Genomic DNA, 57,671 nt, shown 5'->3' with positions numbered 1-57,671 from the left:
AAGAGCTTTATATAAATATTTAAAACTCTTTCTCTTGTGAAATTATTTTAATATAAACTATCTCAATAGTATTTTCTTAAAAAGAATTTCCAAATAAAATATAATTGATTTCTACAATAGCCTATTCTCTCATGAATGAAAGAATTACAAAACAATTAAGATTCAAATGATAAAAAAAATACCTTTTTTTCTTTTTCTTTTTTTCTCAATACCTTTTTATTCGCAAATTACATTTGAAAAAGGTTACTATATTGATAATGACAATAATAAAATATCATGTTTAATTAAAAACCTAGATTGGGCAAATAATCCAACAGAACTTCTATATAAAATAGAAGAACAAGGCTCTCTAAAAAGCATTTTCATAGAAGATATTAAAGAATTTGGAATTGATAATGAGTCAAAATACGAACGATTTAATGTAGAAATTGACCGCTCATCTGAAGAGGTCAGAGAAATGAAGTATGAAAACTATCCTATATTTAAAAATGAAATGTTACTGCTAAAAGTTTTAGTCGAGGGAAAAGCAACTCTATATGAGTACAATAGCGCAAATTTAACTCGTTTCTTTTTTAAAACTGATTCATCCCGGATTACCCAGTTAATTTATAAATCTTACAAAATTTCGGAAACACAGATTGGAAAAAACATTCAATTTAGACAGCAATTATGGACCGCGTTAAAATGCGACAATATGCTTATAGAAGAAGCTGAAAATCTAAATTACAAACAAGATGACTTGTTTGATTTTTTTATAAAATTTAATAAATGCAGCAATTCAGAATTTATTGATTTTAAAAACAAAAAGAAGAAAGACTTATTTAATCTTAATATAAGACCAGGAATTACAAATTCCAGCTTGTCTATTGCAAACCAATCTTCTTATAATTTTGACAACAAGACTGGATTTAGATTAGGTCTAGAAGCTGAATTTGTTTTACCTTCCAATAAAAACAAATGGGCTATAATCATCGAACCTATTTATCATAATTTCGAAACAGAAGTGACACAAAATGATTTGACAAGCAAAATTGACTATAAAACTGTTGAATTCCCTTTAGGAGTGAGATATTACATGTTCTTGAACAATAACTCTAAGTTTTTTGTAAATGCCCAATATGTCATTGTTCATTTCGTAAATTCAACAGCTTATTTTGGAGAAAATAAATATAAAAATAATGAAATGGAAATTGTACCTAGCAGTAGTCTTTATATGGGGCTAGGATATAAATACCAAAATAAATACAGTGCAGAATTTAGAATGAATTTCAAAAAAAACATCTTAGAAAGCTACTTCTTTGAAACTTCTACATACAGATCTTTTTCATTGGTTTTTGGATATACCATATTTTAAGAATAAGATCTATTTTACCCTTAAAAAAGAGCTTTACTAATTTTGTAAAGCTCTTTTTTAATTTATTGAACATAAATGATTTTTTCATAACTTAGTTATCCTTGAAAAAATAAGTTTCACAATCCACAACTAAAAAAATGAAACCAGAAAATAATAAATTCGCAAAAGCAGAAATGCTTATTAGAAAACCTGTTTCAGAAGTTTTTCAGGCTTTTATTGATCCCGAAATCACCAGTAAATTTTGGTTTACAAAAGGCTCAGGCAAATTAAAACAAGATAAAAAAACAGAATGGACCTGGGAAATGTATGGTTTTTCATTAACCGTCACGACCCATGTTTTACAGGAAAATAAAAAAATTGTAATCGAATGGGGAACTCCTGAAGAAAGCACTTTGGTCGAATGGGTTTTCACGCCATTAAATGAAAATGAAACTTTTGTAAGCATAACAAATTCAGGTTTTAAAGGAGACTCAGATAAAATAATTGATCAGGTTCGTAATTCTACTGAAGGCTTTACATTGGTTTTAGCCGGAGCAAAAGCGTATTTAGAACATCATATTTTATTAAATTTAGTTTTGGATCGTTTTCCGAAAGGATTAGCTTAAAAAGAAAGTTTCAAATTTCAAATTTCAGGTTTCAAGTTCGTTGCGACAACTTGAAACCTGAAACTTGAAACAAAAAAAACTAACAACCATGGATACAAAAAAACCAGCAAATATTGACGAATACATTGGTGCTTTTCCAAATGACGTTCAGGAAATTCTTGAAAAAGTTAGAATGACGATTCAAAAAGCAGCTCCGGATGCTACAGAGAAAATCAGTTATTCGATGCCGGCATTTGAGCAAAATGGGATTGTGGTTTACTTTGCCGCTTTTAAAAATCACATTGGTCTGTATGCTTTGCCTACTGGTCATGAAGCCTTTGCAACCGAACTATCAAAATATAAATCCGGGAAAGGTTCTGTACAATTTCCCTTAAATCAACCAATGCCTTTTGAACTGATTACCAAGATTGTAAAATTTAGAGCGAAAGAAAACCTCGAAAAAGCCAAAAAGAAATAAAATCATTTCCATTTTCTTTCCTATATTCGAAAAACTATCCACGACTGAATTAAACCATTTTCTATGAAACAATTGCAATTCTGCTTGATCGCTATTATATTTTTTACAAGTCATTTTATTTTTGCACAAGATGAGGCTACAGTAGAAAAAGAAATCATAGAATTACATAAACCGTCTCAAAAAATCCAGGATTCGATTGTAAAATTACAAAAGGAATGTAACTTAAGGATTGAAGCTGAAAAAGATTCTATTAAACGTTATCAGCTTGTTCTTCGCTTAGATTCTTTAGAAAACACAAAAGATCAAAATGCCATCAATCAATTAAAACTTGATTTTGATTTTGCCAGAAAACATCCCAATTCAATGAGCGCTTTACGGTTAATTCGTGTCAGTGTCGGCCGTTTCGTTGGCATGAATTTCTATGACACTTTTGTGGAAGTATATCAAAACTTCTCTCCTGAGATCAAAACTTCTCAAGAAGGAAAAGAAATGGCCGAAAAACTTAAATATTTTAATCAAAGTAAAGTAGGAAGTATTGCTCCAAAATTTACCTTAATAGATATGAATGGGAAAACTGTTTCATTAGATGATTTTAAAGGCAAATATGTACTGATTGATTTTTGGGCCAGTTGGTGCGGACCCTGTCGGGAAGAACTTCCTTATATCAAGGAATTATATAAAAAATATCATAACCAGGGATTTGAAATAATTAGCGTTGCAAAAGATGATAAGACAGAGTCCTGGAAAAAAGCAATTGTAAATGAAAACATAGAATCCTGGAATCATCTTTTTGCTACCAAAGACAATAGTACTATAATTACTGATTATTTTGTGAATGGAATTCCACACAAACTTTTAATTGATAAGAACGGATTAATTATTGGGAAATGGAAAGGCAGCGGCGAAATTAACAAACATGATTTACAAAAGCTTATAAAAACAATATTTGAAGCTGAATAATTTTTGAAATGAACTTACAAGAACATTATAACCAACTTTACATAAAATCTTCAAAAGCTATTTTAGAAGGAAATTATAAAATTGATCACCAAATTAATGACGCATCGGATTCCCGATTCGGAGTTACCTTATTGATTCGTCCCAAAGATGAAATCAAAGCTCAAATTCAGTTGTTTTTAAATGAATTAATAGAAGTTGATTCCCAACAATACTATTATCCTAATTCAGACATTCATATTACGGTAATGTCGATTATTTCCTGTTATGAAGGTTTTACTTTAAGTAAAATAAGGATTGAAGAATATATCGAGATCATTCAAAAAAGTTTACTTGATGTAGATAAAATTAAAATCAAATTTAAAGGTATTACAGCTTCTCCTTCGGCAATAATGATTCAGGGTTTTCCAACGGATGAATCATTAAATGATTTAAGGGATAAATTGCGTGAGAATTTTAAAAAATCAACTTTACAGCAAAGCATCGACAGTCGTTATGCCATTGCAACTGCACATTCAACCGTTGTGAGATTTCAGGAAAGAATCGAAAATCCGAAGAAATTAATTGGCGTTGTAGAAAAATTTCGAAATTACGATTTTGGAGAATTAACAGTTGATAAACTCGAATTAGTTTATAATGATTGGTATCAGAGCAAAAGCAATACTATTGATCTGGCTGATTTCTATTTATAGTTTTTTTTTACCTAAACTTTCCAAAATGCCATAAAACACCCGAAGGATCGTGCAGAAAACATTCACTACCCCAATCTAAATGGCGAGTTGGTGTTAATTTTACTCCATATTTTTCTGTTAGATTTAAAGCCAAAAGTTCGTTATAGTAACGATCGACATCGTCAACTTCTAAGAAAATCATGGTATTTTCAATCCATTCTTTTGCATAATAATCCTGAAGATAAAAGGCAATTTCTCCTGTTTTGAAAACAGAAAATTTTGGATCTAACACCACTTCTTCGAAACCTAAATTACGATAGAAACTCCTGGAGATTTTGAAATCTTTGGCTCCTATGAATGGCCGGATGGATTGGACTTTGTGTTGCATTTTCTTAATTTTATTTTTTTTTAAACCTATCTAAATCAATCAAAAAAAAGTTGTTAATAAGATGTTTTTTAATGAAAAAGAAACTTTCGCAATTGAACTACATTTGTTGTTGATACCGATATACATTCATTAAAAAAAACAACAAATTTCAAAGTGCATAAAAAATTATACGGATTAGATCATTTACGAGCTTTTGCAATATGTTTTGTTTTTTTATATCACTATCAGATTTTTGATCATCCTGAATGGCTACCAAATATAGCAAAATTTGGTTGGACGGGTGTTGATTTATTTTTTGTTTTAAGTGGGTTTCTCATATCCTCTCAACTTTTTTTTCAGATAAAAAACGGTGCTAAAATTTCTTTTAAAGATTTCTTTTTGAAACGTTTTTTTAGAATCCTGCCTTTATTTTGGTTCGTAACAGGGGTTTACTTTTTAATTCCGCTATTTAGAGAGCGGGAAGCACTTCCTCCTTTATGGAAACTCCTGACTTTTACTCAAAATTTTGGATTAAATCTTCTTGATTTCGGTACTTTTTCACATGCCTGGTCGCTTTGTGTTGAAGAACATTTCTATTTTTTTCTACCAATTGCGCTTATCTTTTTACAGCGATGCAAACAATTTTATAATGCCTATTGGGTTTTAATAGGACTTTTTATTTTAGGCTTAATAGTTCGGTTTTATAGCTGGGAAATTTTATATCTTCCACATATTGACGATGAGGATGCATGGCTTTTTTGGCTCAAATTTATTTACTATCCAACATACAACCGTTTAGATGGACTTTTAATTGGCGTTTCGATTGCCGGTGTATATCAATTTATGCCTATTTTTTGGAATCGAATCTCCAAGTTTGGAAATTATTTTTTAATTGCCAGTATACTCACTCTTATCGCTGCCTATTTTTTATGCTATGAAGAACATTCCTTTTATGCTTCTATTTTTGGATTTACTGTAGTTAGCGTAGGTTACGGCTTTATGGTCATCGGTGCCATTTCACCATCAAGTTTCTTATATCAATTTCATTCAAAAGTCACTACTTTCATTGCAATGCTTTCTTATGGAATTTACTTGATCCATAAGGGAATAATTCACATCACACAAGGGCTTTTGCCTAATTTCGAAATCAATACTAACAGTTCTTTAAGTTTAATAATTTGCATTGTTTCATGCGTAATTATTGCCTACATACTTCATCAAATAATTGAAAAACCTTTTATGAAATTGAGAACAAAACGGGTTCATTAAAAATCAAGAAAACCAATCAACTCCATTGTCAAGACGGACAAGAAAATCGGTAAAAGAAGTTCCAATTTCGATATTATATTTGCTATTCAAATCAATAAAAGGGGAAAGAATTATCTTGACGTTTTCATCATGTTCGAATTTAATTCCGATAAATTCTCCACTTCCATTCGAACCAATTCCAATAGTCTGCTGTAAACCTTCTACTATATTATAATTTTTATTAGCTCCAATAATTTCTTCTAAACTCCAAAGATTTATAAATTCAACACCAATAAACTGATCTAATCCATGATAGTTCTCAAGATAAAATACATAATCTTCAGGAAGTTTTAACTTAGAATATAATTCTACATCATTTACTTCAACAGTTGAATTTACATCTCTTTTTGGAAAACTATATTTTTTAATTATTTTTTCTAGATGTACAGTCATAATTTAGTTTTAGAGTTTTTTAGAAAACCTTTTTTCTTAACCCTTCTTCAAAATATTCCCCAAACCTCTACCAATCTGCTCAATCGCCTCAAGACCTTTGGTTAAAGGTGTTGCAGTAAAATCTTCATAAGCATCCATAGAAGTTACTTTGTTATCGTCTTGCGGATAAACTAAAATCAGGTTGTTTTCGCTGAATGATTTTTCGAATTTTTGAGGCAGTTTATCAAAGATCGATTGGTACGAAACAGAACCTTTTCGGGATAAATTGAAAACAATCAAATCCGTTGGTTTAATTTCATCTGAGATTGCATCGAAATCATCCCAGTCTAAAATACTTTTGAAACCTAATTTGGCGTTCAATTTTAAATAATTGGCAATTTGCTGAATTGACTGATGCGTTTTGTATTCGGCATAAATCACAATCGGAATACTTAATTCTTGTGATAAGCGACAGATTTTTTGAATCAGAAGTTGAAATCCTACTCCTCTTTCAGAGAAAGGCGGACAAATGAAAACCAATCTTTTCTCTTCTATAAAAGTCTTTTCGAAACGACAGATAAACAAACTTTTATCAACGTTATTAATAATTGAATCTACATTTTCACCAAAAATTTTATCTAAAAAACCTGTTTTTCTCGGCCAGCCGATAATCACAATATCAGACATGATTTCTTTTGAAGTTCTTGCAATTCCACTCGCAGGATTGTGGTCTATTCTTGCAATTGTATTGATTTTTACTTCTGATGCCGAACCCTGAATTACAAATTTATCAACTGCTTTTCGGTATCTTAAAATATTTTTTTCAGCCTGATCGTTATTCGGTACAATCGTCAACAACGTAATCGGGTTTGATGATTTTTTATCTTTAATCAAAAGTGCAAAATCTAACAAACTTGATGTTGCAGACGTTTTGGCAAGCGGAATTAAAATATGCTCGTCTAAAATCTGATCCTGATGCGCATCTTCATGGGAAACTTCTTCTTCGCAGATTGCAATTTTTTTCGCTGCTTTTTCTGTAGCAAAAGAAGCTACGATACAGGTAATTAAAATTAAGATAATAGTTCCATTTAAGATATTTTCATCCAGAATTTTAGCTTTATATCCTACTAAAATAACCGCTAAAGTAGCTGCGGCGTGTGCACTACTTAATCCGAAGATAAGCTGTCTTTCGGTTTTGGTATATTTAAAGACAATTTGAGTAAAAAATGCGGCGAACCACTTTCCGAAAATCGCGACTACGCTCAATGTTCCTGCTACAATCAATGCTGTTGGACCGCTTAAAATCACACTAATATCAACCAACATTCCCACAGAAATCAGGAAAAACGGAATAAATAACGAATTCCCAATAAACTCAATTCTATTCATTAAGGCTGATGATTGTGGAATCAAAGGATTCAGGGCCAAACCTGCAACGAAAGCACCAATAATAGGTTCTACTCCTGCCACTTGCGCTAAAAATGCCGCAAAGAAAACAACAGATAATACAAAAATATAATGCGCATGCTTTTCACTTTCCAGTTTCTTAAAAAACCATTTCGCAATTCTTGGAATAACCAAAAACATAATAGCAGAAAAAATGATCAATGAAGCGGTTAGTTTCAACCAAAAAGCCTGATTCAGATTCCCTTCACTGCTTCCCATAATAACGGCCAGAATAATCAAAACTGCGGTGTCGGTCAAAATAGTTCCTCCCACTGTAATGGCAACTGCCTGATTTTTTGCTATACCTAGTTTACTCACAATTGGATATGCAACCAATGTGTGCGTTGCAAACATACTTGCTGTTAAAAAACTGGCATTAAAATCATATTTTAAAAGGTAAAAACAAACAGGGAAACCAATAGAAAGGGGGAAAATAAAAGTAAAAAAACCGAATAATAAACTCTTATTCTTGTTGGCTTTAAACTCATTCATGTCGAGTTCTAAACCTGCAATAAACATAATATAAAGTAGTCCAATAGTTGAGAATAAATCTACTGCCGAATTTTTAGCCAAAATGTTAAGTCCGTGAGGGCCAATAATTACTCCTGAAATAATCAAACCTATAATTCCGGGAATATTAATTTTCTTCAGTAAAATTGGCGATAATAAAATTATAAAAAGTATTAATGAAAAAATCAATACTGGATTGCTAAGTGGCAGTTCAAACTCTTCTAATAAATTCCTGAAAAATTCTATCATAATGTGGTTTTAGCTCCTGTGTGGTATATCAATTGTCTTGAAAAAGACATTTTCAGCATTCATACAAAATACCCAAAGTAGCAGTTTATTTCGATTATTAAAAACTAAAAAAATCAGTCTTTTCTAGTAATAGCTATTTACAAAAATACCTAAAAAAATCCCGAACTTTTTATGAAAGACCGATATTAAGTAATTAAATTTACTTCTTTGCCAAATTATTAATATTTAATATTTATTTTAACAAAACTGCAACATTAACAATCAAAAATAAATCATCATTGCATTATTCAATTATCTTTGTCTTAATAAAAATTGTACAATGGAAGAATGTATCTCTGTTTTTGATATGCTTAAAATTGGCGTTGGCCCTTCAAGTTCGCATACTTTGGGACCATGGCGCGCTGCAGAACGTTTTTTAGAAGAGTTAAAAAACGAATCTATTTTAGAACAAGTTACCAGAGTCAAGGTTGATCTATATGGTTCACTTTCCTTAACCGGCAAGGGTCACGCTACTGATTTGGCCGTTATGCTTGGTTTAAGTGGCCAGGATCCTGAATATATTCCGGTCGACAATATTGCAGGAATCATTAAAACGATCGAAACCAAAAATGAAATCATTTTAGGAAATCAGATTACGATTCCGTTTTATTTTCTTCAGGATATTGTTTTCAACAAAGATTTTCTTCCTTTTCATGCTAACGGATTAAAATTCACTGCCTATAAAGCCGATGATTCTGAATATGAATCAACTTTTTACTCTATTGGAGGAGGTTTTGTCGTTAAAGAAGAACGTACCAATGCCAAGATCAAAGAAGAGATTAAATGTGCTTTCCCCTTCCCGATTCAAAATGCTGTTGAGCTTTTAAATTATACGGTTTCAGAAAACAAATCAATCTCAGAGATTGTTTATGAAAACGAAAAATCGATGCGTCCCGAAGAAGAAATTCACTCGGAATTAATGCGCATCTGGAATACGATGTTAGAGTGCATGTACATTGGCTGCCATACAGGAGGAATTCTTCCTGGCGGATTACATGTTCGCCGAAGAGCTTTTGATATGCATCAGAATTTAATTGGTCTCGCCAATTATGATAATCCACAATCCTGGCTGGAAGAAATCAGAAAAACCGAAGTTAAATTCCGCCAGATTTTAAAATGGGTTAGCTGTTTTGCACTTGCCGTGAATGAAGTAAATGCGTCTTTAGGCCGTGTTGTTACTGCTCCAACTAATGGAAGCGCTGGTGTAATTCCGGCTGTTTTAATGTATTATTTGGTAATTGAAAACCATAATGCCGGCGAAAAAGAAATCAAGCAATTTTTGATGGTTGCCGGAGAAATTGGAAGTATCTTCAAAAAAGGATCGACTATATCTGCAGCAATGGGTGGTTGTCAGGCCGAAATTGGTGTTTCGTCATCAATGGCTGCGGCGGCACTTTGCGAATTAATGGGCGGAAGTCCTGCACAGGTTTTAATGGCTGCCGAAATTGCAATGGAACATCACCTTGGTTTAACCTGCGACCCAATTGGTGGTTTGGTTCAGATTCCGTGTATTGAAAGAAATACTATGGGCGCTATAAAAGCCATAAATGCTGCCGAATTGGCTTTAGAAACTGATTCAAAAAATGCAAAAGTACCTTTAGATAAAGTAATTAACACCATGTGGCAAACTGCAAAAGACATGAATTCCAAATACAAGGAAACTTCCGAAGGCGGATTGGCAATTGCGGTTAATATGGCCGATTGTTAGAATATATTACTTAATTTTGCAGTCAAAAAAATTTTCGTTTTAAAAGTATATTCTGCTTTTAAAACTATTCAAAAAAACTAAAACTTACTTATATAATGTCAGTTGCTAAAAAAGATTATAAAAGAATCACTACCAAATCATTAATCGAAATGAAAAGCAATGGAGAAAAAATCTCCATGTTGACAGCTTACGATTTCACAATGGCAAAAATTGTTGACACTGCAGGAATCGATGTGATTTTAGTAGGAGATTCGGCATCAAACGTTATGGCCGGGCACGAAACAACATTGCCAATTACTTTAGATCAAATGATTTATCATGCTTCTTCTGTAGTTCGTGCGGTCGAAAGAGCCTTAGTTGTTGTTGATTTGCCTTTTGGAAGCTACCAGTCTGACCCAAAAGAAGCTTTACGTTCTTCTATCAGAATTATGAAAGAAAGCGGCGGACATGCAGTAAAGTTAGAAGGTGGAAAAGAAATTAAAGAATCTATCAAAAAAATATTAAACGCAGGAATTCCAGTTATGGGACACTTGGGTTTAACGCCACAATCTATCTATAAATTTGGTACTTACAGCGTTCGCGCAAAAGAAGATCAAGAAGCTGAAAAATTAATTGAAGATGCCAAATTACTTGAAAAAATAGGCTGTTTTGCTGTAGTTTTAGAAAAAATCCCTGCTGATTTAGCGGAGAAAGTAGCTAAAAGTATTTCTATTCCTGTTATCGGAATTGGAGCTGGTGGTGGCGTTGACGGTCAGGTTTTAGTGATTCATGATATGCTTGGAATGAATAATGAATTCAGTCCTCGTTTCTTACGTCGTTACTTAAACTTATATCAGGAAATGACGTCTGCAATTGGCCAATATGTTGCTGATGTTAAGTCTAGTGATTTTCCAAATTCTAGTGAACAATATTAATTTTTAAGATACTAAGGTTCTAAGTTGCTAAGATTCTAAGGTTTCGTATTTACATACAAAGGTTCAAAGCAACAAAGGTTCAAAGGTTTTAAAATGAATAGCCTCCAGCTTTAGCTGGGGGGCTTTTTTTATTCATATAAAAGGCTTTAACCGAATTCTTTCCATTTAAAATCTAAGCAAGTCTAAAATGAAAATAATTTCAGATAAAAATAATCTCCAAATTCTGCACGAAGACAATCACATCATTGTGGTAAACAAACGTGTGGGTGATATTGTACAGGGTGATAAAACGGGAGACAAGCCTTTATCTGATGTTGTTAAAGAATATATCAAAGACAAATACAACAAACCTGGTGACGTGTTTTTAGGTGTGATTCATCGTTTGGATCGACCTACAACCGGAATTGTTGTTTTTGCAAGAACAAGCAAAGCTTTAACACGAATGAACGAAATGTTCAGTAATCGTGAAACGCAAAAAACCTATTGGGCGGTTGTGAAGAATAAACCTCAGGAAGCAACTGCCAAATTGGTTCATTTTTTAAAAAGAAATGAAAAAAATAATACTTCAAAAGCACATTTAAAAGAAGTTCCGGACAGTAAAATTGCCAGTTTGGATTATACTGTTTTCAAAGAACTTCAAAATTATGTGGCTTTAGAAATTAATCTTCACACCGGTCGTCATCATCAAATTCGGGCGCAATTAGCAGCTATTGGATCACCAATTAAAGGGGATTTGAAATATGGTTTTGACCGAAGTAATCCTGATGGAGGAATTCATCTTCATGCCAGAAAACTTGTTTTTATTCATCCGGTCTCCAAAGAAAACATAACAATTATTGCACCTACTCCCGATGAAACCATTTGGAATGCGTTGTGATTTTATGATTTAATTGTTACTTTTTTAAATTTTATCGATTAACTTGCATAGAGTAAAAAAACAAGTTGATCAAAAAATGGACTATAAAAACGACATCGGATACAGAAAAGAAACGCTTAAAAAGTTATTATATAACATACAAAAAAGCGAAGATTTAATTGTAAAAGCTTTATACGATGATTTTAAAAAGCCAGAATTTGAGGCTGTTCTGACAGAAACAAATTATGTTATCTCAGACCTAAAAGACACCATCAAAAACATTTACAAATGGTCCGGTCGTAAACGCGTTTTTCCTTCTATTCTTAACTTCCCTTCTACTGATTATATTTACAAAGAACCATACGGAAACGTTTTGGTTATTGCACCCTGGAATTATCCTTTCCAATTGGCTTTGTGTCCTCTTATTGCAGCTGTTGCAGCAGGAAACAGAGTTGTTTTAAAACCTTCTGAACTTACGCCGAATACCTCTTCAATCATTGCTAAAATTATTGAAAAGACTTTCCATATAAATCACGTTGAAGTACATGAAGGCGGTGTTGAAGTTTCTAATAAATTACTGGCACAGCGTTGGGATTATATTTTCTTTACCGGAAGCGTTGCTGTTGGTAAAGTGGTTGCCAAAGCAGCGGCAGAAAATCTAACTCCTGTAACGCTTGAGTTAGGTGGGAAAAACCCCTGTATTATTGATGAAACTGCTAATTTAAAACTAGCCGCCAAACGAATTGTCTGGGGAAAATTTATCAATGCAGGCCAGACCTGTATCGCACCGGATTATATTCTGATCCAGAAAAATATGAAAGTCAATTTCATTACTTTTTTAATTGATGAAATCATAAAATCATATGGCAAAAAACTGGATAAATCTCCCGATTTTGCCCGCATTATTAATACCAAGAACTTTCTTCGACTAGACAGTATGATCGAGCGCGAAAAAGTTATTTTTGGAGGAGAAACAGATGCCAATAAACTATTTATTTCACCAACATTAATCGAAGAACCGGCACTTGATAGTCCTGTAATGAAAGAAGAAATTTTTGGCCCAATTTTACCTATTCTTACTTATGAAACTGAAGCGGAAATTCAAAACATTATAAGCAAATACGAAAAACCACTTGCCTTTTATATTTTTAGTGAAAATCATTCTTTTGCCAAAAAACTTATAGCAAATTATTCTTTTGGCGGAGGCTGTATTAACGATACCGTTGTTCATTTTTCGAACAAAAGACTGCCTTTTGGCGGCGTTGGCCATAGTGGAATTGGTGCTTATCACGGTAAATTAAGTTTTGATATTTTCTCTCATCACAAAGCTATTGTCAAAAAAGGAAATTGGTTAGATCTTCCTATGCGATATGCTCCTTACAAAGATAAATTAGCTTCTATCAAACGATTACTAGACTGGATGTAAATAAACAAAAATGTGCTTATGGATATTTTGTAGATTATCATATGTAATTGATTAAAAATATTATATTTACGTTTCAGTATTTAACCTAAGCGTAAAAAGTATAAAAAACAATTCTATTATTAAAATGAAATCTACTCTTGATCAAATCGAAGACATTAAAAATCACGGCTATTCCTTAGATTTTTCAACTGTCTTTAACCATGCTTTTGAAAACTATAAAAAAATAGCACTTTACTTCGGGCTTATAATTTTAGTCTTTTCAGTTATCTTTTTTTTCGGCCTTTTTAGTGTACTTTTTGCTTTATATGGAGTAGAAAGTATGAGTAAAGATTTTTTTGAAAATTTCGATAGTCAGAAACAAAGCTCTGTACAAATGCTTATTTCTTTACTGGGCACTTCAGTAATAAGTGGTCTTATCGCTCCTTTTAGCGCCGGTTTTCTTAAAATGGCAGACTGCGCAGATAAGGATGAAGAATTTAATGTTTCAACTATTTTTACTTATTATAAAACACATCATTTTTCACAGATATTTACAGTTGGCTTTATTATAGCTATCATTAGCGGTGCAATTTCAACAATTATTGGCGCTTATTTTAACGAAATGGGAATCATTGGTATGTCGATCTTGCTGAATTTAATTATATCATTTCTTACCTATTTGGCTATTCCACTGGTAATTTTTGGGGATCTAAAAGCATTAGATGCCTTGAAATCATGTCTAATTATCATTAGTAAAAATCCGCTAATAATATTTGCTCTGGTTATTGTTGGTTTTATAGGGTCTTTCATAGGTTTCTTTGGATGCTGTATAGCCATAATTTTCACGCTTGCTTTTAATACATCAATGACCTACGCGACTTATTATGGAATTTTTAATATGGAAGAAGAAGATCCAATTGACACAATAGGTCAGTCAGATTTAGAATAAATCGGAAATTCTAAATAAATCAAGAGCTTAACCTACTCTGTTTAGAAAATTCAAAATGCTATTTACTAAACCAACATACCACGAATACTATGGTAGTAAACTATAGTTTTTACAATTCACTGCTTTCAGGAATTACCTATTTTGGTAATACCCTGAAAGCAGTTATAACAAATTGGTATGTGTTTGCTCCTGATATTATTTTCTACAACAATCCGAAACTTATCATTTTAGGTTTATCTCTTTTGGGTTTCTTAAGCATTCTTGTTTATCAGTTTTTTAAAATCAAAGCTAAAATTGGTAATTTCATTGAGAAAAGAAAAGAAACGGACACCGCCAACAACGAATATCAATTATATACCTTGTTTTTTGGTATCGCGGTTATTTTAATTGAAATCATCAATGAAATCTTTAAGATCAGGCCAAAAAGTCTCTTAGTTGCCAATGTTTCTATAGGTGTTTTTGTCCTGATAATTTATCTTCTGACAGATAAAATAAAAATACTCCGAGATAAAATTCAGGGGGTTTTTATCGTATCGTTTTTTATTTACATAAGCTATGTTGCCCGCAATATTATTTACCTTCCAAATGATGTTGTGCCCATAATTACTTTTTTAATTTCATTTTTCTTTTCGTACAACATCTTAAAACCAATAAAAATATATTGGGCATTTGTTGCTTTCACCTTTACCTTTCTGACCATAACAGTTGTTTTTAATTTAATTCCACTTAAATCATCTGTTTTACTGATCAATTTCAGCATTGTCACTTTTATTATCAATCAGGTAAAATATGCCGTTCTATTAAATAATCGGGATAACTTTAGATTTACCAATGAAATTGTTCATAAAGGAAACTCCCTGACAATTGCCACAAATGAAAAAGGTGAACTACTTTTTTGCAGCGAAACCATCACTTCAATTTTAGGCTATCTACCAGAAGAGGTAAAAGGACTGGAGTTCTGGAGACTTACAGAAGACCCGGAATTCAATAAAGAGAATTATCAAAAAAACTACATTGATAATAAATTATATATTCGAAAATTAAAAAATAAGAACGGAGAATTTAAATACATCCAATGGAAGGATAAAAAATTCTCCGAGCGACTAATTATTAGTATTGGTCAGGATGTTACAGAACAAATTATCGTTCAGGATCAATATAAAAATCTTATTCAGACTGCAACTGATATTATTTTTGAAATAAGTGCCGATGGTTATTTTACATTTATAAATGAATTTGGTTTTTCACTTTTAGGCTATGCTGAAAATGAAGTGATTTTACAGCATTATTCTAATTTTATACATGAAGATTATATCAGAAATGCTGTTGATTTTTACGAAAATCTGGAGAAAAATGGAAACAATTATCCCACAATCGAAATTCCAATTATAAAGAAAGATGGAAGCCAGATATGGATCTCTCAAAAAGTAATTGTCCGTAAAAATGATTTAGATGAAATCATAGGTTTTGCAGGTATCGCCAGAGACATTACGGAGATGAAAAATATTGAAAATGAGAAAAAAAGACGTTTAGAAAAAATTGAAGCCTATAATAATTCGACTAAAAAATTATCGACAACAGATTTTCGTGAATATAATAATCTGCAAACCGTAATAGATTCAATAATTAAAGAAGCTGCAACGATATCAAAGGCAAACAGAGTAAGTTTCTGGAAATTTACGGGTGACGTAATTATATGCAGAAACCTATTCAGTAGTGATGATCAAAATTTAAATGATAAAAATATTTTGGACAAGGAGTCATATCCTATTTATTTTGAAACCTTAAAAAACAAAGCCATAATAAATGCGCCAGATGTTTTTGATAAATTAGAAACCTCTGAATTTCAGGAAATTTATTTTAATAAAAACAAAATAAAATCAATGCTTGATGTTCCAATCTTTTCAAATGGACAACTGGCTGGTGTAGTTTGTTTTGAAAGTACAGGAGAAAAAAGAGATTGGGACAATGAAGATATCAACTATGCCAGAACTATTTCTGATGTCATTTCATTGGCTATTTCTTCTCAGATGCGACTCAAAGCAGAGAAAAAATTAGAACTTAAAAGTGATTTACTATCTGCATTGGCTTTATGTACTGAAAAGTTTCTGCTGAGTAAAAGTCTGCAAAAAATGTTTCAGGAAACATTTGATATTATTGGAAAAGCCTCCAAAGTGGATCATATTTTTTACCATGATAAAAACTTCGAAACCAATACTATAAGTCAGCAGTATAAATGGTCCCGAGATGGGATTGAACACCAGATAACTGAATTGCAAGATTTTACTGAGGATAATTTAAAAGAAATTATTCTTCATTCTCATAATAGAAAAGTATTAAATACGCGAACCCGGGATTTGGAAGATACGTTTTTTAAGCAATTATTAATAGCCAATAATATTAAATCCATATTAATATTACCGCTGTTTACCAACAACATTTTTTCAGGTTTTATTGGTTTTGATGATTGTACTAAAGAGAGAAAATGGACTGATGATGAAATTTATATTTTTCAAACATTAGCCAATAACATCTCTTCTGCCTTAGACCGAAATAGAAATATCGCCAAAATTAAAGAAAGTGAAGATGCAATTAAAGCCAAAGAACTGGCAGAAGCTGCAAATAAATCAAAATCTGATTTTCTGGCCAATATGTCGCACGAAATCAGAACACCTTTAAATGGCATTATAGGTTTTACCCATTTATTGATGAAAACCAATCTTGAAGAAATTCAGGAAAAATACATGACAACCATCAATCAATCGGCACATTCACTGCTGGAAATCATAAATGATATTCTTGATTTTTCTAAAATTGAAGCCGGAAAACTGGAGCTTTTTATTGATTTATATGATGTTCAGAAAATACTGGGTCAAATATTTGATTTAATTATTTACGAATCCAATCAAAAAAATCTCGAACTCGAATTAAACCTGGATCCTGAAGTGCCAAAATACATCTGGACAGATATTGTTCGTCTTAAACAAATTTTGATCAATCTTTTATCTAACGCAATCAAATTTACAAACGAAGGATCAATAAAACTAAACGTAACTGTTTTGGATAAAAAAGCAGATGATAACTACATCATTCGTTTTTCTGTTATTGACACCGGAATTGGAATCTTAGAAAAAAATCAGAAAAAAATATTCAAAGCTTTTTCTCAGGAAGATAGTTCAACAACAAGAAAGTTTGGAGGAACGGGCTTAGGCTTAACCATTTCGAATCAATTATTAGCTTTAATGGAAAGTCGTTTGCAGCTTAAGAGCAGAATAAACGAAGGCAGTAATTTCTACTTTGATCTGAATTTAAAAACCAGTCATGAAAGCATCAATGAAAAATTCAAGGAAATTTCGAAGCAAAATAATCCCGAATATGCTTTAAGTTATAGTTCTAATCGAAAAAAGGTGATTATTTTGATCGTAGAAGACAACAAAGTAAACATGCTTCTTTTAAAAACGATTGTAAAGAATCTAAACCTAAATGCCATTATTTTTGAATGTGAAAACGGGTATGAAGCCGTTAAACAAATTGAAAGTATTAATCCGGATCTGGTTTTTATGGATATTCAGATGCCAATTATGAATGGTTATGAAGCTACAAAAGCAATCAGAGTTACTGAAATAGGTCAGCGTATACCTATAATCGCCGTAACCGCCGGAGCTGAAAAAGAAGAACGAAATAAATGTTTATCAGCCGGAATGAATGATTATATCTCAAAACCTATTATAAGAGGTACGGTCGAAGAAGCCATACGAAAATGGTTAAAATAATTTTAAACTAAATTGTTCCTGTTAATGCGTAATTCCCAAAAAATATATAAATTCGTATGAAAGAAAACTTAAAAAAGTTTAAAACCAATATATTATGAAATGGTTAGGCAGAAGACAAAGTGATAATGTTGAAGACCGAAGAGGTGTCTCAGGAGGAAAAGTAGCTCTTGGAGGCGGCGTTATTGGTATCATTATTTTGTTATTAAATGTTTTTGGTGGTGAAACCGGTCAAACTGTCGGATCTGCATTAGAGCAACTGCAAGGTGGCCAGCAACAAACTGAAGCCGCTGCTCCATTGAGCAAAGAAGACGAAGAAATGGGGAATTTCGTACGTGTAATTCTTGCTGACAACGAAGACATCTGGAGTAAAATATTTGAAGAACATGGCATGACCTATAAAAAACCAAAATTGGTGCTTTTTAGAGGCTCTGTACAAACAGCCTGCGGTGGGGCATCATCTGCCTCCGGGCCTTTTTATTGTCCGGGTGACCAAAAGGTTTATATGGATTTAGGCTTCTTTGAGGAGCTTAAAACTAAATTTGGCGCCAAGGGTGGTGACTTTGCAATTGCGTACGTTATAGCGCACGAAATTGGCCATCACGTTCAAACCTTACTCGGAACGTCGGCTAAAATGCGTCAGGCACAGGAAGGAAAAAGTGAGACCGAAGCAAACAAACTTTCCGTTGCATTAGAATTACAAGCCGACTTTTATGCCGGGGTATGGACACACTATAATCAGAAAAACTTAGATACTGACGATATTGACGAAGCTTTAAGTGCTGCCAATGCTGTTGGCGATGACGCAATTCAAAGTAAAATGAGCGATCAGGTGGTTCCGGATTCGTTTACACACGGATCATCAGAACAAAGAATGTACTGGTTTAAAAAAGGTTTTAAAACCGGAGACATTGAACAAGGAACAACATTTGAAGAAATACGATAATTCAATAAACCAAACTATAATAACCAAGATGAAGCATGACTTAACCGTCATGCTTTTTTTTGATAAATCCAAAAAAAATAAATTTCAAAAAATAAATTCCAAATTCCAAATTTTCGAGTTTTTGTATTTGGAATTTGGAATTTTTTAAAAAACTTGGAATTTAATTTATTTCCACAAAAAAAGCCTTGAATTTCTTCAAGGCTTTAAATTTCTGGGTGGCTGACCGGGTTCGAACCGGCGACCCGCGGCACCACAAACCGCTACTCTAACCAGCTGAGCTACAACCACCATTTTGCTTAGCGGTTGCAAATATACAACTAATGTTTACTTCCGCAAATAAAAAATTGAAAAAATATTAAACTTTTTAAATCAAATCTTCTAAGCTATTGACTGCCAAACATCTTTCAACAGTAAAACCTTCAGCAAAATCTTTCCCAACAAGCCTTCCTAAGTCCTTAGCGCGGTAATTTAGGCTTTCAAAAAAGTTTTTACTTGTAATTGGCGTTGCAGGTTCATTAGAATCTGGATCATAAAATTGTGTTTTATAAGCCGCAATTGCTTCTACTTTTTTATCTTCAAAGCCTGTAATGTCTACAACAAAATCTGGTTCGATGTTTTTCCACTGAATATAATGATACACCACTTTAGGTCTCCAGGCCTCTTGTTTTTCACCATCAACAACAGTTTCGATTTTCATCAATCCAGATAAGAAACAAGCATCAGAAACCAGTTTACTTCCTTTTCCGTGATCAATATGGCGATCGTCAATTGCATTACACAATACAATCTCCGGTTTATATTTTCGGATCATTTTAATAATTTCCATTTGATGCTTTTCATCATTAACGAAAAAACCATCGCGCATGGCCAAATTTTCCCGAACCAAAACACCTAATATTTTTGCCGCAGCTTTCGCTTCTTCATCTCTGATTTCGGCCGTTCCCCGGGTTCCTAATTCTCCTCGGGTTAAATCTACGATTCCCACTTTTTTTCCTAGTGAAACTTCTTTTAAAATTGTTCCGGCACAACCCAATTCTACATCATCAGGATGTGCACCAAAGGCTAGTATATCTAATTTCATTTGTTTTTTGTTTGTTTTGTTTCAGGTTTCAGGTTACGTACAAAACGTGAAACTTGAAACCTGAAACTTTTTCTTTAACAACTACTATTCTTTTTTATATTCAAAACTCTTTTCATCGTCATTGATTTATTAACGCTTTCCTCCCATTCTTTTTCGGGAATACTTTCTTTTGTGATACCGCATCCCATATACAAAATCGCTTTATTATCCTTGATTTGCATGCTACGTAAATTTACAAATAAATCAGAACTTGCTGCTTTATGAGCAAAACTGCTATTCAACTCCCCCAGAAAACCCGTATAGAAAGTTCTCTCGTAATTTTCGTTTTCAATGATAAATACTTTTGCTTTTTTCTTTGGCAAACCACAAACGGCCGGTGTTGGATGCAAAGTATCGATAACTTCTTCTAAAGTTGAATTCTCTTTTAAAACACCTGAAATGTCGGTTTTAATATGCCAGATCGATCCTGCTTTGATACTATAAGGTTCCGTTACATTTACAGATGAAGCCACTTCACGCAATCTTTTTATTATAAAATCGGTTACGTATTGTTGCTCGTCTTTTTCTTTTTGCTGCCAGGAAATATACTCCTCAGAAACTGCTTTTTGAGTTCCGGCCAATGCGGTAGTTTCAAAAACACTTCCACTTGCTTTTAATAATTGCTCAGGAGTTGCTCCCATCCAAAATCCAATCTTGGGATGCGAAAAGCAATACGTAAAAGTTGATGGATACAAATGAATTAAACGTTTAAAAGTGACGATAAAATCAAAATCAGTCAGCTCAACAATTTCGCTTCTTGACAAAACTACTTTTTTGAATTCTTCATTTTTAATGGACTGAATTCCTTTTTCAACTAAAGCTTCATATTGCATTTTTGCTTCTAGATCAAAAGTTGGATCTTCCATTTCATTAAATTCAAAATTGCCAGCTGTTTGTTCAGCACTGATAATTTTCGATTCATTCTCCGGAATTAATACCAGCTGTTTTTCATCAAAAGAAGCAAAAACAAAACCTTTTTCGCTATAATCTGTGACTTTGTACAAAGTATCATCTTGCTGCAATAGCGCAAAAACACTTGATGAATTAGGTTTAGAATAAATGACAAAAGGCAATTTTTGCTCTTGATGTTTTCTTATAGTAGAGAAAAAGTCGTTCATGTTTTTATTCAGTTTTCTTTTTATCCAAAACCATATTAGTCAGTTTGCAAAGCGAAATCAGATTCCCTTCTTCATCCGTAATTTTAATTTCCCAAAGATGAATACTTCTTCCTTTATGAAGGATGCGTGCAGTACCAAAAACCCAGCCTTCACGAATACTTTTTAAGTGATTGGCAGAAATTTCAATGCCACGAACTTCCTGCTCTTTTGTGTCAATAAAAAAGAAAGAGGCGGCACTTCCAACACTTTCAGCCAAAGCAACCGAAGCTCCTCCGTGCAATAAGCCCATTGGCTGATGAACACTTTGATTTACAGGCATTTTTGCAGTTAAAAAATCTTTGCCTGCATCGATATATTCAATTTTTAGCGTCTCCATCAACGTATTTTTTGAAAACTGATTGCAACGCTCTAAAATTTGTTCTTTTGTATAATTCATTTAGAATAGGCTTTAAAATCGTAAAATTAAAGAAAAGATGAGATACAAATTAGAAAATCCAATTCTAATATTAAAAATCATTTATGAACCTGATCCTTTTTTGCTATTTTTACAAAGCAATAAAAATATTTGCCACAGATTTCACAGATTCACACAGATTATATCTATTCGCGAAGAATGGAAAAAATCATTTAAATCTATGAAATCTGTGGCAAAAAAATAACCCCATTCAAAATGCGTCACTATTTTGCACTCTTCATTCTCGGCCTACTTTTAGCTTTCAGTTCTTGCCGAACTGATTTTGATACCGTTGCCAGCACAGGAGATTTAAAGTTTTCAAAAGATACCGTTTATCTGGATACCGTTTTTAAGAATATTGGTTCGAGCACTTACCAACTAAAAGTCTATAATAAAACTAAAAACGATATCTCAATTCCGATTATTCAACTCAAAAAAGGGTTGAGTTCTAAATACCGGATGACGGTAGACGGAATGACCGGCAACAACGGGAAAATCTTCAATAATGTTACGCTTTTAGCCAAAGACAGTTTGTATATTTTTGTAGAAACAACTGCGGATATTACAGACGCCAATCCAACCGACTTTTTATATACCGATGAAATTCAGTTTGACAGCGGAGCGAATCTTCAACAAGTAGCTTTGGTTACTTTAATTCAGGATGCTGTTTTTTTATATCCGAAGCAAAATCCGGATGGAACCAAAGAAAAAATTCAAATTGACGGAAAAGATGTCGATGGATTTTATTTGGATGAAAATGATGCTGTAAACGGAAATGAATTGATTTTCACCAATGACAAACCTTATGTTATTTACGGTTATGCCGGAGTTCCCCAAAATAAGACAGTCAATTTTGAAGCAGGAGCTCGTGTACATTTTCATGCGAATTCGGGACTTTTTGTAGACAATAACGCTACTCTTCAAATTAATGGAACCAAATCGACCACTGAAAAACTAGAAAACGAAGTTGTTTTTGAGGGAGACCGATTAGAATCACTTTATTCTGATATTCCGGGACAATGGAATTCGATTATATTGGCTGATGGAAGTACAAATCATTCGATAAACCATTTGACACTTAAAAATGCCGTAATTGGTTTATCTTTCAAAAATCAGGATGCAACGACTGTTTCCATCAAAAATACGCAGATTTATAACTGTGTTGAGTATGGAATTCTGGCCCAAAATGCCCAAATTACAGGAGAAAATATCGTAATCAATTATGCAGGTTTAGCGAGTTTATCTTGTGTTTATGGCGGTAATTATAACTTTACTCATTGTACTTTTAACAACAACTGGCAAAGCAGCTCGCATTTCGCAGTAAACATAAGTAATACTTTGGCCGGTGAAACTCCAGAAACAAATCCACTGACTCAGGCTACTTTCAACAACTGCATCATTTTCGGTTCAAATACTAATGAATTTAATTTGAACAAAATTACCAGCGTTCCATTTGTTTATCAGTTAAATAATTGTCTGTTAAAATTTAGCAGTACTTCAACTAATCCAGATTATCAATTTAAAACAGACACAGAACATTACAATCAGATTATATTGAATGAAAATCCGAAATTTTACAATGTTTCTCAGAATAAATTCAACATCGATAATACGTCGCCCGCTTTCGCGAAAGGGAATCAGATCTATATAATTCCGTTAGATATTATTGGGGCAACAAGAACTTCTCCTCCGGATTTAGGTGCTTATCAAAGTGCAGTCTTCTCTAAATAAAGTAATCTATCGCAGAGTCGCAGAGCTTTTTATTTAAGTAACAATAAAGCTTACTGTTGTCATTTCGACGAAGGAGAAATCACATATCGTAACCATACAGTTCGTTGCTCTCTGGATGTGATCTCTCCTTCGTCAGAAATGACAAAAAATGAGAATAACTTTGCGACTCTGCGTCTTTTCGAGATTATTTTCTCAGAAAATTTAACCGTAAGAAAATATATCTAAAAATAAACATTCCTTAACTCAGCATATTCTTAAAAATAGTAAATTTGATATAACAATAAATTAAGATTCTTTAAATCAATCTATTACCACTCAAATCTAAAACTATTTTTTATGAAAAAACACTACTCTTTTTTCTTATTACTTGTTTTTACAGCAAGTTTTGCCCAGATTCCAAGTGGGTATTATAACACCGCAACCGGGACAGGCTATACCTTAAAAACACAATTGTACAATATCATTAAAGGTCATACTGATAATGGATATGCCGGTTTGTACACCACCTATCAAACTTCTGACGTTGATAACTTTTATGAAAACGACGGAACGGTTTTAGATATGTATTCCGAAAACCCTTCCGGAACAGATCCTTACAATTACAGCACAGGAACAACACAACGATGCGGAAATTATTCCGTTGAAGGCGATTGTTATAATAGAGAACATATTATTCCTCAATCTGTATTTAACGAGCAATCTCCAATGGTTTCTGATGCGCATTTCATCACACCAACTGACGGAAAAGTAAACGGAATACGTTCTAACTATCCTCATGGAACCGCAGCTTCCGCAACTTATACTGCTCAAAATGGAGGAAAATTAGGGTCAAGTTCGGTATCTGGATATTCAGGAACTGTTTTTGAACCTGTAAATGCTTTTAAAGGCGACATTGCCAGAATGTATCTCTATTTTGCAACACGTTATGAGAATACCGTTGCGGGATATTCATACGCCATGTTTGATGGTTCAAGTAACAAAGTTTTTACAACTGCATTTTTAAATCTTCTTTTGGCCTGGCATACACAGGATCCGGTAAGTGCGAGAGAAATTGCCAGAAACAATGCCATTTATGCACGCCAAAATAATAGAAATCCCTATATCGACCATCCGGAATATGTGAATCAAATTTGGGGCGGTATTCCTTCTGGAGATACTCAGTCACCAACTACTCCGACAAGTCTGGCTTCAATATCAAAAACGGCAACTTCAATTACAGTTGCCTGGACAGGTTCAACAGATAATATTGGTGTAACAGGTTATGATGTTTATGCAAACAGCGTTTTAAAAACTACTGTTTCAGGAGTAACAGCAACGATCACTGGTTTAACTGCTTCAACAAGTTATTCAATCTATGTAAAAGCAAAAGATGCTGCCGGAAATGCTTCTGCTTCCAGCAATACAATAGCAGTAACGACCAACAGCAGCGGTACAGGAACAGCAACCGATTTGCTTTTCTCTGAATATATTGAAGGTTCAAGCAATAATAAAGCTTTGGAGATTGCAAACAATACAGGAAACTCTGTTAGTTTATCCGCTTACACTATAAAAAAACAAACCAACGGGGCAGGTTCCTGGAGTACTGGTTTAGCTTTAAGCGGAACGCTAACAACTGGAAGTAAATTTGTAATTGTAAACAGTTCTATTTCTTCCGCTTGTTTTTCTACAAGCGCAGCCAATATTTCCACCACAGCAACCGAATTGACCTTCAACGGAAATGACGCCGTAGGTTTATTCAAAAATGGCGTTTTAATTGATATTATCGGAACATTCTCTGGTGGAACAGCCAACTTTGCAGCTGATGTTACTTTAAGAAGAAAATCGACCGTGACTTCTCCGTCAACGACATTTAATCTAAGTTCGCAATGGGATTCGTACACCACAGATACTTGTAATAATCTGGCAAGCAAAATGGCACAACCTATTGAAGAGGAAGAAATTGTTGAACTTTCAGATGAAATCGTAATTTATCCAAATCCTTCTGATGGAAATTTCTATGTTGGTTTTGCTGCTTTAAATGAAATTTACTCTATTGAAATTATCTCTTTTGCCGGACAAAAAGTTTTTGAAAAACAAAACACATCAGATCCTGCCATTTCAGTAAGTCATCTTACTAAAGGAATCTATCTGGTAAAAATCACAAAAGACTCCAAAACGATCATTAAAAACATCGTAATAAAATAATTAAAACCACATCTTATTTCATTTAAAAAGCGGCATATTGTCGCTTTTTTTGTTTTACTGCGAAGGTAATAAGACACAAAATTAATTCTCATTTTATGTCATTTCGACGAAGGAGAAATCGCATCAAGAGAGCAACGTACTGTGTAGTTACGATACGTGATTTCTCCTTCGTCGAAATGACAAACAGTACGATTAATCATTACTTTAACTAAAAACTTTATGCCTTTGTTTCTTAGTGGCAAAAAAACATTAAAAGAGTTTGTTTGCAAATTTGCGCTTACTATTTATTTACACTAAATTTGCACCTTCAATACAACAAACTACACATCACAATGATCCATTTCTTTGAAAACCAAAGCAAAACTGTTTTCGCGGTACAAACGCAAAACGAAATTTCGGCTCAAGACATTTCAAAATTAAACTGGCTTTTTGCCAACTCTAATAAGATCGAAAAATCCGCCTTGACGGATTTTTTTGTTGGTCCCCGCGCCACTATGATCACACCTTGGAGTACAAATGCTGTAGAAATTACTCAAAACATGGGTATTCCGGGCATCATCAGAATTGAAGAATTTCATCCTGCAACGGCTGACTTTACTGATTTTGATCCGATGCTTTTTCAAAAGTTTACTCAATTAGATCAGGAAATTTTCACTATCAACGTACAGCCGGAACCCATTCTGGAAATCGATGATATTGCAACATACAATAAAGTAGAAGGATTAGCTTTAAGCCAGGAAGAAGTAGATTACTTAGATAATCTTGCTGTAAAATTAGGAAGAAAACTAACTGATTCTGAAATTTTTGCTTTCTCACAAGCGAATTCAGAGCACTGTCGCCACAAAATTTTCAACGGAACTTTTGTAATTGATGGTGAAGAAAAAGAAACTTCTCTTTTCAAATTAATCAAAAAAACATCACAGGAAAATCCTAACGATATCGTGTCGGCTTACAAAGACAACGTTGCTTTTGTAAAAGGACCAAAAGTGCAGCAGTTTGCACCAAAAACAGCTGACAAACCAGATTATTACGAGATAAAAGAATTTGATTCCGTTTTATCTTTAAAAGCAGAAACACACAATTTCCCAACAACAGTTGAACCTTTTAACGGAGCTGCAACAGGTTCAGGAGGAGAAATTCGTGACCGTTTAGCAGGTGGACAAGGTTCATTGCCATTAGCAGGAACTGCCGTTTATATGACTTCATACTCTCGTTTGAACGATGACAGAAAATGGGAAAATGCGGTTGAAGAAAGAAAATGGTTGTACCAAACTCCAATGGATATTTTGATCAAAGCTTCAAACGGAGCTTCTGATTTCGGAAATAAATTCGGGCAACCGTTAATTACTGGTTCGGTTTTAACTTTCGAACATTCAGAAAACGACCGCAAAATTGGTTACGATAAAGTAATCATGCAGGCGGGTGGAATTGGATACGGAAAATTAGATCAGGCTATCAAAAAGAAACCACAAGAAGGCGATAAAATCGTTATTTTAGGTGGAGAAAATTATAGAATCGGAATGGGTGGTGCTGCGGTTTCATCTGCAGATACCGGAGCTTTTGGTTCAGGAATCGAATTAAATGCTATTCAGCGTTCAAACCCTGAAATGCAAAAACGTGCTGCTAATGCCATTCGTGGTTTGGTAGAAAGCGATAACAATCCAATTGTTTCTATTCACGATCACGGAGCGGGTGGACACTTAAACTGTCTTTCTGAATTAGTGGAAGAAACTGGAGGTTTAATCGATTTGGATAAATTACCAGTTGGAGATCCAACACTTTCTGCAAAAGAAATAATTGGTAACGAATCTCAGGAAAGAATGGGATTGGTTATTGGTCAAAAAGATATTGATACTTTACAAAGAATCGCTGACAGAGAGCGTTCTCCAATGTATCAGGTTGGGGATGTAACGGGAGATCACCGTTTTACTTTCGAATCAAAATCAAATGGTTCAAAACCGATGGATTATGCTTTGGAAGATTTCTTCGGAAGTTCTCCAAAAACGGTTATGACAGACAAAACAATCGACAGAAAATATGCTGCTGTATCTTATTCAGCAAATGATTTCGAAATTTATTTAAAAGATGTTTTACGTTTAGAAGCGGTTGCTTCTAAAGACTGGTTAACAAACAAAGTGGACCGTTGCGTTGGTGGAAAAGTTGCCAAACAACAATGTGCAGGACCTTTGCAATTGCCTTTGAATAATGTTGGAGTTATGGCTCTGGATTATTTAGGAAAAGAAGGAATCGCTACTTCTATTGGCCACGCTCCTATTGCAGCTTTGATTGATCCGGTTGCTGGTAGTAGAAATGCTATTGCGGAATCGTTATCAAACATTGTTTGGGCTCCAATTAAAGACGGATTGAAAGGAATTTCATTATCTGCCAACTGGATGTGGGCTTGTAAAAATGAAGGTGAAGACGCTCGTTTGTACGCTGCTGTTGAAGGCTGTTCAGAATTTGCAATCGAATTGGGAATCAATATTCCGACAGGAAAAGATTCACTTTCAATGAAACAAAAATATCCAAACGACGAAGTGATTGCACCAGGAACGGTTATTATTTCTGCCGGAGGAAACTGTACTGATATTAGAAAAGTAGTGGAACCTGTTTTACAAAAAGACGGAGATTCTATCTATTATATCAATTTGTCTCAGGATGATTTCAAATTAGGAGGATCTTCTTTTGCACAAATCAGAAATACAATCGGAAACGAAACTTCTACTATAAAAGATGCTTCTTTCTTCAAAAATGCTTTTAATACGGTTCAGGAATTAATCGGCGAAAGCCAAATTTTAGCCGGACACGATATCGGAAGTGGCGGATTGATTACTACTTTATTAGAATTGTGTTTTGCTGATGTCAATTTGGGAGCAAAAATTGATTTCTCTGCTTTCGCAGAAAAAGATCTATTAAAAATCCTTTTCGCTGAAAACATCGGAATCGTTTTCCAGGCTAAATCGGATGCTGCTGTTGAAGCTAAATTGAAAGCAAACAATATCGAATTCTTCAAAATTGGTTCAGTTCAAAGTACTGCAACTTTAGAGTTTGGAGAGTATAAATTAGATATTCCAACTTACAGAGACGTTTGGTTTGAAACTTCTTATTTATTAGACCAAAAACAATCTAAAAATGGAACGGCTAAAGCACGTTTTGAAAACTATAAAAATCAGGCTTTAAATTATACTTTTCCATCTCATTTCACAGGAAAAGCACCTGTCATCTCGAGCGGAGTCAAGAAACCAAAAGCGGCTATTATTCGTGAAAAAGGAAGTAATTCTGAGCGTGAAATGGCAAATGCAATGTATTTGGCTGGTTTCGACGTAAAAGACGTTCACATGACGGATTTAATTTCTGGTCGTGAAACATTAGAAGATATTCAGTTCATTGGAGCTGTTGGAGGATTCTCTAACTCTGATGTTTTAGGTTCTGCAAAAGGTTGGGCCGGAGCTTTCTTATACAACGAAAAAGCAAAAACAGCTTTAGATAATTTCTTTAAAAGAGAAGACACATTATCTGTTGGAATCTGTAACGGTTGTCAATTGTTCATGGAATTAGAAGTAATTAATCCGGAGCATGAAGTGCACGGAAAAATGCTTCATAATGATAGTAACAAACACGAAAGTATTTTTACTTCTGTAAAAGTTCAGGAAAATAACTCAGTAATGTTATCGACATTGGCCGGAACTACTTTGGGAGTTTGGGTTTCGCACGGAGAAGGTAAATTCAATTTACCTATGGGTGAAGAAAATTACAACATTGTTTCTAAATACGCTTACGAAGGATATCCTGCAAACCCAAATGGTTCTCATTACAACGTAGCCATGATGTGTGATAAAACAGGAAGACATTTGGTTACAATGCCTCATATTGAGCGTTCGACTTTCCAATGGAACTGGGCACATTATCCAAAAGACAGAAATGACGAGTTTACACCTTGGCATGAAGCTTTTATCAACGCCAGAAAATGGATTGAAAATAGATAAATAGAATTTTCTATAATCACAAATTAAATTTCCCTTTAATCTTTTCTTATACCAGGAAAGAGTAAAGGGATTTTTTTTGCTCGCTCTTTCTTAGAAGCTTCCTTTTAAAATTCACTTGAATTGGAATAAAAATACATCTTTTGGAGTATTTTATTTTAGCAATAGACCTTTTAGATTTGCCAAGAATATTTACATTTTAATCTTAAAAAGTAAAAGATACAAAAACAACTAAACAAAAGAAAGATGCACAAGAACAAAATTTTAAGACTACTTACATTTATTATTATCCTAATTTTTAGCGGCTGTGTAAGTGAAGAAGATCTAAATCCGGATTTAAGAGAAATTATTGCGATCTGTGACCTGCTAACCTCTTCTAACGACTCTAAAGTTAGTATCTATAGCATTACACTAAATGATGGAAGCAGCACACCCGTTTACAAGTCTGAATCTTATGCTCTTGAAGAAGGCATCGTTTCTGAAGTCAAATTAAGTGGCAACGGAGTAAAATATTCGTTTTTAGTTAGAGAGTGGGGATTTGGAACTCCATACCCAGAAACCAGAAAAACATACTCAGGCACATTAAATGATGATGCGTTTCTAAAAGATCAAACCAATAAAATCAATATCATCAGAGAAGCTTCTGACTGGAAAATACTTATAAATGGCAAAAACGAGACCATATCCACAGATAATGAACCAGATGGTGGAACTGGCGGAGGTACTGATGGGGGTACTGATGGAGGTACTGGCGGTGGAACAGGTGGCGGCACTGGGGGAAATGACACTCAAGAATTAATGAACCAGTGCGTAGAAGGCAAACAAGGTGATCAAAAAAGTTTCAAATTAACTCTTCCAGCAAACGTAAAGAAAATGGTAATTGAAACATCTGAAGATGGCGGCTGCTACTTGAATTCTGCAGATTTGTTTGTCGGCAAAAGCCGTCCTTCAATAATCTCTACTTATCCATACAAATGGAATGCCGAATATTCAAGCATACTACCTAACAGAGATAAGGAAAACATCACAATCACAAATCCTTCGTCGGGAGAATGGTATGTAATGTTATATGGTTTTAATAATTACTTTTCATCCAATCTTAAAATCACACTCTCCTATTAATTTGACAACATAAGCGGATAGGGACAGCTAAATTTTAACTATCACAATATAAAAAAATGCCTCAGCGCTATCCCTATCAGCTGAGGCATTTTTTTTAGCGTTTTAGTGAGGAGGCAATTCCCGTTGTCACATTTGAAGCACCAAAAGCGAACAATCCTGATGCAATCGCATTCTGACCTGCAAAAAACTGATTATCTACAATTGCATCATTAAAGTAATGTCCACCAACTACACCTGCAACTAATCCCAGACCAATAATGCCAATATGCCACCAAGGCTCCGGATCTGGCGGTGGTGGGATCTTTTTCAATAAGTATCTTAACCATCCCGGGTACCCTGTACCACACCATCCCATAATCAAAAAGAAAGCTGTTTCCATAATTTCAATTTTAAAATAATGCCTACTCTTTTGCTTTTCGGCTCACGCATTTAATTTGAAATAAAATTATAGTAAGCAACCTCTCAATTAACAAGGTAAATAACTGTTTTTCAAAGGGGAAAAACACGGTATTTTTTAGTTAAAATAAATCTTTATTTTTAATTAAAATTTGAAGTATATTCGCTTAAAAATATTTGCCACTGATTTTTTTTTAACCCCAAAAACACTTAAACCTACATAGAATGAAATCTTTACATTTATTAGTAATTACATTATTTTTTACTGTTGCACAGTCTTATTCACAAGTCGAGGTAAATAAAATTTCTTATAATGGTCGTGATCGCTACATTACCACAACAATTGGCTATCCCGTTCCCGGTACTTATATTCCCGCAGGACAAAAAGAGCCTAGCACCGTTTTAAATCCTGATGGAACCGGAGTAATTCAGTCTGAAGATTTAAGCAAAACAAAGATGAATTGGGGAATTGAATGTACAGAAGAAGGAATTCCTGTTTTTAGAGAAGGTTTCAATAGCGCCTCTTACACTTTTTGGTACAGGCCAAACGATAGCAACGAATGGATTAACTCTCAATTTTCTATTCACTTTACCAAGAAAAAAATGTTTTTAATGGGAGAAAGAGTGAAAGAATATGTAGATTATGATGTTCAATAATCTGGAAAAAAATCACACCTCAAATTACATAATTTTTAGTTTTTGGGAAAAATTACCCACAAAAAGAAAACGTTTTCGTTGATTTTCAAGAGTCCTTATAAATTTTCCCATAAAATTCCACAAAATTAAAAATTATACCTATTTTTTATTTAATTTGCGATAAAATTCAACATATTAAACATGGTTTCAATCACACGCCTTTTTGATTTTCCCTATTATCAACAAGAAACTTATAACCTTCCGGTTGCTTTGGCAACAAAAAAAGACGGAGTCTGGGAAAAAACATCTAGCGAAGAATATATTGCTAAAGCCAATGCTGTTTCGAGAGCATTGTTGCGCATGGGCGTTCAGAAAGATGATAAAATCGCTTTAATCACCTCAAATAACCGTACCGAGTGGAATGTTATGGATATTGGTATTCTGCAGACTGGTGCTCAGAACGTGCCGATTTATCCAACCATTTCTGAAGAAGATTACGAATATATATTGAACCATAGCGGCAGTATTTACTGTTTCGTATCTGATGATGAAGTGCTTCGAAAAGTAAGACTGATACAGGCTAATGTTCCGACTTTAAAAGAAGTGTATTCTTTTAACGAAATTCCGGGTTGTAAACACTGGAGTGACTTATTGGCACTTGGTGAAGACCAAAGTAATCAAAACGAAGTTGAAGCCAGAAAAGACAGTATTCAAACTGATGATTTAGCAACTATTATTTATACTTCAGGAACAACAGGAAGACCTAAAGGGGTGATGCTTTCACATAAAAACATTGTTTCAAATGTTTTAGACAGCGCACCAAGAATTCCGTTCGATCCGGGAAAAAGCACGGCGTTGAGCTTCTTGCCTATCTGCCATATTTTTGAAAGAATGATTTTATATATCTATCAATATTATGGTGTTTCGGTATATTTTGGGGAATCAATTGATAAAATCAGTGATAACTTAAAAGAAGTTCGTCCAACTGTAATTACAGCTGTACCAAGACTTTTAGAAAAAGTTTACGATAAAATTTACGCAAAAGGATCTGAATTAACGGGTATCAAGAAAAAACTGTTTTTCTGGGCTATTGATTTAGGTTTAAAATACGAACCATACGGAGCCAATGGCGCCTGGTATGAGTTTCAGCTAAAAATTGCCCGCAAATTGATTTTCAGCAAATGGAAAGAAGGTTTGGGAGGAAATTTAGATTTAATGGTTTCCGGAAGTGCCGCTTTACAGCCACGCTTAACAAGAGTTTTTGCTGCTGCAGAAATTCCGGTTATGGAAGGTTACGGTTTATCTGAAACATCACCGGTAATTGCCGTAAACGATCAAAGAAACAAAGGATTTAAAATTGGAACTGTCGGAAAAGTAATTCGTAACGTTGAAGTTAAAATTGCTGCTGACGGAGAAATTCTTTGCAAAGGACCAAACGTAATGTTAGGTTACTATAAAGATCCTGAAAAAACGGCTGAAGCCTTGCAAGACGGGTATTTCCATACAGGAGATATTGGCGAAATTGACAGCGAAGGTTTCTTAAAAATTACAGACCGTAAAAAAGAAATGTTCAAGACTTCAGGCGGAAAATATATTGCACCTCAGTTGATTGAAAATGCCATGAAACAATCTCGTTTTATCGAGCAGATTATGGTAATTGGAGACGGTGAAAAAATGCCGGCTGCTTTTATCCAGCCTAACTTTGAATTTGTAAAAGAATGGGCAAAGCTTCATAAAACAACTTTAGGAAGCACAAACGCCGAAATAAGCGCTAATCCGGAAGTAATTAAACGTATCGACGAAGAAGTAGAAACGATTAATGAGAAATTTGGAAACTGGGAAAAAATCAAACGTTTTGAGTTAACTCCTGATGTTTGGTCTATCGATGGCGGACAACTTACTCCTACTTTAAAATTAAAACGTAAAATCATTAAAGAAATTTACAAAGACCTTTACACTAAAATCTATGGTCACGAATAACATTCCAAAATAATTTAACCAAGAAAAAGGCTGTCTAAATTTAGACAGCCTTTTTCATATAAAATACATTTAAAAATCTTATTCATCACCAAAAAAATAAGTAAAAGAAAGACTGAAATAATCTTGTTTTGCTTTTGTTTCGTAAACCCTATTGTAAAATGGTGCTTTTTTAAACGGATCAGATAATCCCATATTGTATCTTAAATTACAAGCAACATTATAATATTCTACCGTTAAACCAACTGGAATGTAAGTGTTAATGGATATACTTTCGTTTTCCTGATCAAAATTCATATATTTAACCTGAAGGTTAAGCGGTTCCAGAATGTAATTTTCTTTACTGCTGTCAGAAGGAATATATTGTTGGGCAAAACTAAATGTGATTCCGGCATTTACTCCAAATTTAAGATTATCGTCATTTAATCTCAAAAACTTGTAATTTAGAATAATAGGAAGGTCTAAATTCTCCAATTTAAATTTTAAATCTTCGGGCTCAGCATCCAGATTTTCTTTCCCAATGAATATCATTCTGTGGTGTACATAATTTAAACCCATTGAAAATTCAAGATTATCTGTAAATTCTGCAGTGGCCACAATACCCACTAAATAGCCGGGCTGCGATTTTGTAAAGAGCACATTGGTATCTAAAACATAATTGGTGTAACCCGCAGTAATACCAAATCTGCCTTCAAATGCCCCACCCTGACTGTAAATAGAAGAACTGAAAAGAATTAACAAAAGAACTGAAAAATTGATTTTGAATGGCCTCATTAAAAAAGAAAAAGGTAAAATTATTATTAAAAATTATAGTACAAATATATTGTTAAATATATACATTTGACGAAAAATTCTTTTAAATGAAAAAAATTTCTCTACTTTTTTTAATCCTTATTTTGAATGGATGCGAGATAGAACACATAAACTATTTAACACCAGTTGTTTTGAGCTATGAACCTGAAAATGTTATGACAAATTCAGCCATCTTAGGAGGTGAAGTGGGAAGTGAAGGAGGAAAAAAAATTACCGAATATGGTATTGTTTATTCTAAAACGGCCAATCCTACTATAAGCGACAATAAAATTATTGAAGGCTCAAGAATAGGTGAATCTTTTAAAATTTATACTGTTTTTGAAGCCAATACAACTTATTATTATAGATTTTATGCGATAAATGAAATTGGTGCCGGTTACGGCGAAGAATATTCTTTTAAAACCAGTATGGAAGCACCATGCAATCCAGTTACAAACAATTTGATAAAACTAAGCAACAGCCAGCAAATTATTGACATTAGCAGAGTCGAAGTACGAAATCCCAACTGGGCTTTTAATGAAGGCAATATCGAATTTAAAACAAGTTCAAATGCATCAACTGCACGAATTGTGGTACAATTTAATGAGTACAATCAAAACCCTCCTTTAACCGGAACTTATACTGTAGTTTTAGGTGATTTTGGAAATGATAAAAATCTTTCGACTGGTGAAGCTAAATTATACATCGAAAATTATGGTGGTTATCCCGGCGGAGCTGTTGCTGATGCAGGAACAAAATTTTATGTCAAAAATGACAAAAAAACAGTAACTATTATTTTTTGCGATACACCTCTTGAAACCAAATATCTTTTAAACGGAAAATTCTCTTATACGTTTGAATAAGATTTAATTTTTAAAATGAAAAGGCTGTCTTCCAAGGACAGCCTTTTTTAATTCTGCAAACACCAATGTAGAATCTTGGCAATATTCTTTGCATCGTCGATTCCACGGTGATGTGTTCCTTCCAGCGGAATATCCAGTAAATGCAAAGCGCCATTCATTCCGGTTGACTTCACTAAACCAAATTTTTCTCCAAACCAAACTTTTACGTTAATATGTTCGTCGGCCATTGGATATGGAATTCCGAATGATTTACATTGTTTTCTAAGCATATTCAGATCGTACTGACCGTAACTTGCCCAGGTATATAAATCCGGATGATACTCGTCAACTAATTTTTCAATTGCTTCCTCAAAACGCACTCCGTTTTCATCCAGTAAATTCTGGGTAATAGTGGTCAGTTCCGAGCAAAACGAACTCACACTCGATCGTTGTGGTTTGATCAAAATGCCTTGATTTTGGGTTATCTCACCCGTTTCTGAATCTAAAACCGCCAATCCGATTTCGATAATTTCATTTTCCTGTCCTTGTGGGACCGCACTTTGCCAACATGTGGCTTCTAAATCGATAATAATAATTTTATCTGTCGTTTTCATTTTTTTACTTTTTTAATAATTTATAATTCTGTCTCTAAAAAAGAGCCATTACTTCCCGAAAGTTTTTCTTGATTGATGAATAGCGTTTCTTCCATTTAGAATTATCGCTATCGCTTTTAATTTCTTTAGCTCCTTCAAGTTTGTACATTTCGTGAAACTTTTTAAAAGGACGCGGTTCAAAATCAACCAAAATTGCAGCCATATTGATCGCATCAATATTTGCCGGATCTGTTTCGCCTTTAAAGAAGGTTTCGATAGGTCTGAGCTTATCTTTTTGCTCCTTAAACTTATTCTTCTTAGTATGATCAAAATCTAAAGAAAATAAATTTCTAAAAACATTTAAGTCATCCTTAGTTGGATTCTTCTCGAAAATCAACCAGCAAAAATCACGTAGTTTTCCACGAGAAGGGCTTTGCAAATAATCGAAGTATTTTCCTTTTTTCTCCATTTCGTATTGAATCTTAATCGCTTTTTTGTATTCTTTTAATATTGTACTCATTGTATATTTTTTTATTTATTAATTTTTAAATCTTACTAATTTTTGCCATTAAGGCACCAAGGCCCTAAGTTTATATTCTTTGTGTCTTTGCGCCTTCGTGGCAAATGGCAAATGGCAAAAACCTACGGGCATAAAAAAAGCACCCGATAAAAGGTGCTTCATAACAAATACGATAATATAAATTATCCTATCCCTATAGTGCTGCACCGATATGTTAATCCATTCCAGACCCGAACTGGCGTCTAAAGATTTGGCTTTACTGCTGTTAGTTTTAAAATTCATTTTATATGTATTATATATTAAAATCATTGTGTTGTATAAATCTTTTGTTCTGATTTGTTTGGCAAAGATAAAGTCGAAAAAATCAACTATCCAAATATTTTTTAACATTATTTTACTGATTACCAATTAGTTATATTCAAAATTAAAGCAGAGAAATTCCTGTCCGCATGCTAGTGCAGATTTCTTTTTTTATCAAATGACTGTTTCTCAATCAGATTACTTTCCAAGTTATAATTCGCTATTTTGTTTACTCATAAAACATTTGGTCAATTTATTTTTTTAATCGTTTTTAGTTATGTATTATTTTTCTTTCATTTTCTTTTTGTACTTATTGAAGCCGATTCCGAAGTCCCGGACACAAACCTTCCTTAAAAACAAAAAAAGCGTCCCAATGAGGACGCTTTTATCTATTTATTTTTGAGTTTGAAACTACAATACATTTCTAATTCATTAAATACATATGACATCCTGCATCATTAGCCGGAGAAAATCCCGCTAAACGATCGCTAACTTTTATGGCTGACAGGTTCATATGACTGTTTTTTATTTTTAATTCTAAGACAAATATAAATTATTTTTCGATTTAATATAACTTTTCCTTCTATAGATGTTAAAAATAACACAAAAAAATTACTGTTGATTTCAACATATTTTCATTTTGAAAGCTACTTTTCATTATTTTTATATCACCTTAAATAAAATTATGAAAGAATATATTGACAGTATTGTCTGGTCTGAAGTTTGGGAATTTTCGAAACAATTTATTTTACCCAATATTGGTTGGTTTATATTCTGGACGGTTTTATTTATTATTCTGGGCCTTCTTATAGGAATCGTTTTCAACGTTTTTTTGTACAGAAAAAACATTTTCAGTCGTGACCGGAAATACTACAACTGGATTGCCAAACTCTGGATTCCGTATTTCATGATTGTATTTGTTTATTTCTTTGCGATGATTGGCCTTTTGTATGGAGGAAAGTATGTTTTGAAATCAGAAAACAAAAACATAACCGCCAATATTTATTCTAAAACAATTGGAACAACCTTTTCATCTGAAAAAGAGAAAAAAGATTTTCTGCATTCGCTCCAATTACTTTCTAATTCTTCCGAAGATGTCAGTAAATCTTTGACCCAGGCATTGGCGCTTTATATCAAACAAAACAACAGCGGTTTACAAACTGTAGATAACTTCAAGAATTCGTCGACATCCTATTTGCTTCAAAAATACGAGTCGGAAGTTTACAGTGCCTGCGTTTATGGTTTTATGAAAGTCGTTGACGACAAAGCCGACATGAAAAACGTAAAAGATATTGATTACGCTAAATTCAAAACGCTTTTACAAAAGCTAGATCAGATAGAACCGCAACGAATCGAACACTCCATACAATCTGAAATGGGACGCAAATTACAAGCCGGACTAGATCTTATTTTTAATGAAATCCTGAAACACGAATTGCTTTTTTTCTTGTTGTTTTTGATTATTCCTTTTGTGGAGTATTTTATTTATTTGAAGTTCGTTAAAAAAGCTGAACAACCCGTTAACGAAACAATTGTTGTTTGATCAGTTCTAGCCGTGTGATTTCGAACAAAAAATCTATTTGAAAAAAACATACATAAAATCATTTTAAAAATCCATTCCATTAAAATTCCATGAAAAAAAGTCTTAAATACATAGACGGAAACTCTGATAAGTTTTGGCAAATTGAAGTTACCGGATTACAATATACTGTCACTTACGGGAAAAACGGAACATCAGGAACTTCTCAAACCAAATCATTTTCTACAGGCGAAGAATGCCTGAAAGCGGCGGAAAAAATACTGGCCGAAAAAGTAAAAAAAGGATATTCAGAAACTGGTGATGTTGCTGTAGCTTCAAAACCAAAAACAGCTAAAAGTGCTAAATCGGATGAAGCTCTTGAAGAATATGAGGCTATCATAAAATCAAAAAATATTGATTTGCTTTTGCCTTTTCTTAAAGAAAAATCAAAAGGAAATATTGAAGCGCTAAAGAAAATCATCAAGAAAAGTAAGCGTTATTTTATGACGTATACCGATTTGACTAAGGATCCAGGTTACGTAAAAAAAGACAAACACGATTATGGCTGGGGAACCCGCGGCGATAAAAAACAAAGTGATATTATTACCCTTAGCGCCATTGCTTTATTTGATAAAACCGATATTAATTCATGGGATGAAGCCTTGAATTTACTGAACGAAATAGACGAAAAACCGCAGGTTCTGGATGTTTTATTGTGGGCAAAACCAAATTGGCTTGATACTTTTATTTTAGATAAAGTAAAAAGACAAGACTGGGTTGGATTTAATTATCACATTCTGAGAAAACTGGAAGAGCAGAATTTATTGCTTTATAATCCGGAATTATACGCTTTAACTTTAGCGGCAACTAATGAGTGGCGCGCAAAGATGAAAATCCGACAATTCGTCAATAATACATTGAGTGACAAACTAACCTGGCAAAGAGATATTCCGGAATTGTTTCACTATGAAACGATTCTGCACATTAGTTTTTTTAGGGATAATGATTCTCAAGCACATGATGAATTTCAGACGTGGGTAGTTATTTATCAATCTTTGTTAGAAGAAAAAAAGATGGAACGTGCGTTTTTTATCGAAAATGCCATCCTGATTCAAACCAAAGAATGGAACAATAACCTGAAATCTTTTTTTAGAAAAAGAATTGAAGAATTTAATGTTACTGCCGATGAACTTATCCTTTATCAGGAAAACATATTCTCCTTTCTACATAATCCCTACCCGCCTATAACGAGTTACGGAATTGAACTGATCAAGAAAATTTACGATCATCCAAAATTCAAAACCAAATCATTTCTGGAATGGCTCGAACCTTTAATGATGCGAAGCGATTGCAAAGCAGCTATTAAAAACGTCTTGCCAATTCTCGAGAAAATAAATAAATCAAACCCAAAACTAAGTGCCGCTATATCATCAATTATTGCTGATGTTTACGTGATTGCCGATCTGGCTTTGCAGGAACGCGCTACCAAAATTATCACCAAAATTGCCAACATAAAAGATAAGGCCCTTAAAGAGAAATTATCTTCTTATGTCACATTAATGCAGGGAAATATCAAATCAGGATTAACGCAATTTTTAGATGAAGATAGCCTGGTTATTGATGATGCTTTTCTTGAAGAATATACATTCGAACCTCAACAGGAGTTATTCCTTACAGAAGAAGTTCAGTTGCCAAAAGACTGGAATGATATTGTCTTTCAGTTTGGAAATTTCATTGGATCAGACGAAGTTCTCGATACCGAAATTTTAATGAATACCTATATTCAACAGCGTAATTTGTTTCCCGCAGATTATACGGCACAATTAGAGCCTTACAATAAACAGTTGCAAAAACATTATTTTGAAGCGGTTCATAAAAATTACCTGAAGTCATTTTTACAGCAGAAGATTCCAAATATCAATGGCAAATTTGACAGTACATACAAACATTACGCAAAAATTAATACGCTTGCTTTAATGAAACCTTTGCTGGAAAAAGTGCAGCAAAAAATCGAATCCAACTCTACGTTGCCGCTCCTCTCTTTCCCTAGCCATAAACCATATTGGGTTGCTCCAAAGGTTTTGTTAGAAAGAGTTATTGCGTATCAAAATACAAAAGAAGAAATTGATTATGCCGATTTGGCTGTTGCCATTGCGCGTATGCCGAGAGAAAATGTTGCAGAAGCCATTCCGTTACTGGATAAAATTGAAGGCGAAATTAAACCGCTTTTATCTTTCTGCCTTGGTGTCGATGAAAAACTGAATCTGGATTCAACTTCTCTCTTCTCTAAATTATTGGCGACAATGGGAAAAACGACCAAAGAGACAGGAAACTTGTCGCTTTGGGCGGTTGCGGCAAGAACTTTTTATCCCAACGATACTTTCCCGGAATTTGAGAATACCTATTTAAAAGAGATTCCGTTTGTGGTATCTCCTTTTAAACCTCAGGTTCGGTTTAAGGAAAAATGGAACGAGTGGACCAATTATAAAACCAAAGAAAAAGAAAGAACGCCATCCTGGTATGAACTAAGCTTCCATTTGCCGAATTATTCTAAAATTCCAAATTATTTATTGTACAGTCTGGATCTTTACAGCAGACCGAACAGTTGGGATTACAATTTGAATTATGCAGGAAACACCTATTTCTGGCACAGTCTTACACCGCAAAACTCAGATGCGCTCGCTTTGACTTTATTACATAATTGTGGTATTGCCGATGGCGCAAAACCGGAATTAAAAGCTTTTCTCGACGTTATTAACCGACCAGAATTTCGATTCTCAGATATTACATTGCTTTTATATGCCTGCTGTTTCTTTCAGGAAAAGAAAGATTTACGACTATTGACATCTGAAGTTTTGATTCAGTTAATCGAGAAACAAGCCATTGACATCGAACTTTTTGCTGAGAAAATAACCTGTCTGGCAACCGAAAAATATGGTGTGTTTTTGAGATTGGTCGATGGATTAATTGCCATTAAAGATGTTTCGCCATTGCATAATAATGCTTTATTGAAGTTGTTAAACTCCTTCTTTGAAAATCTTGAATTAAAAGATAAGCTGCCAACCAACTTCAAAAAAATAATAGAAAACTATCTGGATATTTTAACCAAAACCAATCAGAAACCGACGACAAAAGCAATTGTTTTCTTTGAAAAATGGAAAGATAATGCATCGCTTAAAGCATTGATTAAGCAAATTTTAAAATAAAGAAAAATGACAGATCTCGAATATAATTATAAAGGAATATCGACTTACAGTAAAACCAAAGGCATCAACAATCTGGTTTTGGCACATCAGACCGAAATTGAAGAGGTCAATAACATTCCGTGTTTTTTCTGGGGAAGTTTGACAGATCCTTATGTTACTGCAAAATGCTGGAGTACGATTGCCAAAGTGGTTCGTTCCAGTTTTGGACCTATTCCGCCAAGTCTTCGTGATCCTATCGTTTCGGCAGGATCTGAGCGCTTGCGTTTCGAAGGGTTTTCGTCTTGTAATGGAGTATATGTACGACTGGATATGAAGCCTGAAGCGATTGACGGAGAATTTATTGCCAACGGAACGACGAATGTCGATTTTAATGATCCGATGCTGAATGCCTTAAATGCGATTCAGAAAAACGAAAAAGTAACCCTTGCCGTTGGCCAGCAGGATGTTCAGGTGATTACCAGCAAAGCAAAAGTGACCGAGAAAAAAGTGACTTTACCAATGCGCTGGATAAAAGGTTTAACGAGTGTTCAGTTGTATCTGGCAGATATGGATATTAAGTTTGAGTTGAATAAAATTCAGACGATTCAGTTGTTTCAAAGTTTACCAAAAGGAGCTGTAAAAGGTGATTTTTTTATTACCAAAAGAGCCGGGAAATTTATGTTTTCGACTTTGGCTACAGCCGACAGTGTCAGAATTGGCGGTGTACAGCGTTTGCGTTTGTTAGAAGGAATTCTGGCCATTGTAGATAAAATTTATATTTATGAATCGTCAGACAAACAAACGTGTGCGATAGTGGCTGAATTTGGAAAAATGCAGCTTTTAATGGCTTTTTCTCCTGACTCGTATCGCGGATTTTCAGGCGAAGGAAACGTATTGGAAACCATGACTGAAAATTTACCAATAGAATGGGTTTACGGATTAAACAGTTTATTAAAATCAAATGAAACTTTTGATCCAACGATGCTTTCTATAGAAAATGACATTGATTTTGGAACAATGGGCAACCTGACGTCCAATTTATCTTCAATGGGATTATTAGGATACGATTTAAGCGAAAAAGCGCATTTCTACCGTCGTCTTCCTTTTAAAACCGAACGTATTTTATCGCTAAACCCAAGACTAAAAAATGCCAAAAAACTAATCGATAATGAAGACATCGAAATCGTCGAGCGAAGAACCGATTATATCGAAGCAAAAGTAAAAGGTTCGGGCGTTTTACACAAAGTGATTATCGATGCTAATTCGCAAAGATGTACTTGTGACTGGTTTACGGCTTATCAGGGTAAAAGAGGAATTTGTAAGCACATTTTGGGAGTTAAGATGATGGTTTCTTAAATAATTGATTTTTTCAATTTAAACAAAGTAAGAAAAAGAGTATATTTACACCTCGAAAAAACGCTAAAAACGGTACCTTATCGAATCAATCATGTTTTTTACGCATCACTATCTTTTTGAAAAATTTTAAATACCCTTGACTTATGAGCACAGCAATTGAAAACTTTTCTGAAGAATCTGTTTTTAATTTCTTTAATAGCTTTTACGATAATAGTACTAATAGTGGTGCTCAAGGAAATATTCATAACAATCATTGCACATTCAATCCTCTTGATAAAGTTGTGGAGCTTTACGAACGTTTGGTTTTGGCTGAAAGAGAAAAGGTTGAGTATTTAGAGAAGTTATTGAAAGGGAAATAATATTCTTATCTAGGATTTATATACAAAATGCGCAAAAGTTATTTTGCGCATTTTTTGGTTTTATTGGTATAATTCTTCTCTAATTTTTATTAAATTTTGAATTGCTTTTTCTTCATTTGGCTTTTCTGGTAAAGTTGAAGTCTCATAATGATTTTCAATTAAAACAATTAGATTATCTGCCATGTCAAGCAAATCATCATATTCTTTATTTCCAGCTTTTATATCGAGTAATTCCTCACGATTTGAAACTCTGATATTCAATTTTCCAGTAGACAGAATTTGTTCAGCGGTTTGCAAAAGCCGGATCGTGTGCATCATGTTTTTACTGTCATAATTTTTTCCGTGCTTTTGATTGGTATCGTAGCGATTTTCGTTTCGTTTCTCGATCCAATTCCAATATTCTTTGTATTCTTTACAATATTTCGAATAGCCATCCTGATTGCAGGACAAATAGCCGATTAACTTTTCGTTTTTAGGAATAGACGAAAGCGAAACTTCATTTGAGTTTTCTTTTTGAATAATTCCTTTATAGCCTAAAGTTTTATCCTGATCATAAAATAACGCAAACATTCCTTTTGAATGGCCAAATTAACCAAACCACATTGCTCCTGATTCAACTTATTTTCTGCTAAAAAATATTTAAAGCAAGCGTTTCATATCCTTTCAGGACATAACAAAAATCTAAAAGACTTTTCTTTTCCTTTGGCATTGGATTTACTATTTTCTTGTTTAAACCTCTCGCCTTTTTGATTTGTGTAACGGCGTAACCGGCAAAAGAATCTTTGCAGAGTTTAGATAGAAAATCTTCTAGTCGCAAATACTCCATTAAAGGATGTCTATATAAAATAGAATCTTCCGGCGAAGCCAAAATTTCTAGAATATTAGGATTGTTTTTAAGCAGCAATTCTACAAAACGACCAATGTAAAGTCGCTATTGGCGAAAAACATTCTACGGCTAACTCCTGCATCTGTTTTACAAAATCGTCATTTTGGTAATACACCACAGGCGAAAACAACCACTCTATCAAAGGTGCGTTAGATTTTGCTAATAACTTTACGGCTTTCCGTAAGTCCCAACCAGAACCGTCAAGATCGTCTTCTGTCATGAATTCGATTACATCTGGTTTTTCCCAAAGCGATAGATAATATTCTGGTTTGTGTTTGTATATAAAACGGATATCATAATCGCTGTCCGGAGAAGCAAATCCCCAGGTTCAACTTCCTGATTCCACAGCAAAAAGTATTTCTACATCCTTGCTTTTTTCTATTTCTTTTAATTACGCTAATATTTTTTCTTTCATGATGGTTTTCAAATATAAATAAACAAAAAGCCTTTAAACCCAGTAAAAACAACTGATTTAAAGGCTACAAATAAAGTCGGTTACAGACTTACTTTGTTAGTATAAATTAACCGAAAGCAATCCCGTTTTCAAACCAAAAAATCCGAACACAATCGTTGTTTAAATCGATCAATAGGTTTCAAATCGACATTGGTATCTCCGTTGAGAATATCAAAAGGATCGTCTAAACCGCTAATTAATAAATACAAATAGCAAAACAAAAACGTAATGGCAGAAGTTACCAAATAATCGGCCGAAGGGCTTTTGAATTTGGTAATCAGTAAAAGCGACATGACGATAAACAATATACTTTGCAGTAAGGTATAAGCTGGCTTGATAAAGTTGTTTCTCGAAATCGAATAAGCACGCGTAAGCTGTTTTCGCATCGCATTTGTATTTTCCTGTATGCCTTTTATGGCTTCTTTGTCGACACCTCTTTCGGCAAAATAATAGGCAATCTCATTTGATTTTCGAATTAAGGGAAAGATAACCGTAGAATCTTTTCCGTGGGAATAAATCCATGCAATAATACCATCGGTAATCCCAATCATTTGTTCGCGTAAAAAGGTGCTGTCTAATTCCTCCTTGCACAAATCAGAAGTTCCTGTTCTTGGCGCCTTGAAAGCCAGATAAATCCAGTCTTTTATTGCTTCGAGATTTGAAGCCACTTCGCCCGGGATTTTTTCACTTTCTTTAAAATCGGTCATGGTTGCCGCCAATAACAATCCGAATACAAAAAAGGCTCCCGTAAAAATGATTGTAATATCAGACAGTTCAATCAAATCGTGAAAATCCTGTCCGTAAAGTGAAAGTTTTTTGAAGACAAAATTTTTAATTATTAATATCGCTAGTGCGGCAATAAATGACTTTAAGATTATGGTTCGCTGTTGTATAAATTTCATTAATTTTTTTTGCACAAATTAAAGTATTTTAATCTCGCAAAGGCGCAGAGTCACAAAGTTTTCTTTTATACTATGTGTTTTAAGTTTTTTAAGCACTGTGTTAGACGCACTGCTGTGCGTCTCTACATTGAAAACTGTGACCGTGACTGAAAACTAAATTTAATCTTCTCTACTCCCGTCATCCGCCATTCTGACCATTTTTGGGGTAAACTTTGCTACAACGTCGACCAGATCCTGTTGTGCTTCCATAACCTGATTGATATCTTTATAGGCCATTGGCGCTTCGTCTAAACCAGCTCCAATAAGTGTTACACCGTGCTCTTTTAAGATGGACTGCATTTCGGTTTTAGTGATGTTTTTAATGGCCTGAGTTCTGCTCATTTGTCTTCCTGCTCCGTGCGAAGCCGAATTGATCGCGTTCTCCTCGCCTTTTCCTCTCACTAAAAATCCCGGTGCGGTCATACTTCCCGGAATGATTCCCATTACGCCTTTTCCAGCTGGGGTTGCTCCTTTTCTATGTACAATTACTTCTTCTCCATTCCAGGTTTCTTTCCAGGCAAAATTATGGTGGTTTTCGACTTTGGCTAAAATCGTTGCTCCTAATGCTTTCTCCATTTTGTGATGGATAATTTCATGACAAGCCGAAGCGTAATCTCCCGCCAGATTCATCGCCATCCAATATTCCTGACCCAATTGCGAATTCATATCCAGATACGCTAAGTTTTTTGCCACTTCCGGAAGTTTACAAACCTCTTTGGCCATTTTAGTATAATATCCGGCAATAGTTGCGCCCATTCCACGTGAACCAGAATGCGTTAACAAAGCGACATATTTCCCTTTTGGGATATTTAAAACCGCATCGTCTTTGGCAAATTCCATGATTCCGAATTCCACAAAGTGATTTCCTCCACCAGAAGATCCTAATTGTGACCAGGCTTTATCTTTTAAGTTCTTCACAAACGGATTCATATTGAAAGTATCATTGTCCAAAATCGAGTGATCTGATTTGTATTGTCCCTGAAAACCATGACCCGCACCAAACTTAGAATGTGCCACTAATTCTCTTTTGAATTTAGCTTCATTTTCAAAGTAAAAAGCTTCCGGAATATCATAAACCGACAACGCCATTCTGCAACCAATATCAACCCCAACACCATACGGAATAATGGCATTTTTAGTGGCTAGAACTCCGCCAATAGGCAATCCATAACCTTGGTGCGCATCTGGCATTAAAGCTCCGGCAACGGTAACCGGCAATTTCATGGCCACTTCCATTTGTTTTCTGGCGCCGTCTTCGATATGTTCTAATCCGTAAGCTGAATAGGCATTTGGATTTTGATTTAAAGTGATGAAATCCTCCGGTTTTTCATTCGCTTTTTCGATTAAGGCCGTAGCGAGTTTGCTAAAAATAGCATCGTCTGTATAATTTTCTGGTGTTTCCAAAACGCTTTTGAAATTGGTTATCATTTCATCACGTTTTAACCCATGTCTTTTACTGTTTATTTTTAATGCGATTCCGATTATCTTTCCTTCCGGGAATCCTAATTCTAATATATCTGTACCGTTTATTTGTGTTTTCATTTTTTCTTTTATTTTGATAGTACAAAGGTTATTCAGTACTACGCAGTTATTTTGCGTAGATAAATTTAATTCTAAGTTTTTTTGCTGAGCGAAGACATATTTCTCGCAAAGTCGCAGAGGCGCAAAGTTTTATTAAAGCAACGATTAAGCGTACTCTTTGTCATTTCGACCGAAGGGAGAAATCACACGCGTAATTCGACAAAGATTGTCCTTTCGTTGCGGAGTTACTTGCGGAGATTTCTCGTGCCTCGAAATGACAAACTGTACGATAAATTAACTTTGTGGAATACATCAAACTCTTAAAAGTTCATTTTTGAGATATTCCCTTAAATTATTTCCAAACATAATAATATCGGATTGCATAGCTGAAATAACAGGCGAAAGATATTTGTCTTCAAAAACTACAAGAGCACGATGATTATGCATCGGAATGTAACCTACTATTTTTGAAACATCAAAACCCGCTTCGGTAAGAACCAATTCTGCTTCAAATTTATTTTCATTAATTTGATCAATAAAACCTCTTAATTTTTCAAAATCTTCAGGATATTGATGGAAAAAGTTTTCACGAGCATATTTAATATCTAATTTATCTTCGGGATTAATTGAAATCAAATTAGTTTCTATATTCGAGAAAATTAAAAGCATTTCTCTGTATTCCCAAGGAAAATCAAATCCGAATAATATTTGTAATTGATCAATTTCTTTTCTACTAATTCCCTTTATAAATTTAGTATTGGGTTGAATTTGAAAGCCCCAAACATCATCTCTAAGTTGTATTTTTTTAAACTTTTTTTCAGCTTTGTATATAATTTGTTTGATTGTCATAATCTAAAATGTTTTATTTAATAATTTAAAAGAGGTAATGTTTAGGAATGGTTTAATTTTCTTTGGAACGAAGGAACCATTTCCTGACGACACTCTTTTTTTTAAGAGCAATATTTTATAAGTAGCCTTTAGGACTCGAACCTAATTAAATCTACCAACGAAGTAATACTTATATACGGCATCTTATAAATTTGAAAAAGTGATAATTGGCCAGAGTATTTTGAATCCTTTACGAAGTAGCTCTGACACACGACATTTTTCAGTTTTAAAAAGAAGTAAAAAGCAATAAGAGAAACGGGGCTTGTCTTGCCAGAGTCGAACTGGATAGCCTTGCTGATTCTACAACTTCGCTATTCCTCCCCAAATTTGAGACGAAGTAACCCTTATTTACGACATTCTTTTTTTATTTTAAAACAAGACAACATTCAAAAAGATATTTTCTGCTCTACCCACTGAGCTACAATTCTATCTTTGATAATAGAATTGATGGCAATTGAACCCACGACACGAAGGAGCTCTTTTTTATGGAACTTGTTTTTTACTTTTAATTTTCAATGAATTTTTCTATTGCAAAGATTTAAATACTACTGCGCAATTATTTTGCGCAGTAAATATTCTTTTTTACAATTCTATTCTGTTAATGTAATTCAAAGCGCTGTTTTTATCGTCTAAAGCATTCAATACATCAAATACTTTATCAGACCAGCCTGCTATCAAATAAACATCGTTTTTCTCGACATTTATTGGTGCCTGACCGTAACCAGCCAAATCAAATAAATACAATTTTGCATTTGGAGAGATCTTTTTGTATCGGTTCCAGGAATTGGCAAAACTATCTTTGGTGTAAGCATTGTTCCACATTTGAACATCGGTAAACAACATTACTTTATCAACGATTTCTTTTCGTTTTATCAAATCTTCCAAAACCAAATAACCATTTGTTGCGTAACCTACTTCACCTTCTCGCTTGTAGTATTCGTTTACGTTTGCCAATATCGCTCGTTTTGGCATATTGATTATTTTCCAACGGTCACCAAACATACCACTTACCACATTTTTACAACGATTTTGCATCAACATACCCAACATCAAACCAATATCGTAAAGCATGACTTTACTTTTTGGAGAGATATTTTTCTGCATTGAACCTGAAACGTCGCAAGCAATTACAACAGCTGTGTTGACATCAAAACCTTTTATATTTTGTGCGCTCATCATAACGGCATCTTCCAAAGCATCTAAAAGCATTGTCGTATATTTATAATTCAAGGCTTTCAATTCGCGATAAGCAGCTAAAAATCGGAATGGCAATTGTTTTGAATTCAAAACGGCTTTTTCATTTGAAAGATAATCACTCACTTTTGCGATATGAAAACCAGAAACATTCGCTTCTAATATGTTTCGCAAATTACGCAACAAAGCCATATAGCCTATTTTGTTACTATCGATCAATTCTTCCCATTTTTGGGTGAATGTTTTTTGTTTTTCTGCTTCGTTAAAAAACTTCACCTGACCCAATTGTGACAATTCAGTTTCCCATGTATAAGGCGTTTCCAAAGTGTTATTTGCTATTTTATTAAACAATACTTGTTGTGCCTCATCTTTTGCTTTTGGATGCACCAAAAACAAAGCATCTTTCAATTTTACCACACTATCACGGTTGTATTTTGCAAATTGATATTCATCGAATTTGTTGAAAGAAGTTGCCAAACCTTTTTGTATTTGTTTTGACAAACGATTCAATTTTTTGATATCGTTTCGCTCATTTGCCATTTGGTAATAGGCCAATAACTCTGTTATCTCGTCGGCACGTTGTATAACCTTCGTAATCATTTTACTGATTAAGGAATCTCCTGAATATATTTTAGCCAATTCTACAATTAAAACCAAAGGCACTGAACGCATGTGCATTTCATTTCGTGCATAAACCGCCAACTTAGCTACAAAAACCGGATTGCTTTTTTTGATCAAATCTTTTATTCGATCTAAACGTGCAGTATCTTTTTCATAAAATGAAGCATTTAAACTTGTTGTTACAACTGCTGCATACAATTCATATTCTGATGTTAATGAAATAGCAGGTGCCTTTTCGTAATTAACTATATTGTTTTTCTCTTTTGCTAAAAAATTGAATTTCATAATTTCTGGTTTTTAAAATTAAACAATCAACGTTGTTTCGTTTTGACATTACAAAGATTTCAGAGCTACTACGCAATTATTTTGCGCAGTAAAAAAAGAATTTTATATTTGAGTAAAAAAGGCTTATGAATCTAAAGGAAAAATACACCCAATTGCTTGCCAATATTGGCTTTGGAGAAAATGAAATAAAAAGTAATTGGTCGAATTTAGAAAAAGCCTATTCCAAAAAATCACGGCATTATCATAATCTGAAGCATATTCAAGATATGATTGCGTGTTATGAAACCTATTTTGATCAGCTTCAATTTCCGAATGAAGTTTTGTATTCGATTTTTTATCACGACTACATTTATGTAAGCAGTAAAAAAGACAACGAACTAAAAAGTGCGGAATATGCGGTTAAGATTCTTCCAAAGGAAACTACTCTGAATTCGGCATTGGCTTTTGATATGATTTGTGCAACACAACTGCATCAGCATAATAAAATAGAAGATATTAACTGGCTGATCGATTTTGATTTGAAAATCCTCGCCAGAGATTGGGACGATTATAAAATCTATTTTGAACAGATTAGAAAAGAATATAGCATTTATCCTGATTTTCTTTATAAGCCTGGACGAGCAAAAGCCTTGAAACATTTTCTGGAAAACGAATTTATTTTTCAGACGGATGAATTCAGGAAATTATATGAAGAGAAGGCACGGGTTAATATTGAAAAAGAGGTGAGTATTTTAGAAAGCAAAAAATAATCTCGCAAAGTCGCAAAGTCGCAATGTTTTTATAGCCACAGATTAAATGATTAAAATGATTAAAAAAAATCTGCTCGATCTGCTCCCGATAGCTATCTGGACTGCGAGAGAAAAAACTGAGTGCCTTAGCGCCTTCGCGGCAAAACCCCAAACTATGTCACAAAACAAAAATGCCTTAATACGCTACAAAACGATTGACAAATGTCTGCAGAATAAATACCGGCAATGGACTCTGGAAGATTTGATCGAATGTTGTTCTGAAGCTTTGTTTGAATATGAGGGTCGGGAAAATCCGATTAGCAAACGGACGATTCAGATGGATATTCAGCTGATGCGTAGTGAAAAGCTGGGTTATAACGCGCCGATTGTCGTTTATGATAAAAAGTATTATAAATATGAGGAGGACGAATTTTCGATCACGGATATTCCGTTGACAGAAACGGATATGAATGTTTTAACCGAAACGGTTTCGATGCTGAAACAGTTTAAGGATTTTTCGTTGTTTAGCGATGTATCGGATATTTTACAACGTTTGGAGGATAAAATCTATGCGGAGAAGTCGCATACAAAACCGGTTATTTATCTGGATAAAAACGAGAATCTGAAAGGGCTGCATTTCTTAGACGAGATTTATCAGGCGATAATTAAGAAAGTTACGCTTGTCATTACGTACAAATCTTTTAAATCGAGAGAAGAAACCAAATTTCATTTTCATCCTTTTATATTGAAGGAATTTAATAATCGGTGGTTTTTGGTAGGAAAGACAAAAAGTTCACAGCCTGTTAAAAATTTGGCTTTGGATCGCATCATCGCAATTGACTACGATTTTAACCTTCCTTATATAGAAGAAGATTTTGATGCGGATTCTTTTTATAAGAATGTAATTGGCGTTACGGTAAATACAGGCTTACAGCCCAAGCGAATCGAACTTTGGATTGATGCGGTAAATGCGCCTTATGTTGTGACCAAACCTTTGCATTCGTCACAGCGATTAATTAAAGAAAATGAAGACGGAAGTATTATTGTGCATTTGTTTATTTTGCCGAATTATGAGATGGAACGTATTTTATTGGGTTTTGGAGACGGAATCGAAATTCTCCGGCCCGAAAACCTGCGAAACCGAATGAAAAATATCCTGCAAAAGGCTCTTTCTAAATATGAATTGAATAATAATACTGCATTATAAACAGCAATTTTTACATTATATGGAATTTAACTCCGTTTTAAAGTCATAAAACAATTTTTACCGCACTTAATTTGTTAAAATATCAAAAAAGAATAGTATATTTCAATTAAAAAATAACCATAAAACACTGAAAACCAGAACAAAAAATTTATTAACCAAAAATTTATCTAAAAATAATATGCATGCATAGTATTTTTTGATTATATTTGAAATCGATATAGTTACCTATGAAAGACAAAACAATAGATTATATTTTGAGAGCGACATGGCAAGCTGTTTCAAGAATGTATAACGAAGAAGCTGCAAAGTACGATGCCACAATGGCTACCGGGTTTGCTCTTTTGAGTATCGACAAGGAAGAAGGAACGCCTTCGACAGCGTTGGGGCCAAGAATGGGAATGGAAGCCACGAGCCTGACCAGAACATTAAAATCAATGGAAGACAAAGGTTTGATTGTTCGCAAAAAAAATCCATCTGACGGACGCGGTGTTTTGATCTACCTGACCGAATTTGGAAAAGAAAAAAGAGATTTATCTAAAAATACAGTTCTGAAATTTAATGAAACAGTTAGAAAACATGTCTCGGATGAAAAGCTGAAACATTTTATCGAAGTTTCTGAAATTATCAACGAATTGATTCAGGACAAAAACATATTTACCCAAACAGAAAACAAAGAAAAGGAATAAGCAGATTCGTATTACTGGAGACGGCTTATTTCAATTCAAAATAAAAAAAATAAATATTAACGACTTATTATGAAACGCACAATTAAAAAAGTTGCTGTAATTGGATCCGGAATTATGGGTTCAGGAATAGCTTGTCATTTTGCCAACATTGGTGTTGAAGTTTTACTGCTTGACATCGTACCGCGCGAGTTGACAGAAGCTGAAGCTAAAAAAGGATTAACACTTGAAAGTAAAGCAGTTCGCAACCGTGTAGTAAACGAGCACTTGGCGAATTCATTAAAATCGAAACCGTCTCCTATTTACAGTCAAAAATTTGCAAGCAGAATTACAACTGGAAATACGACTGATGATATGGCAAAAATTGCCAATGTTGACTGGATTATTGAAGTTGTTGTAGAGCGTTTGGATATCAAAAAACTGGTTTTTGAACAAATCGAGAAATTCCGTACACCGGGAACTTTGGTTACATCAAACACTTCTGGTATTCCGATTCATTTTATGAGCGAAGGAAGAAGCGAAGATTTTCAAAAACACTTCTGCGGAACTCACTTTTTTAACCCTGCGCGTTACTTAAAATTATTTGAAATTATTCCTGGTCCAAAAACTTCAACTGAAGTATTGGATTTCTTAAACGAATACGGATCTAAATTCTTAGGAAAAACTTCTGTTGTTGCTAAAGATACTCCGGCGTTTATTGGAAACAGAATTGGTATTTACGGTATTCAGAGTTTGTTCCACCTGGTAAAAGAAATGGGATTAACGATTGAAGAAGTGGATAAATTGACTGGTCCTGTAATTGGTCGTCCAAAATCGGCTACTTTCCGTACCGTTGACGTTGTTGGTTTGGATACTTTGGTACACGTTGCCAACGGTATCTACGAAAACTGCCCGACAGACGAACAACACGAATTGTTTAAACTTCCTGATTTCGTCAACAAAATGATGGAAAATAAATGGTTAGGAAGCAAAACGGGTCAAGGTTTTTATAAAAAAGTAGATAAAGACATTCTTTCTTTAGACTTAGATACATTAGAATACCGCGCTGCTAAAAAAGCAAATTTTGCTACGCTTGAACTGACAAAAACTATTGATAAACCAATCAATCGCTTTAAAGTTTTGGTAAAAGGAAAAGACAAAGCGGGAGAATTCTACCGTAAGAGTTTCTCTGGAATGTTTGCTTATGTGTCAAACAGAATTCCTGAAATCTCAGACGAATTATACAAAATTGATGATGCGATGAAAGCTGGTTTTGGATGGGAAAATGGTCCATTCGAAATCTGGGATGCTATTGGTGTTGCCAACGGAATCGAAATCATGAAAGCAGAAGGTTTAGAGCCAGCTGCATGGGTTACTGAAATGTTGGCTTCTGGAAGCGAAAGTTTCTACTCTGTAAAAGAAGGAGCAACTTATTTCTACAACATTCCAACAAAATCACAAGTTAAAGTTCCTGGACAAGATTCCTTTATTATTCTGAACAACATCCGCGAAAGCAAAAAAGTTTGGAGCAATAGTGGTGCAATCATTCAGGATTTAGGAGATGGAATTTTGAACTTAGAATTCCAATCTAAAATGAATACTATTGGTGGCGATGTACTTCAGGCTATCAATAAAGCAATCGACTTATCTGAAAAAGAATATCAAGGTTTAGTTATTGGTAACCAGGCAGCGAATTTCTCTGTTGGAGCTAATATCGGAATGATTTTCATGATGGCAGTTGAGCAGGAATATGATGAATTGAACATGGCTATCAAATTGTTCCAGGACACTATGATGCGTGTTCGTTACTCTTCTATTCCAGTTGTGGTTGCGCCTCACGGAATGACTTTTGGTGGAGGATGCGAAATGAGCTTACATGCTGATAAGGTGGTTGCTGCTGCAGAAACCTATATGGGATTGGTTGAATTTGGTGTTGGTGTACTTCCTGGTGGTGGTGGATCTAAAGAAATGGCTTTAAGAGCTTCTGATTTATTCCGCAAAAACGACGTGGAATTGAACGTTCTTCAGGAGTATTTCTTGACTATCGCTATGGCAAAAGTATCCACTTCTGGTTACGAAGCTTTCGACACTGGACTTCTTCAACATGGTAAAGATGTTATCGTAGTAAACAAAGATCGTCAGATTGCTGAAGCTAAGAAACATGCTTTATTAATGGCTGAAGGGGGTTATACACAACCTATCAGAAGAACTGACGTTAAGGTTTTAGGTAAACAAGCTCTTGGAATGTTCTTAGTTGGAACTGACCAAATGGAAGCTGGAAAATACATTTCTGAGCACGATAAAAAAATCGCTAACAAACTGGCTTATGTAATGGCTGGTGGAGATTTATCTGAAGCAACTTTAGTATCTGAACAATATTTATTAGATATCGAACGTGAAGCTTTCCTGAGTCTATGTACAGAAAGAAAAACTTTAGAGAGAATTCAATATATGTTAACTAAAGGAAAACCATTAAGAAACTAGAAAATAGAACAAAGAGAATAGAATATAGATTTCAGACTTAGTAAAAGTCTATTTTCTATACTCTATTTTCTATACTCTTAAAAAAAGAAACAAATGAAAACAGCATATATCGTAAAAGCTTACCGTACTGCGGTAGGAAAAGCACCAAAAGGGGTTTTTAGATTTAAAAGACCTGACGAATTAGCAGCAGAAACTATTCAGTTTATGATGGATGAACTGCCTGATTTTGATAAAAAACGTATCGATGACGTTATGGTAGGAAATGCCATGCCGGAGGCTGAACAAGGTCTTAACGTTGGGCGTTTAATCTCTTTAATGGGATTAAAAGTTGAAGATGTTCCTGGAGTTACTGTGAACCGTTATTGTGCTTCTGGATTAGAAACTATCGGAATGGCAACTGCTAAAATCCAATCAGGAATGGCAGATTGTATCATTGCTGGTGGAGCTGAAAGTATGAGTTTTATTCCGATGGGAGGTTACAAACCAACTCCGGATTATAAAGTTGCAGCTGCAGGTCACGAAGATTATTATTGGGGAATGGGTTTAACTGCTGAAGCGGTTGCGAACCAATACAAAATCTCAAGAGAAGATCAGGATGAGTTTGCTTACAACTCTCATATGAAAGCTTTGAAAGCACAAGCTGAAGGGAAATTCGACAAACAAATCGTTCCGATTACTGTTGATCAGACTTTCATCAATGAAAATGGAAAAAAAGAAACTAAATCATACGTTGTAAAACAAGACGAAGGCCCAAGAGCCGGAACATCAGTTTCTGCTTTGGCTGGATTGAGACCCGTTTTTGCTGCCGACGGAAGCGTTACAGCAGGTAACTCATCACAAATGAGTGATGGTGCTGCTTTTGTTTTAATCATGAGTGAGGACATGGTTAAAGAATTGAACCTTGAGCCAATTGCCAGATTAGTAAATTTTGCTTCATCTGGCGTTGAGCCAAGAATTATGGGTATCGGTCCTGTAAAAGCGATTCCGAAAGCCTTAAAACAAGCTGGTTTAGAATTGAAAGATATTGACTTGGTCGAATTAAACGAAGCATTTGCTTCTCAGTCTTTGGCTGTAATTCGCGAGCTAGGTTTAAATCCGGATATTGTAAACGTAAACGGTGGAGCGATCGCTTTAGGTCACCCTCTTGGATGTACAGGTGCTAAACTTTCTGTTCAGTTATTTGATGAGATGAAACGCAGAGGTAGTAAATACGGAATTGTTTCTATGTGTGTGGGGACTGGACAAGGTTCTGCAGGAATTTACGAGGTATTGTAAAACGTCTTCTTTGTCATTTCGACGAAGAAGAAATCACACTCGCTGAGAACGCACTGTGTGGACAAACTGGATGTGATTTCTCCTTCGTCGAAATGACAAGATTGGAGATTCGATTATAAAATAAAAAATATACAAAAAACAAAAGCAATGGCAGATACAATCGAAAAAAACGTAACCCGTGGTGGTCAGTTTTTAGTTAAAGAAACAAAATGCGAAGATGTCTTTACACCAGAAGATTTTTCGGAAGAGCAGTTAATGATGCGTGACTCTGTAAAAGAGTTCGTTGATAAAGAATTATGGGCGCATAAAGATCGTTTTGAGAAAAAAGATTACGCTTATACAGAAGCATCTATGCGTAAAGCTGGAGAATTGGGACTTCTTGGAGTTGCAGTTCCTGAAGAATACGGTGGATTAGGAATGGGATTCGTTTCTACAATGTTAGTTTGTGATTACATTTCTGGTGCTACAGGATCTTTCTCAACTGCTTTTGGTGCGCATACAGGAATTGGAACTATGCCAATTACACTTTATGGTACTGAAGAACAAAAGAAAAAATACGTTCCAAAATTGGCTACTGGAGAATGGTTTGGAGCTTATTGCTTAACAGAACCAGGAGCAGGATCTGATGCTAACTCAGGAAAAACAAAAGCTGTTTTATCTGAAGATGGAAAATACTATTCAATCACAGGACAAAAAATGTGGATTTCGAATGCAGGTTTCTGTAGCGTTTTCATCGTTTTTGCTCGTATTGGAGATGATAAAAATATTACAGGTTTCATCGTAGAAAATGATCCGTCAAACGGAATTTCTATGAATGAAGAAGAGCATAAATTAGGAATCCGTGCTTCTTCTACTCGTCAGGTTTTCTTCAACGATACTAAAGTTCCTGTTGAAAACATGTTATCTGAAAGAGGAAACGGTTTCAAAATTGCAATGAATGCTTTAAATGTTGGACGTATTAAATTGGCTGCTGCTTGTTTGGATGCACAACGTAGAGTTACTTCAAATGCAGTAAAATATGCTAACGAAAGAATTCAGTTCAACACTGCAATTTCATCTTTTGGAGCTATCCGTTCTAAATTAGCTGAAATGGCAACTAATGCATACGCTGGAGAAAGTGCTTCTTACCGTGCTGCAAAAGATATCGAAGACAGAATCGCTGCTCGTGAAGCAGAAGGAACTTCTCACCAGGAAGCGGAATTGAAAGGTGTTGAAGAATATGCTATCGAATGTTCTATACTGAAAGTAGCAGTTTCTGAAGACGTACAATCTTGTGCTGATGAAGGAATTCAGATTTTTGGTGGAATGGGATTCTCTGAAGATACTCCAATGGAAAGTGCCTGGAGAGATGCTCGTATCGCTCGTATTTACGAAGGAACAAACGAAATCAACAGAATGCTTTCTGTAGGTATGTTGATCAAAAAAGCAATGAAAGGTCACGTTGATTTACTAGGA

General features: G+C 34.3%; 45 protein-coding genes, 1 tRNA gene and 2 pseudogenes (1 of these 48 running past the window's edge). 30 read left to right on the top strand and 18 right to left on the bottom strand.

The annotated features are described in order from the left end of the window. The first annotated feature begins 166 nt into the window (after positions 1-166). The 5 genes from Q7C23_RS11795 to Q7C23_RS11775 all read left to right on the top strand — a co-directional run bounded on the left by Q7C23_RS11795 (position 167) and on the right by Q7C23_RS11775 (position 4,065). Complete coding sequence (locus Q7C23_RS11795) at positions 167-1,354, top strand: tRNA modification GTPase (protein ID WP_375032707.1); 1,188 nt, start codon at positions 167-169, stop codon at positions 1,352-1,354. A gap of 137 nt (positions 1,355-1,491) precedes the next feature. Further along, positions 1,492-1,959 (top strand): SRPBCC family protein, encoded by a 468-nt coding sequence (locus tag Q7C23_RS11790; protein WP_375032706.1) that lies wholly within the window; start codon positions 1,492-1,494, stop codon positions 1,957-1,959. Between the two features lie 88 nt (positions 1,960-2,047). Then, the gene (locus Q7C23_RS11785) at positions 2,048-2,416 is read left to right on the top strand and encodes an iron chaperone (RefSeq protein ID WP_375032705.1); all 369 of its coding nucleotides are present in this window, start codon (positions 2,048-2,050) and stop codon (positions 2,414-2,416) included. Positions 2,417-2,479: 63 nt separating this feature from the next. Next, a complete protein-coding gene (locus tag Q7C23_RS11780; protein ID WP_375032704.1) occupies positions 2,480-3,376 on the top strand; it encodes a TlpA family protein disulfide reductase in 897 nt (298 codons plus the stop codon). 8 nt (positions 3,377-3,384) lie between these two features. Then, positions 3,385-4,065 carry a 2'-5' RNA ligase family protein gene (locus Q7C23_RS11775; protein WP_375032703.1) on the top strand — a complete coding sequence of 227 codons (681 nt, stop codon included), beginning with the start codon at positions 3,385-3,387 and terminating at the stop codon, positions 4,063-4,065. A gap of 7 nt (positions 4,066-4,072) precedes the next feature. Here Q7C23_RS11775 and Q7C23_RS11770 read toward each other — a convergent pair whose 3' ends face one another. Further along, positions 4,073-4,432, bottom strand: coding sequence for a VOC family protein (locus Q7C23_RS11770; protein WP_375032702.1), 360 nt, complete (start codon positions 4,430-4,432; stop codon positions 4,073-4,075). Between the two features lie 153 nt (positions 4,433-4,585). Here Q7C23_RS11770 and Q7C23_RS11765 point away from each other — a divergent pair, with 153 nt between their 5' ends. Then, positions 4,586-5,680: an acyltransferase family protein gene (locus Q7C23_RS11765; protein WP_375032701.1), complete on the top strand. Its 1,095-nt coding sequence runs from the start codon at positions 4,586-4,588 to the stop codon at positions 5,678-5,680. A gap of 3 nt (positions 5,681-5,683) precedes the next feature. Here the strand turns inward: Q7C23_RS11765 and Q7C23_RS11760 are convergent, their stop codons facing one another. Continuing rightward, positions 5,684-6,112 carry an SMI1/KNR4 family protein gene (locus Q7C23_RS11760; protein WP_375032700.1) on the bottom strand — a complete coding sequence of 143 codons (429 nt, stop codon included), beginning with the start codon at positions 6,110-6,112 and terminating at the stop codon, positions 5,684-5,686. A gap of 36 nt (positions 6,113-6,148) precedes the next feature. Then, on the bottom strand, positions 6,149-8,296 hold the full coding sequence (locus Q7C23_RS11755) for a cation:proton antiporter (RefSeq protein WP_375032699.1): 2,148 nt from the start codon (positions 8,294-8,296) through the stop codon (positions 6,149-6,151). Between the two features lie 319 nt (positions 8,297-8,615). Between Q7C23_RS11755 and Q7C23_RS11750 the strand changes: the two genes are divergently transcribed. From Q7C23_RS11750 to Q7C23_RS11720, 7 genes are all read left to right on the top strand, one after another. Beyond that, a complete protein-coding gene (locus Q7C23_RS11750) occupies positions 8,616-10,043 on the top strand; it encodes an L-serine ammonia-lyase (protein WP_072972634.1) in 1,428 nt (475 codons plus the stop codon). Positions 10,044-10,138: 95 nt separating this feature from the next. Further along, positions 10,139-10,957, top strand: a complete 819-nt coding sequence (gene panB / locus Q7C23_RS11745) for a 3-methyl-2-oxobutanoate hydroxymethyltransferase (RefSeq protein WP_375032698.1) — start codon at positions 10,139-10,141, stop codon at positions 10,955-10,957. Positions 10,958-11,144: 187 nt separating this feature from the next. Continuing rightward, complete coding sequence (locus Q7C23_RS11740; RefSeq protein ID WP_194656893.1) at positions 11,145-11,834, top strand: RluA family pseudouridine synthase; 690 nt, start codon at positions 11,145-11,147, stop codon at positions 11,832-11,834. Between the two features lie 76 nt (positions 11,835-11,910). Further along, positions 11,911-13,239, top strand: coding sequence for an aldehyde dehydrogenase (locus tag Q7C23_RS11735; protein WP_375032697.1), 1,329 nt, complete (start codon positions 11,911-11,913; stop codon positions 13,237-13,239). 124 nt (positions 13,240-13,363) lie between these two features. Beyond that, a complete protein-coding gene (locus Q7C23_RS11730; RefSeq protein ID WP_375032696.1) occupies positions 13,364-14,167 on the top strand; it encodes a hypothetical protein in 804 nt (267 codons plus the stop codon). 89 nt (positions 14,168-14,256) lie between these two features. After that, positions 14,257-17,940 carry a response regulator gene (locus Q7C23_RS11725; protein ID WP_375032695.1) on the top strand — a complete coding sequence of 1,228 codons (3,684 nt, stop codon included), beginning with the start codon at positions 14,257-14,259 and terminating at the stop codon, positions 17,938-17,940. A 94-nt stretch (positions 17,941-18,034) separates the two neighbouring features. Continuing rightward, on the top strand, positions 18,035-18,883 hold the full coding sequence (locus Q7C23_RS11720; RefSeq protein WP_375032694.1) for a neutral zinc metallopeptidase: 849 nt from the start codon (positions 18,035-18,037) through the stop codon (positions 18,881-18,883). Positions 18,884-19,097: 214 nt separating this feature from the next. Here the strand turns inward: Q7C23_RS11720 and Q7C23_RS11715 are convergent. The 4 genes from Q7C23_RS11715 to Q7C23_RS11700 all read right to left on the bottom strand — a co-directional run bounded on the left by Q7C23_RS11715 (position 19,098) and on the right by Q7C23_RS11700 (position 21,557). Next, positions 19,098-19,171: transfer RNA gene (locus Q7C23_RS11715), tRNA-His, on the bottom strand. Between the two features lie 76 nt (positions 19,172-19,247). Next, positions 19,248-19,964 (bottom strand): bacillithiol biosynthesis deacetylase BshB1, encoded by a 717-nt coding sequence (gene bshB1 / locus Q7C23_RS11710; RefSeq protein ID WP_375032693.1) that lies wholly within the window; start codon positions 19,962-19,964, stop codon positions 19,248-19,250. A 74-nt stretch (positions 19,965-20,038) separates the two neighbouring features. Further along, a complete protein-coding gene (locus Q7C23_RS11705) occupies positions 20,039-21,121 on the bottom strand; it encodes a chorismate-binding protein (protein WP_375032692.1) in 1,083 nt (360 codons plus the stop codon). Between the two features lie 4 nt (positions 21,122-21,125). Then, positions 21,126-21,557: a PaaI family thioesterase gene (locus tag Q7C23_RS11700; RefSeq protein WP_375032691.1), complete on the bottom strand. Its 432-nt coding sequence runs from the start codon at positions 21,555-21,557 to the stop codon at positions 21,126-21,128. Between the two features lie 234 nt (positions 21,558-21,791). On the opposite strand from Q7C23_RS11700, the gene Q7C23_RS11695 reads away from it, so the two are divergent. From Q7C23_RS11695 to Q7C23_RS11680, 4 genes are all read left to right on the top strand, one after another. Next, entirely contained in the window at positions 21,792-23,306 is a 1,515-nt protein-coding gene (locus Q7C23_RS11695) for a hypothetical protein (protein ID WP_375032690.1), read from the top strand. A 336-nt stretch (positions 23,307-23,642) separates the two neighbouring features. Continuing rightward, entirely contained in the window at positions 23,643-25,490 is a 1,848-nt protein-coding gene (locus Q7C23_RS11690; RefSeq protein ID WP_375032689.1) for an endonuclease, read from the top strand. Between the two features lie 332 nt (positions 25,491-25,822). Then, positions 25,823-29,476, top strand: a complete 3,654-nt coding sequence (gene purL / locus Q7C23_RS11685; protein ID WP_375032688.1) for a phosphoribosylformylglycinamidine synthase — start codon at positions 25,823-25,825, stop codon at positions 29,474-29,476. 243 nt (positions 29,477-29,719) lie between these two features. Next, positions 29,720-30,595 (top strand): hypothetical protein, encoded by an 876-nt coding sequence (locus Q7C23_RS11680; protein WP_375032687.1) that lies wholly within the window; start codon positions 29,720-29,722, stop codon positions 30,593-30,595. 94 nt (positions 30,596-30,689) lie between these two features. Here Q7C23_RS11680 and Q7C23_RS11675 read toward each other — a convergent pair whose 3' ends face one another. Continuing rightward, complete coding sequence (locus Q7C23_RS11675; RefSeq protein ID WP_375032686.1) at positions 30,690-30,974, bottom strand: hypothetical protein; 285 nt, start codon at positions 30,972-30,974, stop codon at positions 30,690-30,692. Between the two features lie 242 nt (positions 30,975-31,216). On the opposite strand from Q7C23_RS11675, the gene Q7C23_RS11670 reads away from it, so the two are divergent. Then, on the top strand, positions 31,217-31,648 hold the full coding sequence (locus tag Q7C23_RS11670) for a hypothetical protein (RefSeq protein ID WP_375032685.1): 432 nt from the start codon (positions 31,217-31,219) through the stop codon (positions 31,646-31,648). Between the two features lie 180 nt (positions 31,649-31,828). Continuing rightward, positions 31,829-33,607: an AMP-dependent synthetase/ligase gene (locus Q7C23_RS11665; protein WP_375032684.1), complete on the top strand. Its 1,779-nt coding sequence runs from the start codon at positions 31,829-31,831 to the stop codon at positions 33,605-33,607. 78 nt (positions 33,608-33,685) lie between these two features. Here the strand turns inward: Q7C23_RS11665 and Q7C23_RS11660 are convergent, their stop codons facing one another. Further along, positions 33,686-34,378: an outer membrane beta-barrel protein gene (locus Q7C23_RS11660; RefSeq protein WP_375032683.1), complete on the bottom strand. Its 693-nt coding sequence runs from the start codon at positions 34,376-34,378 to the stop codon at positions 33,686-33,688. An 86-nt stretch (positions 34,379-34,464) separates the two neighbouring features. Between Q7C23_RS11660 and Q7C23_RS11655 the strand changes: the two genes are divergently transcribed. Further along, complete coding sequence (locus Q7C23_RS11655) at positions 34,465-35,259, top strand: hypothetical protein (protein WP_375032682.1); 795 nt, start codon at positions 34,465-34,467, stop codon at positions 35,257-35,259. Between the two features lie 47 nt (positions 35,260-35,306). Here the strand turns inward: Q7C23_RS11655 and Q7C23_RS11650 are convergent, their stop codons facing one another. Beyond that, on the bottom strand, positions 35,307-35,852 hold the full coding sequence (locus Q7C23_RS11650) for an exonuclease domain-containing protein (RefSeq protein ID WP_375032681.1): 546 nt from the start codon (positions 35,850-35,852) through the stop codon (positions 35,307-35,309). Between the two features lie 34 nt (positions 35,853-35,886). Continuing rightward, on the bottom strand, positions 35,887-36,351 hold the full coding sequence (locus tag Q7C23_RS11645) for a hypothetical protein (RefSeq protein ID WP_375032680.1): 465 nt from the start codon (positions 36,349-36,351) through the stop codon (positions 35,887-35,889). Positions 36,352-37,336: 985 nt separating this feature from the next. Between Q7C23_RS11645 and Q7C23_RS11640 the strand changes: the two genes are divergently transcribed. The 4 genes and pseudogenes from Q7C23_RS11640 to Q7C23_RS11625 form a co-directional block, all read left to right on the top strand. Next, entirely contained in the window at positions 37,337-38,194 is an 858-nt protein-coding gene (locus Q7C23_RS11640) for a hypothetical protein (protein WP_375032679.1), read from the top strand. An 89-nt stretch (positions 38,195-38,283) separates the two neighbouring features. After that, on the top strand, positions 38,284-41,376 hold the full coding sequence (locus Q7C23_RS11635; RefSeq protein WP_375032678.1) for a DUF6493 family protein: 3,093 nt from the start codon (positions 38,284-38,286) through the stop codon (positions 41,374-41,376). A gap of 6 nt (positions 41,377-41,382) precedes the next feature. Then, entirely contained in the window at positions 41,383-42,711 is a 1,329-nt protein-coding gene (locus Q7C23_RS11630) for an SWIM zinc finger family protein (protein WP_375032677.1), read from the top strand. A gap of 152 nt (positions 42,712-42,863) precedes the next feature. Next, a pseudogene (locus Q7C23_RS11625) lies at positions 42,864-43,070 on the top strand (transcriptional regulator); the annotation flags it as partial. 60 nt (positions 43,071-43,130) lie between these two features. On the opposite strand, the gene Q7C23_RS11620 reads toward Q7C23_RS11625, so the two are convergent. The 7 genes and pseudogenes from Q7C23_RS11620 to Q7C23_RS11590 all read right to left on the bottom strand — a co-directional run bounded on the left by Q7C23_RS11620 (position 43,131) and on the right by Q7C23_RS11590 (position 49,860). Next, on the bottom strand, positions 43,131-43,640 hold the full coding sequence (locus Q7C23_RS11620; RefSeq protein ID WP_375032676.1) for a hypothetical protein: 510 nt from the start codon (positions 43,638-43,640) through the stop codon (positions 43,131-43,133). A 58-nt stretch (positions 43,641-43,698) separates the two neighbouring features. Then, positions 43,699-43,938, bottom strand: coding sequence for a hypothetical protein (locus Q7C23_RS11615; protein ID WP_375032675.1), 240 nt, complete (start codon positions 43,936-43,938; stop codon positions 43,699-43,701). A gap of 52 nt (positions 43,939-43,990) precedes the next feature. Then, a pseudogene (locus tag Q7C23_RS11610) lies at positions 43,991-44,338 on the bottom strand (DNA polymerase beta superfamily protein); the annotation flags it as partial. A gap of 161 nt (positions 44,339-44,499) precedes the next feature. Next, positions 44,500-45,312 (bottom strand): hypothetical protein, encoded by an 813-nt coding sequence (locus Q7C23_RS11605; RefSeq protein WP_375032674.1) that lies wholly within the window; start codon positions 45,310-45,312, stop codon positions 44,500-44,502. Between the two features lie 159 nt (positions 45,313-45,471). Then, positions 45,472-46,893 carry an RtcB family protein gene (locus tag Q7C23_RS11600; RefSeq protein WP_375032673.1) on the bottom strand — a complete coding sequence of 474 codons (1,422 nt, stop codon included), beginning with the start codon at positions 46,891-46,893 and terminating at the stop codon, positions 45,472-45,474. A gap of 291 nt (positions 46,894-47,184) precedes the next feature. Further along, complete coding sequence (locus Q7C23_RS11595; RefSeq protein ID WP_375032672.1) at positions 47,185-47,721, bottom strand: hypothetical protein; 537 nt, start codon at positions 47,719-47,721, stop codon at positions 47,185-47,187. A gap of 621 nt (positions 47,722-48,342) precedes the next feature. Then, entirely contained in the window at positions 48,343-49,860 is a 1,518-nt protein-coding gene (locus Q7C23_RS11590) for a TROVE domain-containing protein (RefSeq protein WP_375032671.1), read from the bottom strand. A 125-nt stretch (positions 49,861-49,985) separates the two neighbouring features. Between Q7C23_RS11590 and Q7C23_RS11585 the strand changes: the two genes are divergently transcribed. The 6 genes from Q7C23_RS11585 to Q7C23_RS11560 all read left to right on the top strand — a co-directional run. After that, on the top strand, positions 49,986-50,609 hold the full coding sequence (locus tag Q7C23_RS11585; protein WP_375032670.1) for a hypothetical protein: 624 nt from the start codon (positions 49,986-49,988) through the stop codon (positions 50,607-50,609). A gap of 154 nt (positions 50,610-50,763) precedes the next feature. Next, complete coding sequence (locus Q7C23_RS11580) at positions 50,764-51,795, top strand: helix-turn-helix transcriptional regulator (RefSeq protein WP_375032669.1); 1,032 nt, start codon at positions 50,764-50,766, stop codon at positions 51,793-51,795. 227 nt (positions 51,796-52,022) lie between these two features. Further along, the gene (locus Q7C23_RS11575; protein WP_056193743.1) at positions 52,023-52,481 is read left to right on the top strand and encodes a MarR family winged helix-turn-helix transcriptional regulator; all 459 of its coding nucleotides are present in this window, start codon (positions 52,023-52,025) and stop codon (positions 52,479-52,481) included. Positions 52,482-52,550: 69 nt separating this feature from the next. After that, positions 52,551-54,941 (top strand): 3-hydroxyacyl-CoA dehydrogenase/enoyl-CoA hydratase family protein, encoded by a 2,391-nt coding sequence (locus Q7C23_RS11570; RefSeq protein WP_375032668.1) that lies wholly within the window; start codon positions 52,551-52,553, stop codon positions 54,939-54,941. Positions 54,942-55,034: 93 nt separating this feature from the next. Further along, positions 55,035-56,216 (top strand): acetyl-CoA C-acyltransferase, encoded by a 1,182-nt coding sequence (locus Q7C23_RS11565; RefSeq protein ID WP_375032667.1) that lies wholly within the window; start codon positions 55,035-55,037, stop codon positions 56,214-56,216. A 147-nt stretch (positions 56,217-56,363) separates the two neighbouring features. Continuing rightward, positions 56,364-57,671: the 5' portion of an acyl-CoA dehydrogenase family protein gene (locus Q7C23_RS11560; protein WP_375032666.1), read on the top strand. 498 nt of this gene lie beyond the right edge of the window; only the first 1,308 of its 1,806 coding nucleotides appear in the window; the start codon lies at positions 56,364-56,366; its stop codon lies off the right edge, out of view.

The sequence above is a fragment of the Flavobacterium sp. LAR06 genome, from assembly GCF_041946075.1.
Classification (GTDB): domain Bacteria; phylum Bacteroidota; class Bacteroidia; order Flavobacteriales; family Flavobacteriaceae; genus Flavobacterium.
This window is presented reverse-complemented; position numbering and strand designations above follow the sequence as displayed.

Coding starts and splice junctions, on each gene's coding strand:
- Q7C23_RS11595 (WP_375032672.1), bottom strand. CDS start 47,721: ATGACAATCAAACAAATTATATACAAAGCTGAAAAAAAGTTTAAAAAA.
- Q7C23_RS11650 (WP_375032681.1), bottom strand. CDS start 35,852: ATGAAAACGACAGATAAAATTATTATTATCGATTTAGAAGCCACATGT.
- Q7C23_RS11780 (WP_375032704.1), top strand. CDS start 2,480: ATGAAACAATTGCAATTCTGCTTGATCGCTATTATATTTTTTACAAGT.
- Q7C23_RS11755 (WP_375032699.1), bottom strand. CDS start 8,296: ATGATAGAATTTTTCAGGAATTTATTAGAAGAGTTTGAACTGCCACTT.
- Q7C23_RS11640 (WP_375032679.1), top strand. CDS start 37,337: ATGAAAGAATATATTGACAGTATTGTCTGGTCTGAAGTTTGGGAATTT.
- Q7C23_RS11565 (WP_375032667.1), top strand. CDS start 55,035: ATGAAAACAGCATATATCGTAAAAGCTTACCGTACTGCGGTAGGAAAA.
- Q7C23_RS11655 (WP_375032682.1), top strand. CDS start 34,465: ATGAAAAAAATTTCTCTACTTTTTTTAATCCTTATTTTGAATGGATGC.
- Q7C23_RS11570 (WP_375032668.1), top strand. CDS start 52,551: ATGAAACGCACAATTAAAAAAGTTGCTGTAATTGGATCCGGAATTATG.
- Q7C23_RS11730 (WP_375032696.1), top strand. CDS start 13,364: ATGAAATCTACTCTTGATCAAATCGAAGACATTAAAAATCACGGCTAT.
- purL (WP_375032688.1), top strand. CDS start 25,823: ATGATCCATTTCTTTGAAAACCAAAGCAAAACTGTTTTCGCGGTACAA.
- Q7C23_RS11785 (WP_375032705.1), top strand. CDS start 2,048: ATGGATACAAAAAAACCAGCAAATATTGACGAATACATTGGTGCTTTT.
- Q7C23_RS11660 (WP_375032683.1), bottom strand. CDS start 34,378: ATGAGGCCATTCAAAATCAATTTTTCAGTTCTTTTGTTAATTCTTTTC.
- Q7C23_RS11795 (WP_375032707.1), top strand. CDS start 167: ATGATAAAAAAAATACCTTTTTTTCTTTTTCTTTTTTTCTCAATACCT.
- Q7C23_RS11620 (WP_375032676.1), bottom strand. CDS start 43,640: ATGTTTGCGTTATTTTATGATCAGGATAAAACTTTAGGCTATAAAGGA.
- Q7C23_RS11740 (WP_194656893.1), top strand. CDS start 11,145: ATGAAAATAATTTCAGATAAAAATAATCTCCAAATTCTGCACGAAGAC.
- Q7C23_RS11720 (WP_375032694.1), top strand. CDS start 18,035: ATGAAATGGTTAGGCAGAAGACAAAGTGATAATGTTGAAGACCGAAGA.
- Q7C23_RS11585 (WP_375032670.1), top strand. CDS start 49,986: ATGAATCTAAAGGAAAAATACACCCAATTGCTTGCCAATATTGGCTTT.
- Q7C23_RS11600 (WP_375032673.1), bottom strand. CDS start 46,893: ATGAAAACACAAATAAACGGTACAGATATATTAGAATTAGGATTCCCG.
- Q7C23_RS11630 (WP_375032677.1), top strand. CDS start 41,383: ATGACAGATCTCGAATATAATTATAAAGGAATATCGACTTACAGTAAA.
- Q7C23_RS11750 (WP_072972634.1), top strand. CDS start 8,616: ATGGAAGAATGTATCTCTGTTTTTGATATGCTTAAAATTGGCGTTGGC.
- Q7C23_RS11790 (WP_375032706.1), top strand. CDS start 1,492: ATGAAACCAGAAAATAATAAATTCGCAAAAGCAGAAATGCTTATTAGA.
- Q7C23_RS11680 (WP_375032687.1), top strand. CDS start 29,720: ATGCACAAGAACAAAATTTTAAGACTACTTACATTTATTATTATCCTA.
- Q7C23_RS11670 (WP_375032685.1), top strand. CDS start 31,217: ATGAAATCTTTACATTTATTAGTAATTACATTATTTTTTACTGTTGCA.
- Q7C23_RS11775 (WP_375032703.1), top strand. CDS start 3,385: ATGAACTTACAAGAACATTATAACCAACTTTACATAAAATCTTCAAAA.
- bshB1 (WP_375032693.1), bottom strand. CDS start 19,964: ATGAAATTAGATATACTAGCCTTTGGTGCACATCCTGATGATGTAGAA.
- Q7C23_RS11580 (WP_375032669.1), top strand. CDS start 50,764: ATGTCACAAAACAAAAATGCCTTAATACGCTACAAAACGATTGACAAA.
- Q7C23_RS11695 (WP_375032690.1), top strand. CDS start 21,792: ATGCGTCACTATTTTGCACTCTTCATTCTCGGCCTACTTTTAGCTTTC.
- Q7C23_RS11705 (WP_375032692.1), bottom strand. CDS start 21,121: ATGAACGACTTTTTCTCTACTATAAGAAAACATCAAGAGCAAAAATTG.
- panB (WP_375032698.1), top strand. CDS start 10,139: ATGTCAGTTGCTAAAAAAGATTATAAAAGAATCACTACCAAATCATTA.
- Q7C23_RS11645 (WP_375032680.1), bottom strand. CDS start 36,351: ATGAGTACAATATTAAAAGAATACAAAAAAGCGATTAAGATTCAATAC.
- Q7C23_RS11575 (WP_056193743.1), top strand. CDS start 52,023: ATGAAAGACAAAACAATAGATTATATTTTGAGAGCGACATGGCAAGCT.
- Q7C23_RS11735 (WP_375032697.1), top strand. CDS start 11,911: ATGGACTATAAAAACGACATCGGATACAGAAAAGAAACGCTTAAAAAG.
- Q7C23_RS11760 (WP_375032700.1), bottom strand. CDS start 6,112: ATGACTGTACATCTAGAAAAAATAATTAAAAAATATAGTTTTCCAAAA.
- Q7C23_RS11690 (WP_375032689.1), top strand. CDS start 23,643: ATGAAAAAACACTACTCTTTTTTCTTATTACTTGTTTTTACAGCAAGT.
- Q7C23_RS11605 (WP_375032674.1), bottom strand. CDS start 45,312: ATGAAATTTATACAACAGCGAACCATAATCTTAAAGTCATTTATTGCC.
- Q7C23_RS11635 (WP_375032678.1), top strand. CDS start 38,284: ATGAAAAAAAGTCTTAAATACATAGACGGAAACTCTGATAAGTTTTGG.
- Q7C23_RS11700 (WP_375032691.1), bottom strand. CDS start 21,557: ATGAATTATACAAAAGAACAAATTTTAGAGCGTTGCAATCAGTTTTCA.
- Q7C23_RS11665 (WP_375032684.1), top strand. CDS start 31,829: ATGGTTTCAATCACACGCCTTTTTGATTTTCCCTATTATCAACAAGAA.
- Q7C23_RS11675 (WP_375032686.1), bottom strand. CDS start 30,974: ATGGAAACAGCTTTCTTTTTGATTATGGGATGGTGTGGTACAGGGTAC.
- Q7C23_RS11725 (WP_375032695.1), top strand. CDS start 14,257: ATGGTAGTAAACTATAGTTTTTACAATTCACTGCTTTCAGGAATTACC.
- Q7C23_RS11590 (WP_375032671.1), bottom strand. CDS start 49,860: ATGAAATTCAATTTTTTAGCAAAAGAGAAAAACAATATAGTTAATTAC.
- Q7C23_RS11770 (WP_375032702.1), bottom strand. CDS start 4,432: ATGCAACACAAAGTCCAATCCATCCGGCCATTCATAGGAGCCAAAGAT.